At 59.5% G+C, this 56,213-nt stretch carries 56 protein-coding genes, 2 tRNA genes and 1 pseudogene (1 of these 59 running past the window's edge); 42 read left to right on the forward strand and 17 right to left on the reverse strand.

The features are described 5' to 3' along the window. Positions 1-299: 299 nt before the first annotated feature. Genes ACYYKW_RS16855 through ACYYKW_RS16900 form a run of 10 tightly spaced genes read left to right on the forward strand, consistent with a single transcriptional unit; the run spans position 300 to position 9,014 of the window. Entirely contained in the window at positions 300-1,262 is a 963-nt protein-coding gene (locus ACYYKW_RS16855; RefSeq protein WP_464990602.1) for a YbgA family protein, read from the forward strand. After that, on the forward strand, positions 1,262-2,203 hold the full coding sequence (locus ACYYKW_RS16860; RefSeq protein WP_464990603.1) for a MerR family transcriptional regulator: 942 nt from the start codon (positions 1,262-1,264) through the stop codon (positions 2,201-2,203). Before ACYYKW_RS16855 ends, ACYYKW_RS16860 begins: the two co-directional genes overlap by 1 nt. 21 nt (positions 2,204-2,224) lie before the next feature. Next, the gene (gene phrB / locus ACYYKW_RS16865; RefSeq protein ID WP_464990635.1) at positions 2,225-3,670 is read left to right on the forward strand and encodes a deoxyribodipyrimidine photo-lyase; all 1,446 of its coding nucleotides are present in this window, start codon (positions 2,225-2,227) and stop codon (positions 3,668-3,670) included. Then, complete coding sequence (locus ACYYKW_RS16870) at positions 3,663-4,085, forward strand: nuclear transport factor 2 family protein (protein ID WP_093098393.1); 423 nt, start codon at positions 3,663-3,665, stop codon at positions 4,083-4,085. Before phrB ends, ACYYKW_RS16870 begins: the two co-directional genes overlap by 8 nt. Then, a complete protein-coding gene (locus tag ACYYKW_RS16875; protein WP_093098390.1) occupies positions 4,082-4,864 on the forward strand; it encodes an SDR family NAD(P)-dependent oxidoreductase in 783 nt (260 codons plus the stop codon). The genes ACYYKW_RS16870 and ACYYKW_RS16875 overlap by 4 nt, the downstream gene beginning before the upstream one ends. Next, positions 4,861-6,108, forward strand: coding sequence for an NAD(P)/FAD-dependent oxidoreductase (locus ACYYKW_RS16880; protein WP_464990604.1), 1,248 nt, complete (start codon positions 4,861-4,863; stop codon positions 6,106-6,108). The genes ACYYKW_RS16875 and ACYYKW_RS16880 overlap by 4 nt, the downstream gene beginning before the upstream one ends. Continuing rightward, a complete protein-coding gene (locus tag ACYYKW_RS16885) occupies positions 6,105-6,920 on the forward strand; it encodes a DUF1365 domain-containing protein (protein WP_464990605.1) in 816 nt (271 codons plus the stop codon). The genes ACYYKW_RS16880 and ACYYKW_RS16885 overlap by 4 nt, the downstream gene beginning before the upstream one ends. Next, positions 6,907-8,172: an SAM-dependent methyltransferase gene (locus ACYYKW_RS16890; protein WP_090286225.1), complete on the forward strand. Its 1,266-nt coding sequence runs from the start codon at positions 6,907-6,909 to the stop codon at positions 8,170-8,172. The genes ACYYKW_RS16885 and ACYYKW_RS16890 overlap by 14 nt, the downstream gene beginning before the upstream one ends. After that, positions 8,165-8,656: a DUF2878 domain-containing protein gene (locus ACYYKW_RS16895; protein WP_464990606.1), complete on the forward strand. Its 492-nt coding sequence runs from the start codon at positions 8,165-8,167 to the stop codon at positions 8,654-8,656. Before ACYYKW_RS16890 ends, ACYYKW_RS16895 begins: the two co-directional genes overlap by 8 nt. A 52-nt stretch (positions 8,657-8,708) precedes the next feature. Beyond that, a complete protein-coding gene (locus ACYYKW_RS16900; protein WP_090286229.1) occupies positions 8,709-9,014 on the forward strand; it encodes a YkgJ family cysteine cluster protein in 306 nt (101 codons plus the stop codon). A 129-nt stretch (positions 9,015-9,143) separates the two neighbouring features. Here ACYYKW_RS16900 and ACYYKW_RS16905 read toward each other — a convergent pair whose 3' ends face one another. From ACYYKW_RS16905 to hemA, 6 genes are all read right to left on the reverse strand, one after another. After that, the gene (locus ACYYKW_RS16905; protein ID WP_090286231.1) at positions 9,144-9,662 is read right to left on the reverse strand and encodes an acyloxyacyl hydrolase; all 519 of its coding nucleotides are present in this window, start codon (positions 9,660-9,662) and stop codon (positions 9,144-9,146) included. Positions 9,663-9,772: 110 nt separating this feature from the next. Then, entirely contained in the window at positions 9,773-10,564 is a 792-nt protein-coding gene (gene murI / locus ACYYKW_RS16910; RefSeq protein ID WP_464990607.1) for a glutamate racemase, read from the reverse strand. After that, the gene (locus ACYYKW_RS16915; protein WP_464990608.1) at positions 10,557-11,312 is read right to left on the reverse strand and encodes a molybdopterin-synthase adenylyltransferase MoeB; all 756 of its coding nucleotides are present in this window, start codon (positions 11,310-11,312) and stop codon (positions 10,557-10,559) included. The genes murI and ACYYKW_RS16915 overlap by 8 nt, the downstream gene beginning before the upstream one ends. Further along, the gene (prmC, locus tag ACYYKW_RS16920) at positions 11,306-12,136 is read right to left on the reverse strand and encodes a peptide chain release factor N(5)-glutamine methyltransferase (protein WP_090286237.1); all 831 of its coding nucleotides are present in this window, start codon (positions 12,134-12,136) and stop codon (positions 11,306-11,308) included. The genes ACYYKW_RS16915 and prmC overlap by 7 nt, the downstream gene beginning before the upstream one ends. Next, a complete protein-coding gene (gene prfA / locus ACYYKW_RS16925) occupies positions 12,137-13,219 on the reverse strand; it encodes a peptide chain release factor 1 (RefSeq protein ID WP_464990609.1) in 1,083 nt (360 codons plus the stop codon). After that, positions 13,216-14,502 carry a glutamyl-tRNA reductase gene (hemA, locus tag ACYYKW_RS16930; RefSeq protein ID WP_093098369.1) on the reverse strand — a complete coding sequence of 429 codons (1,287 nt, stop codon included), beginning with the start codon at positions 14,500-14,502 and terminating at the stop codon, positions 13,216-13,218. Before hemA ends, prfA begins: the two co-directional genes overlap by 4 nt. Positions 14,503-14,685: 183 nt before the next feature. Between hemA and ACYYKW_RS16935 the strand changes: the two genes are divergently transcribed. From ACYYKW_RS16935 to ychF, 8 genes are all read left to right on the forward strand, one after another. Continuing rightward, the gene (locus tag ACYYKW_RS16935) at positions 14,686-16,410 is read left to right on the forward strand and encodes a tetratricopeptide repeat protein (RefSeq protein ID WP_090286243.1); all 1,725 of its coding nucleotides are present in this window, start codon (positions 14,686-14,688) and stop codon (positions 16,408-16,410) included. Between the two features lie 3 nt (positions 16,411-16,413). After that, positions 16,414-17,031: a lipoprotein insertase outer membrane protein LolB gene (gene lolB / locus ACYYKW_RS16940; protein WP_090286245.1), complete on the forward strand. Its 618-nt coding sequence runs from the start codon at positions 16,414-16,416 to the stop codon at positions 17,029-17,031. A gap of 3 nt (positions 17,032-17,034) precedes the next feature. Next, a complete protein-coding gene (gene ispE / locus ACYYKW_RS16945) occupies positions 17,035-17,886 on the forward strand; it encodes a 4-(cytidine 5'-diphospho)-2-C-methyl-D-erythritol kinase (RefSeq protein WP_093098364.1) in 852 nt (283 codons plus the stop codon). A 36-nt stretch (positions 17,887-17,922) separates the two neighbouring features. After that, positions 17,923-17,997, forward strand: a tRNA-Gln gene (locus ACYYKW_RS16950). Positions 17,998-18,042: 45 nt separating this feature from the next. After that, entirely contained in the window at positions 18,043-18,984 is a 942-nt protein-coding gene (locus ACYYKW_RS16955) for a ribose-phosphate pyrophosphokinase (protein WP_090286249.1), read from the forward strand. 141 nt (positions 18,985-19,125) lie between these two features. Then, entirely contained in the window at positions 19,126-19,728 is a 603-nt protein-coding gene (locus ACYYKW_RS16960) for a 50S ribosomal protein L25/general stress protein Ctc (RefSeq protein WP_090286251.1), read from the forward strand. A gap of 170 nt (positions 19,729-19,898) precedes the next feature. Next, complete coding sequence (gene pth / locus ACYYKW_RS16965; RefSeq protein ID WP_008079560.1) at positions 19,899-20,483, forward strand: aminoacyl-tRNA hydrolase; 585 nt, start codon at positions 19,899-19,901, stop codon at positions 20,481-20,483. A gap of 22 nt (positions 20,484-20,505) precedes the next feature. Then, positions 20,506-21,606: a redox-regulated ATPase YchF gene (ychF, locus tag ACYYKW_RS16970; protein WP_090286253.1), complete on the forward strand. Its 1,101-nt coding sequence runs from the start codon at positions 20,506-20,508 to the stop codon at positions 21,604-21,606. A gap of 185 nt (positions 21,607-21,791) precedes the next feature. Here ychF and ACYYKW_RS16975 read toward each other — a convergent pair whose 3' ends face one another. Further along, on the reverse strand, positions 21,792-23,009 hold the full coding sequence (locus ACYYKW_RS16975) for an MFS transporter (RefSeq protein ID WP_464990610.1): 1,218 nt from the start codon (positions 23,007-23,009) through the stop codon (positions 21,792-21,794). Positions 23,010-23,342: 333 nt separating this feature from the next. Between ACYYKW_RS16975 and ACYYKW_RS16980 the strand changes: the two genes are divergently transcribed. The 18 genes from ACYYKW_RS16980 to ACYYKW_RS17065 all read left to right on the forward strand — a co-directional run bounded on the left by ACYYKW_RS16980 (position 23,343) and on the right by ACYYKW_RS17065 (position 40,378). Next, a complete protein-coding gene (locus tag ACYYKW_RS16980; RefSeq protein ID WP_464990611.1) occupies positions 23,343-25,400 on the forward strand; it encodes a methyl-accepting chemotaxis protein in 2,058 nt (685 codons plus the stop codon). Positions 25,401-25,515: 115 nt separating this feature from the next. After that, positions 25,516-25,592, forward strand: a tRNA-Met gene (locus tag ACYYKW_RS16985). Positions 25,593-25,762: 170 nt separating this feature from the next. After that, the gene (locus tag ACYYKW_RS16990) at positions 25,763-27,004 is read left to right on the forward strand and encodes a tyrosine-type recombinase/integrase (protein ID WP_464990612.1); all 1,242 of its coding nucleotides are present in this window, start codon (positions 25,763-25,765) and stop codon (positions 27,002-27,004) included. 171 nt (positions 27,005-27,175) lie between these two features. Beyond that, complete coding sequence (locus ACYYKW_RS16995; protein WP_464990613.1) at positions 27,176-28,060, forward strand: hypothetical protein; 885 nt, start codon at positions 27,176-27,178, stop codon at positions 28,058-28,060. A gap of 130 nt (positions 28,061-28,190) precedes the next feature. After that, complete coding sequence (locus ACYYKW_RS17000) at positions 28,191-28,460, forward strand: helix-turn-helix transcriptional regulator (RefSeq protein WP_464990614.1); 270 nt, start codon at positions 28,191-28,193, stop codon at positions 28,458-28,460. Continuing rightward, positions 28,461-28,763: a helix-turn-helix domain-containing protein gene (locus ACYYKW_RS17005; RefSeq protein WP_464990615.1), complete on the forward strand. Its 303-nt coding sequence runs from the start codon at positions 28,461-28,463 to the stop codon at positions 28,761-28,763. It begins immediately after the preceding gene. 317 nt (positions 28,764-29,080) lie between these two features. Beyond that, positions 29,081-29,242 carry a hypothetical protein gene (locus tag ACYYKW_RS17010; protein ID WP_464990616.1) on the forward strand — a complete coding sequence of 54 codons (162 nt, stop codon included), beginning with the start codon at positions 29,081-29,083 and terminating at the stop codon, positions 29,240-29,242. Then, positions 29,239-29,535 (forward strand): DUF3077 domain-containing protein, encoded by a 297-nt coding sequence (locus ACYYKW_RS17015; RefSeq protein ID WP_464990617.1) that lies wholly within the window; start codon positions 29,239-29,241, stop codon positions 29,533-29,535. The genes ACYYKW_RS17010 and ACYYKW_RS17015 overlap by 4 nt, the downstream gene beginning before the upstream one ends. Continuing rightward, positions 29,532-29,747: a hypothetical protein gene (locus tag ACYYKW_RS17020; RefSeq protein ID WP_414868576.1), complete on the forward strand. Its 216-nt coding sequence runs from the start codon at positions 29,532-29,534 to the stop codon at positions 29,745-29,747. Before ACYYKW_RS17015 ends, ACYYKW_RS17020 begins: the two co-directional genes overlap by 4 nt. Further along, on the forward strand, positions 29,744-30,268 hold the full coding sequence (locus ACYYKW_RS17025; RefSeq protein ID WP_464990618.1) for a hypothetical protein: 525 nt from the start codon (positions 29,744-29,746) through the stop codon (positions 30,266-30,268). Before ACYYKW_RS17020 ends, ACYYKW_RS17025 begins: the two co-directional genes overlap by 4 nt. A 20-nt stretch (positions 30,269-30,288) precedes the next feature. Further along, positions 30,289-30,564 (forward strand): hypothetical protein, encoded by a 276-nt coding sequence (locus tag ACYYKW_RS17030; protein ID WP_464990619.1) that lies wholly within the window; start codon positions 30,289-30,291, stop codon positions 30,562-30,564. Next, complete coding sequence (locus ACYYKW_RS17035) at positions 30,557-31,438, forward strand: toprim domain-containing protein (RefSeq protein WP_464990620.1); 882 nt, start codon at positions 30,557-30,559, stop codon at positions 31,436-31,438. The genes ACYYKW_RS17030 and ACYYKW_RS17035 overlap by 8 nt, the downstream gene beginning before the upstream one ends. Beyond that, entirely contained in the window at positions 31,425-33,227 is a 1,803-nt protein-coding gene (locus ACYYKW_RS17040; protein WP_464990621.1) for a DUF927 domain-containing protein, read from the forward strand. Before ACYYKW_RS17035 ends, ACYYKW_RS17040 begins: the two co-directional genes overlap by 14 nt. A 734-nt stretch (positions 33,228-33,961) precedes the next feature. Continuing rightward, entirely contained in the window at positions 33,962-34,270 is a 309-nt protein-coding gene (locus tag ACYYKW_RS17045; RefSeq protein WP_464990622.1) for a hypothetical protein, read from the forward strand. A 204-nt stretch (positions 34,271-34,474) separates the two neighbouring features. Next, positions 34,475-34,645 carry a hypothetical protein gene (locus ACYYKW_RS17050; RefSeq protein WP_464990623.1) on the forward strand — a complete coding sequence of 57 codons (171 nt, stop codon included), beginning with the start codon at positions 34,475-34,477 and terminating at the stop codon, positions 34,643-34,645. Beyond that, a complete protein-coding gene (locus ACYYKW_RS17055; protein WP_464990624.1) occupies positions 34,642-36,402 on the forward strand; it encodes a hypothetical protein in 1,761 nt (586 codons plus the stop codon). Before ACYYKW_RS17050 ends, ACYYKW_RS17055 begins: the two co-directional genes overlap by 4 nt. 2,241 nt (positions 36,403-38,643) lie before the next feature. Further along, on the forward strand, positions 38,644-39,630 hold the full coding sequence (locus tag ACYYKW_RS17060) for a hypothetical protein (protein WP_464990625.1): 987 nt from the start codon (positions 38,644-38,646) through the stop codon (positions 39,628-39,630). Between the two features lie 529 nt (positions 39,631-40,159). Beyond that, positions 40,160-40,378: a hypothetical protein gene (locus ACYYKW_RS17065; protein WP_464990626.1), complete on the forward strand. Its 219-nt coding sequence runs from the start codon at positions 40,160-40,162 to the stop codon at positions 40,376-40,378. A 1,149-nt stretch (positions 40,379-41,527) separates the two neighbouring features. On the opposite strand, the gene ACYYKW_RS17070 is transcribed toward ACYYKW_RS17065, so the two are convergent. Then, positions 41,528-41,752 (reverse strand): SymE family type I addiction module toxin, encoded by a 225-nt coding sequence (locus tag ACYYKW_RS17070; protein ID WP_093098355.1) that lies wholly within the window; start codon positions 41,750-41,752, stop codon positions 41,528-41,530. A gap of 80 nt (positions 41,753-41,832) precedes the next feature. Further along, the gene (locus ACYYKW_RS17075; protein ID WP_464990627.1) at positions 41,833-42,228 is read right to left on the reverse strand and encodes a helix-turn-helix domain-containing protein; all 396 of its coding nucleotides are present in this window, start codon (positions 42,226-42,228) and stop codon (positions 41,833-41,835) included. A gap of 328 nt (positions 42,229-42,556) precedes the next feature. Between ACYYKW_RS17075 and ggt the strand changes: the two genes are divergently transcribed. Then, complete coding sequence (ggt, locus tag ACYYKW_RS17080) at positions 42,557-44,389, forward strand: gamma-glutamyltransferase (protein WP_464990628.1); 1,833 nt, start codon at positions 42,557-42,559, stop codon at positions 44,387-44,389. Positions 44,390-44,459: 70 nt separating this feature from the next. Here ggt and ACYYKW_RS17085 read toward each other — a convergent pair whose 3' ends face one another. The 5 genes and pseudogenes from ACYYKW_RS17085 to ACYYKW_RS17105 form a co-directional block, all read right to left on the reverse strand. Beyond that, complete coding sequence (locus tag ACYYKW_RS17085; RefSeq protein ID WP_464990629.1) at positions 44,460-45,092, reverse strand: LysE family translocator; 633 nt, start codon at positions 45,090-45,092, stop codon at positions 44,460-44,462. A gap of 71 nt (positions 45,093-45,163) precedes the next feature. Further along, on the reverse strand, positions 45,164-45,763 hold the full coding sequence (locus tag ACYYKW_RS17090; protein WP_336355449.1) for a flavin reductase family protein: 600 nt from the start codon (positions 45,761-45,763) through the stop codon (positions 45,164-45,166). Positions 45,764-45,957: 194 nt separating this feature from the next. Then, positions 45,958-46,566, reverse strand: a complete 609-nt coding sequence (locus ACYYKW_RS17095; RefSeq protein ID WP_408003570.1) for a methyl-accepting chemotaxis protein — start codon at positions 46,564-46,566, stop codon at positions 45,958-45,960. After that, positions 46,546-47,274 (reverse strand): annotated as a pseudogene (locus ACYYKW_RS17100) (PAS domain-containing protein); the annotation flags it as partial. The gene ACYYKW_RS17095 and the pseudogene ACYYKW_RS17100, both read right to left, overlap by 21 nt. Before the next feature lie 115 nt (positions 47,275-47,389). After that, positions 47,390-48,703 (reverse strand): MFS transporter, encoded by a 1,314-nt coding sequence (locus ACYYKW_RS17105; RefSeq protein ID WP_464990630.1) that lies wholly within the window; start codon positions 48,701-48,703, stop codon positions 47,390-47,392. 315 nt (positions 48,704-49,018) lie between these two features. On the opposite strand from ACYYKW_RS17105, the gene ACYYKW_RS17110 reads away from it, so the two are divergent. The 3 genes from ACYYKW_RS17110 (at position 49,019) to ACYYKW_RS17120 (ending at position 52,562) form a co-directional block, all read left to right on the forward strand. Continuing rightward, on the forward strand, positions 49,019-50,437 hold the full coding sequence (locus ACYYKW_RS17110) for a short-chain fatty acid transporter (protein WP_464990631.1): 1,419 nt from the start codon (positions 49,019-49,021) through the stop codon (positions 50,435-50,437). A gap of 234 nt (positions 50,438-50,671) precedes the next feature. After that, entirely contained in the window at positions 50,672-51,859 is a 1,188-nt protein-coding gene (locus tag ACYYKW_RS17115) for a hypothetical protein (RefSeq protein ID WP_464990632.1), read from the forward strand. Between the two features lie 178 nt (positions 51,860-52,037). Continuing rightward, positions 52,038-52,562 carry an SET domain-containing protein gene (locus ACYYKW_RS17120; protein ID WP_336355453.1) on the forward strand — a complete coding sequence of 175 codons (525 nt, stop codon included), beginning with the start codon at positions 52,038-52,040 and terminating at the stop codon, positions 52,560-52,562. A 6-nt stretch (positions 52,563-52,568) separates the two neighbouring features. On the opposite strand, the gene can is transcribed toward ACYYKW_RS17120, so the two are convergent. After that, entirely contained in the window at positions 52,569-53,213 is a 645-nt protein-coding gene (can, locus tag ACYYKW_RS17125; protein WP_090286282.1) for a carbonate dehydratase, read from the reverse strand. A 142-nt stretch (positions 53,214-53,355) separates the two neighbouring features. On the opposite strand from can, the gene ACYYKW_RS17130 reads away from it, so the two are divergent. Further along, positions 53,356-53,760 (forward strand): serine kinase/phosphatase, encoded by a 405-nt coding sequence (locus ACYYKW_RS17130; RefSeq protein ID WP_093098326.1) that lies wholly within the window; start codon positions 53,356-53,358, stop codon positions 53,758-53,760. A 100-nt stretch (positions 53,761-53,860) separates the two neighbouring features. Here the strand turns inward: ACYYKW_RS17130 and rimI are convergent, their stop codons facing one another. Beyond that, positions 53,861-54,313 carry a ribosomal protein S18-alanine N-acetyltransferase gene (rimI, locus tag ACYYKW_RS17135; protein WP_090286286.1) on the reverse strand — a complete coding sequence of 151 codons (453 nt, stop codon included), beginning with the start codon at positions 54,311-54,313 and terminating at the stop codon, positions 53,861-53,863. Further along, positions 54,306-55,079, reverse strand: a complete 774-nt coding sequence (locus ACYYKW_RS17140) for an energy transducer TonB (RefSeq protein WP_464990636.1) — start codon at positions 55,077-55,079, stop codon at positions 54,306-54,308. Before ACYYKW_RS17140 ends, rimI begins: the two co-directional genes overlap by 8 nt. 221 nt (positions 55,080-55,300) lie before the next feature. On the opposite strand from ACYYKW_RS17140, the gene mksB reads away from it, so the two are divergent. Beyond that, on the forward strand, positions 55,301-56,213 hold the 5' portion of the coding sequence (mksB, locus tag ACYYKW_RS17145; protein ID WP_208939763.1) for an Mks condensin complex protein MksB. The gene runs 368 nt beyond the window's last position; 913 of the gene's 1,281 nt are visible here — the first part of the coding sequence; its start codon is at positions 55,301-55,303; its stop codon lies beyond the right edge, outside the window.

Below are 56,213 nucleotides of genomic sequence, written 5' to 3' on the forward strand. Positions count from 1 at the left end.
GCGAAGGGACCCGAGCTTGCGAGGGCCGAACGCAGGAGCAAGCCTTTTGGGTTACCTTTTTGGCGTTTGAAAAAGGTGACCCGCCGTAAGGGCGGAACCTTAAGTGGCCGTTACCGCAGCAACGGATATGTACCCAAAGAGACGCCTTCGCGCGCAAGCTCACTCCCAAAGAAAAACCACAACCACCCTCCAACCCATAAATCTTGTACAAACTATTTGACTTGTACATCAACCCATCTATGCTGACAAAAAGTTGTACAGGCAAAACCCTCTGTACAGGTATAGATCGCGAGGTGCCCATGTCCGCTACCCCCACGTCCAAGCCAAAAATCGCCATCAGCGCCTGCCTGCTCGGCGCCGAAGTGCGCTACAACGGCGGACACAAGGAATCGCGCCTGTGCAGCCGCACCCTCACCGAATACTTCGACTTCACCCCGCTGTGCCCCGAAGTCGCCATCGGCATGGGCATCCCCCGCGAACCGATCCGCCTGGTCGGCGACCCCGAACAGCCACAAGCCGTCGGCACCGTAAACCCGGCGATCAACGTCACCGCCCCACTGGCTGAATATGGCAAACAGATGGCCGCCGAACTCAACGACCTCTGCGGCTACATCTTCATGCAGCAATCACCGTCCTGCGGCCTCGAGCGAGTCAAGGTCTACCACGCCAACGGCGCCCCGGTGAACGGCGGCGGTCGCGGCATTTACGCCCAGGCCTTCTGCGCCGAGCACCCTGACCTGCCTGTGGAAGAAGCCGGACGCCTGAACGACCCGGTGCTGCGCGAAAACTTCATCACCCGGGTACTCGCCTACAGCGCCTGGCAACAAGTGCTTGCACAAGGCCTGAGCCGTCGTGTCCTGACCGAATTCCACTCGCGCTACAAATACCTGCTGATGGCGCACAACCCGCTGCAATACAAAGCCCTCGGCAAACTGCTGGGCAGCATGGCCGACAGCGATCCGGCCGAACTCGGCCCGCGCTACTTCAGCGAGCTGATGGCCGCCCTGAAGAAATGCGCGACCCGTGGCACCCACTGCAATGTCTTGCTGCACATCAGCGGTTATTTGAAACAATCGCTGAGCGCCGAAGACAAAAAAGAAATGCAGCACGTCATTGGCCAGTACCGCCGAGGCATCGTGCCGCTGGTGGTGCCGCTGACCCTGCTCAAGCATCACTTTCGCCTCCATCCGGATCCGTACATTGCGCAGCAGGTTTACCTGCAACCGCACCCGGAAAACCTCAGTCTGCGAAACGCTATCTAATGAACGAAAAAACCGACAGCAGCGCCCAGGAAGATCTCGGCGCCGACTTCAAAAAGGCCCTGGACGAGGGCTGGCTGCCAATCCGTGAAGTGGCGCGGCAGACCGGCGTCAACGCCATCACCCTGCGCGCCTGGGAGCGCCGCTACGGGCTGGTCGTGCCGCAGCGCACGCCCAAGGGCCATCGCCTGTATTCGGCTGAACATGTGCAGCGCATTCTGGCAATTCTCACCTGGCTCAACCGCGGCGTCGCGGTCAGTCAGGTCAAGCCGTTGCTCGACACGCCACAGGCGTTCAGCGAAACGGTAGAGAACGACTGGCAGCAACTACACCAGACGCTGATGACGGCCGTCACCCAACTCAACGAGCGCTTGCTCGACGACAGCATCAATCAGGCCATGGCGTTGTACCCGCCGCGCACCCTGTGCGAGCAACTGCTGCTGCCGCTGCTGACAGAACTGGAGCAGCGCTGGCAGGGCCAGTTCGGCGCACAGATGGAACGGGTGTTCTTTTATTCCTGGCTGCGCAGCAAATTCGGCACGCGCATCTACCATAACAACCGCCAGTTCCACGGCGCGCCGCTGTTGTTGATCAACCATTCCGACCTGCCACTGGAACCACATCTGTGGCTATGCGCCTGGCTGATCAGCAGTGCCGATTGTCCGGTGCAAGTGTTCGACTGGCCGCTGCCCGCCGCCGAACTGGCACTGGCGGTGGAACACCTGCAGGCCCGTGGCGTACTGCTGTATTCCAGCAAAGCCATGAACCTTGGGCAGTTGCCGAAGCTGCTCAATGGCATCGACTGCCCGAAAATGATCGTCGGACCAACGGTATGCATCCACCACGCCGAGTTGTCCGTAAAAACCTCCGACATGACTGATGTGCTCCTGGCAGAAGACGTGCTTCTGGCCCACCAGGCACTGGTTCAGCGTGGATTGATTTAAATGGACGCGGTGAGTTCCGACATGCAATTGATCTGGCTGCGCTGCGACTTGCGCCTACATGACAACACTGCCCTGGCCGCCGCCGCTGCGCGCGGGCCGACGGTGGCCGTGTACCTGCTGAGCCCACAGCAATGGCAGGAACATGACGATGCGCCGTGCAAGGTCGATTTCTGGTTGCGCAACCTCACTGTCCTGAGCCAAAGCCTCGCCGCGCTGAATATTCCTCTGCTGATTCGCACCGCGACGCATTGGGATCAGGCGCCAGCGCAACTGCTGAAACTGTGCAAGGAGCTCGGAATTCAGGCAGTCCACGTCAACGAGGAATACGGTGTCCATGAAAGTCGCCGCGATGCCGCCGTTAGCCAAACCCTGAAAGCCGCAGGCATCGAATTCCATAGCTACCTCGATCAGTTGCTGTTCAAACCCGGCACCGTGCTGACCAGGACCGAGACGTACTTTCAGGTGTTCAGCCAGTTTCGCAAGGTCTGTTACGAACGCCTGCACCGCTCGTTGCCGGCGCTGGTCAAGGCACCCGGCAAACAAGCCGCGCTGCACATCAGCAGCGATCCGATTCCCGCATCGATCAACGGTTTCGCCACCCCGAGCCAAACCCTGCAAGCGCTGTGGCCGGCCGGTGAAGACGAAGCCCGCCGGCGTCTCGACAGCTTCACCGACGCGCAAATCGACTATTACCAGAGCGAGCGTGACTTCCCGGCGAAACCCGGCACCAGCCAGCTCTCAGCTTATCTGGCGGCCGGGGTGATCTCCCCGCGTCAGTGCCTGCATGCCGCGCTGCACAGCAATCAGGGCGAATTCGAAAGCGGCAAGGTCGGCGCGGTCACCTGGATCAATGAGCTGCTCTGGCGCGAATTCTACAAACACATTCTGGTTGGTTATCCGCGGGTCTCGCGCCATCGCGCGTTTCGCCCGGAAACCGAAGCACTGGCCTGGCGTGACGCGCCGGCCGAACTGGCCGCCTGGCAAGAGGCGCGCACCGGCCTGCCGATCATCGACGCGGCGATGCGCCAATTGCTTGAAACCGGCTGGATGCACAATCGTCTGCGCATGGTCGTGGCGATGTTCCTGACCAAGAACCTGCTGATCGACTGGCGCGAAGGCGAGCGCTTTTTCATGCGTCATCTGATCGATGGCGATCTGGCGGCGAACAACGGTGGCTGGCAGTGGAGCTCCTCAACCGGCACCGACTCGGCACCGTACTTCCGGATTTTCAATCCGCTGAGCCAGTCGGAGAAATTCGACAGCGAAGGCCTGTTCATCAAGCACTGGCTGCCAGAGCTGGCCGGTCTGAACAAAAAAGACGTGCACAACCCGGCCAAACTCGGCGGCTTGTTCGGCGTGGCGGATTACCAGGCGCCGATCGTCAATCTGAGCACCTCGCGCGAGCGTGCCCTGGCCGCGTTCAAGAACCTGCCGTCGCGCCTGCCAGCCGGAGGCCATGATGAGTGAGTTCCTGTACCGCTTCGCCGGGCAATTTTCCACCTTGAACAAAGACAACCTGGACCGCCTCGGCGAGCTGTACAGCCACGACATTCATTTCACCGACCCGCTGCACGAAGTGCAGGGTTTGCAGCAATTGCGCGATTACTTTAACGAGCTGTACGCCAACGTTAGCGAGCTGCGCTTCGATTTTCACGGTTACGACCAGATCGCGGACGGCGAAGGCTACTTGCGCTGGGTCATGAGTTATCGCCACCCGCGTCTGGCGAGCGGGCAAGTGATTCGCGTCAGCGGCTGCTCGCATTTGCTGTGGCACGACAAGGTTTATCGCCATCGGGATTATTTCGATGCCGGGGCGCTGCTGTATGAGCATTTACCCGTATTGGGCCGGGTCATCGCCTGGCTAAAAAGGAGAATGGGATGAGTCGTACACCTCCACGGCGTTATTGGCTGACCGGTGCCAGCAGTGGCATCGGCGCGGCACTGGCTGAGGAAATTCTGAAAACCGGTGCGCACCTGGCGGTCAGCTCGCGGCAGATCGCGCCGCTGAAAGTCTTGTCGCAACGCTATCCGGGACAAGTGCTGGTGGTGCCGGGCGACCTGACCAACAGCCAGACCGTGCGCGAAATCGGCGAGCAGATTACCCAAGACTGGGGCTCGCTGGATTCGGTGATCCTCAACGCCGGCACCTGTGAATATGTCGACGCGAAACAGTTTGATTCATCGATCATCGAGCACGTGGTGCGCACCAATCTGCTCGCCAGCAGCTACTGCATCGAAGCCGCCCTGCCCCTGCTGCGCAAAGGCACCGCGCCGCATCTGGTTGGCGTGGCCAGTTCAGTGACGTACCTGCCGCTGCCTAGGGCGGAAGCTTATGGCGCGTCGAAGGCCGGTTTGCGTTATCTGTTCGAATCGCTGCGCATCGATCTGGCCGACGAAGGCATCGAAGTTACCGTGGTCAGCCCTGGCTTTGTCGATACGCCGCTGACCGCGAAAAACGATTTCCCCATGCCACTGAGCTGGCCTGTGGACAAAGCCGCGCGACACATCTTCGCCAAGCTCAAGGACCGGCCGCTGGAGATCGCCTTTCCGGCACTGTTCATGGCGGCGCTGTGGCCGCTGTCGAAGCTGCCGTCGCGTGTGCAACTGGCGATAGGCAAACGCATGGTGCGCAAATCTCCGCCATTGACGGACCCGACATGAAAATCGCCATCATCGGCAGCGGCATCGCCGGGCTGACCTGCGCCTACCTGCTCAATCGCCGCCACGACATCACGGTGTTCGAGGCCAGCGACTGGGTCGGCGGCCACACGCATACCGTGCCGGTGACTGTCGACGGGCGTGACTATGCGGTGGACACCGGTTTCATCGTGTTCAACGACTGGACGTACCCGAACTTCATCCGCTTGCTCGGGCAACTCGGGGTGGCGTTCAAACCGACCGAGATGAGCTTCTCGGTGAACGATCCCGACACCGGCCTGGAATACAACGGCAACAACCTCAACAGTCTTTTTGCCCAGCGCAGCAACCTGTTGTCGCCGGGGTTCTGGGGCATGTTGCGCGACATTCTGCGCTTCAACAAAGAAGCCCAGCGCGACCTCCTCGAACTGCGCATCGCCGCCGATACTACGCTGGACGAATACCTTAGGGCCGGCGGCTACGGTGAGCGTTTCATCCTGCATTACATCGTGCCGATGGGTTCGGCGATCTGGTCGATGTCGATGGCGGAAATGCTCAACTTCCCGCTGCAGTTCTTTGTACGTTTTTTCAAGAATCATGGACTGCTGTCGATCAGCGACCGTCCGCAATGGCAAGTCATCGAGGGTGGCTCGAGCGCTTACATCGCGCCGCTGACCGCTTCGTTCAAGGAACGGATTCGCACCAACTGTGCGGTGACTCGAGTCGATCGCGACACCCACGGTGTGGTCACCCATAGCCCGGCCGGCATCGAGCACTTCGACCGCGTGGTGTTCGCCTGTCACAGCGATCAGGCACTGAAACTGCTGGCCACACCGAGCGATGCCGAACGGGCGATCCTCGGCGCCCTGCCCTACGCCGACAATGAAGTAGTGCTGCACACCGACACGCGCCTGCTGCCGACACGCAAACTGGCGTGGGCGAGCTGGAACTACCGGCTCAGCGGCGCCGGCCACACGCACGCCGCCGTCACCTACGACATGAACATTCTCCAGGGCATTCAAAGCGACACCACGTTTTGCGTGAGCCTCAATCAGAGCGCCGGCATCAGCACGGACAAGGTGCTCGCCCGTTACACCTACGCGCACCCGCAATTCAGCCTCAACGCGGTGGCGGCACAGCAGCGCTGGGGCGAACTGGACGGCGCGCAGCACACGCATTATTGCGGCGCCTATTGGGCCAACGGTTTTCACGAGGACGGTGTGGTCAGCGGTTTGCGCGTGGCCGCCGCGTTCGGGGAAACCCTGTGAACAGCGCCCTGTACAGCGGCTGGATCGGCCACCGGCGCTTCTCGCCGCGTCGCCATGAATTCCGCTACCGCATCGGCTTGCTGTATCTCGATCTGAGCGAGCAGGACGCAGTTCTTGCCCTGTCGCCGCTGGCCGGGCGCAGTCGCTTCGCGCCGTTTTCCTTCCGCGAGACCGACTACCTCAAGGCGTTCACCGGCCAGGGCATGCGCCTGATCGATGCGGTGCGCCAACAGGTCGGCGCGGCCATCGGGCATGAGCCGCAAGGTTCGATCTGCCTGCTGACCCAGGTGCGCAGTTGGGGCTTGTCGTTCAACCCGGTGAGTTTCTTTTACTGCCATGAGGCGGACGGGCAACTGGCGGCGATTGTCTGCGAAGTGACCAACACGCCGTGGCGCGAGCGCTATCACTATGTGCTGCCGGCGCGCGCACCGCTGAGCCTGGGCGATTTTCATCAGCACTTCGCCGTGGCCAAGGCTTTTCATGTGTCACCCTTTTTGCCGCGCGATCTCGAATACCGCATGAGCTTCAGCCCCGCCGCGCAAAACCTCGGCGTGCACATGGCCGACTGGCAGGGCGAACAGAAACTGTTCGACGCCACGCTCAACCTGCAACGCGAACGCCTCGATCGCCAAAGCCTGCATCGTTACCTGCGACGTTTCCCGTGGATGACCGCAAAAACCGCATTGGCCATTTATTGGCAGGCGCTGCGCCTCTTGCTCAAGCGCGCGCCGATTTTCTCCCACCAGACTGCCGACGGCAGCTTTCAAACCGCCACTGTGTCTCCCAAGGAGCACCGCCATGAAATCCTCTAGTCTGTCGGCCGGTTGGCTCAGCACCAACGGTTTGACCGGGTCGCTGTTGCGCCGTGGCGTCTTGCGCCAATTGAGCCTGCTTAAACACGGACAACTGCTGGTGGTCGAGGATGGCGAACGCCTGCTGTTCGGCACTCCGGGCAGCACGCTGCTGGGAGAAATCCACGTCAACGATCCGGCACTCTGGGGCATGGTCGCCGGCAACGGTTCGATTGGCGCGGGCGAGGCGTTCATTCACGGTTATTGGAGCTCGCCGGATCTGACCGCAGTGGTGCGCGTGTTCGTCAGCAACCTCGACGTGCTCGATGCCATGGAGGGCGGCCTGGCGCGTATCAGTCGGCCGTTGGTGCAAGGCCTGCACTGGCTCAATCGCAACACGCGCAAGGGCTCGCAGAAAAACATCGCCGCGCACTACGATTTGGGCAACGACCTGTTCGAGCAGTTTCTTGACCCGACCATGATGTACTCGGCCGGGCAATTCCTGCGCCCCGAGGACAGCCTCGAACAGGCGCAACTGAACAAATTGCAGCGCATCTGCCAGAAGCTTGCTTTGCAACCCGGCGATCACTTGCTGGAGATCGGCACCGGTTGGGGCAGCATGGCGCTGTATGCGGCGCAGCATTACGGCTGCCGCGTGACCACCACGACCCTGTCGAAAGAGCAGTACGCATTCACCGCGCAACGCATCGAGCAACTGGGCCTGCAAGATCGCGTCACGCTGCTGTTGCAGGACTATCGCGACCTCACCGGGCAGTACGACAAACTGGTGTCGATCGAGATGATCGAAGCGGTCGGCCATCGTTTCCTGCCGACCTACTTCAAGCAGTGCGCGCAGTTGCTCAAGAGCAACGGGCTGATGCTGATCCAGGCCATCACCATTCGTGAACAGCGCTACGAACAGGCGTGCCGCAATGTCGATTTCATCCAGCGCTACATCTTCCCTGGCGGCGCCTTGCCCAGCGTGCAGAAGATGCTTGATGTGGTCAGCCGCGACACCGACATGAACCTGCTGCACATGGAAGATTTCGGCCTGCACTACGCGCGGACCCTGCGCCTGTGGCATGAAAACTTTCGCCAGGCCCACGGTCGTTTGACCGAGCTGGGCTATGACGATTATTTCCTGCGTTTGTGGGAGTTCTATCTGTGCTACTGCGAGGGCGGTTTCCTCGAGCGCGCGATTGGCACGGCGCAACTGCTGCTGGCAAAACCGGCGGCGATCACCGCGCCGCTGCTCGGACGCTTCGATGCTTAAAAATGTCGCCAACGCGGTACTGTTCCAGCTCGGCTGGCTGACCTGCGTGATGGGCGGCAACAGTCTGTGGTTGCTGCTGGCATTGGCGGTGCTGGTGATTCATCTGCGCTGGCTCAGCAGTTGGGCGGCCGAGGGCCGGCTGGTGCTCAGCGTGGTGATTTTCGGCACGGCGCTGGACAGTGTTCTGCGCGCGTTGGGCGTGTTCGAGTTCAGCGACGAGTCGCCGCTGATTCCGCTGTGGCTGATGTTGCTCTGGGCATTGCTCGCGACAACGTTGCGCCATTGTCTGCAATGGAGTGCTCGGCCGTGGTGGCTGGCCAGCGCGCTGGGGGCCGTCGGCGGTGCCCTGTCGTACTACGCAGGAGGGCGCCTGGCCGGGGTGCAATTTCCCTACGGCGATTGGCCCACACTGATTGGCATCGGTGTGCTTTGGGCACTGGTGTTTCCGCTGCTGCACGCGATGGCCCGGCGCCTGGCGCAGTGAGCGTCTGTCAGCGCTTTCACACGCACAGCGACAGCTGCCTTACACTGGCGCCATGAAAACCATCCCTCATCAACAAATCGCCGAACCGGCGGTCACTTGCTCGACCTGCGCAGCCTGCTGTTGCCAGCTCGAAGTCATGCTGATCACCGACACGGGCGTGCCTGAACGTTTTATCGATACCGATGAGTGGGGCGGCGAAGTGATGCTGCGTCTGGACGACGGCTGGTGCGCAGCGCTGGATCGCGACAGCATGATGTGCACGATCTACGAAAAACGCCCGCTGATCTGCCGCGAATTCGAAATGGGTGCACCGGAGTGCATTGAGGAACGGCGCGGCATCGCCACGGCCTACCGCTGATTTTTCAAACACCACAAACCAATGCAGGAGTGAGCCTGCTCGCGATAGCGGAGTGTCAGCCGAAAATTGTTTGACTGACACTCCGCTATCGCGAGCAGGCTCACTCCTGCAAGGGGAGCTGCGTAGCGGTTACAGCGGCATCGTGTAATGCAGTGCGTAACTCTCTACACCATCGTTGTCGCTGGACAAACCGGCGTTGGAATAGTGCGTCGCACGAATCCCGACTTCATGCCCGCCATTGAAACGCAGGCCGAAACCGATGCGGTCTTCGAACTGGAAGGAACCGCCGATTTTGTTGTCTTCGTATTCGGTGTTAGAGAAAAACGCCGCACCGATACCCGCTTCAACGTACGGTTTGACCGACTGGCCGGCAAACTCATAAACGAAAACAGGCGAGAACGACAGGCTGTTGTTGCTGGAAGTCTTGTCACCTTCCCAATAAGTGTAAGCGCCACTCCAGTAGCCGGTCAGGCGACCCACGTCGCTCTGCAGCCAGCTCTTGTCCCAGTCGAAATTCATGCCCAGGCGATAGGTCATGGTCGAATCGCTGGTACCGCCAACGGCGAATTCAACGCCAGCGGCTTGTGCAGAAATGCTTTGCCCCATCAGTGCGGCCGCAATCGCGGCCAAGCAGAATAGTCGCTTCACTTTGAAACTTCCTTTTCCGGAACGATCGTTTGGTTTTTAGTGCTGCTGTCGCTATAGAAATCTGCGCTCGAACAGAAGTTCAGCTTATTTCGAGTTATTTCACATTTTTTTTACAAGTCGAAGTTTTGCACATCTGCGGCGGATTGGCCCAGCAGCGGCAGGATTTTTCTGAAGGACAGCGGATCGGCACTGGTCCAGAACTTCACAGGCTGGCATGGTCCTGCGGCAAGCAGATCACGTTCACCCAGCAACCGTTGCAGTTGCCGGGCCACCGCCGCGCCGGTGTCGATCAGGCTGATATCGTCGCCGATCATCGTCTTTAGCAGCGGCTTCAGGAAGGGATAATGCGTACAGCCGAGAATAATCGTGTCGCAGCCCTGAGCCAGTAATGGCGCGACGTAACCTTGCAGCAACACGCGCAATTGCGGGCTGTGCAGCTCACCGTCTTCAATCAGCTCGACCAGCCCCGGGCACGGCTGGGTGATGACTTTCACGTCGGCAGCGAAGCGATCGAGCAGCGCGGCGAACTTGGCGCTCTGCAAGGTGCCCGTGGTGGCGAGTACGCCCACCACCCCGCTGCGGGTCGCGGCGGCGGCAGGTTTGACCGCCGGTTCCATGCCGACAATCGGCCAGTTCGGGAAGTCTCGACGCAAGTCAGCCACACCGGCCACGGTTGCAGTGTTGCAAGCCAGCACCAAGGCCTTGGCGCCCTGCTCGCGGAAAAAACCGCCCATCGCGCTGCAGCGCTGGCGGATGAATTCCGGAGTTTTTTCACCGTAGGGAATGTGCCCGCAATCGCCAACATAGAGCAGCGATTCATTGGGCAGCAAGCGCTGGATTTCAGCCAGTACCGACAAGCCGCCGACGCCGGAATCGAACACGCCGATCGGCGCTTCACGCATGGCGCGAACCACAGACACTGCAACCCGGATCGCGCTTGACGCGCAATTCGCGGAAACGCGAACCGAGCGCATCGATCAGTAGCAAGCGCCCTACCAGCGGCTCGCCGAAACCAACCAGCATCTTCAGCGCTTCAAGTGCTTGCAGGCTGCCAACCAGACCGACCAGAGGCCCGACCACGCCCGCCTCGCTGCAGGTCAATTCGGCTTCGCTGCCATGCCCGTACAGGCAGTGATAACAAGGGCTCTCGGCACGCCGCGGGTCGAACACAGACAACTGCCCTTCCAGGCGAATCGCCGCGCCGCTGACCAGCGGTTTACCCGCCGCTACGCACGCCGCATTGACGGCCTCACGGGTAGAAAAGTTATCCGAACAGTCGAGGACCAGATCCACCGCCGTCACCGCGACTGCCAGAGAACTCTCGTCGAGCGCCTGACGGTGGGCAATCAGCTGAATCTCGGGATTGATCGCACCCAGGCGCTTGAGCGCCGAATCGACCTTGCTCATGCCGACACTGTCGGTGTCATGAATGATCTGCCGTTGCAGGTTGGTCAGGTCGACGGTGTCGAAATCGGCCAGGTGCAGTGCACCGACACCGGCAGCGGCCAGATACAGCGCCACCGGTGCGCCGAGACCGCCGAGGCCGACAATCAATACGCGACTGTCCTTGAGCTTCAGTTGCCCGTCGATGTCGATGTGTTGCAGCAGAATCTGCCGGCTGTAGCGCAGCAATTCCTGATCATTCAGCACGGCAGGCGCCCCAGACTGATGCGTTGATGGCCGCCCAGATCGGTGCGGCTGTGAACCTCGGTAAAACTGCGGGTCAGCAGCAGATCGCGCACGGCTTCGGCCTGATCATAGCCATGTTCGAGCATCAGCCAGCCACCGGCTTCGAGATGATCTGGCGCCTGAGCGACGATCAAACGCAGATCGTCGAGACCGTCTTCACCGGCGACCAGCGCACTGGCCGGCTCGAAGCGCACATCGCCTTCGACCAGATGCGGATCGGCGGCGGCGATGTACGGCGGGTTGCTGATGATCAACTGAAAACGCTGACCGGCCAGCGCACTGAACCAGTGGCTGCTCAGCACTGTAGCGTTGTTCAAGTGCAGGCGCTGGCGATTGCGTTCGGCCAACGCGACGGCTTCGAGCACGCGATCCACCGCCGTCACTCGCCACGCCGGGCGCTCGCTGGCCAGGGCCAAGGCGATGGCACCGCTGCCGGTGCCGAGGTCGAGCACTTTCGCCGGGGTCGCGGGCAGCAGTTCCAACGCCGCTTCCACCAGCAATTCAGTGTCGGGGCGCGGGATCAGCGTGTGCGGTGCCACTTCCAGATCGAGTTTCCAGAAGCCCTGCTGGCCGAGAATGTAGGCCACCGGCTCGCCGCCACGGCGTCGTTGCAGATACTCGGCAAAGGTCAGCGCCGCTTCGCTCGGGACGATGCGCTCGGGCCAGGTGTGCAGAAAACTGCGCGATTTGCCCAGCGCTGCGGCGAGGAGCAATTCGGCGTCCAGACGCGCCGTCGGCGAATCTGGCAGTTCGGCGGCGCGCAACAGGCTGGCGATAATGGTCATTTATTCACCTATCGCCGCGAGCTGATCCGCCTGGTATTCGGCCAGCAACGGTTCGATCACCGCGTCCACGCCACCGGCGAGAATTTCATCCAGCGAATACAGGGTCAGGTTGACGCGATGGTCGGTGACCCGGCCCTGCGCATAGTTGTAGGTGCGGATGCGCTCGGAACGATCGCCGGAACCGACCAGCAATTTGCGCTCGCTGGCGATCGCGTTGGCCGCCGCGGCGTTTTGCTGATCGTTGAGCTTGGCCGACAGCCACGCCATCGCCCGCGCACGGTTCTTGTGCTGGGAACGTTCTTCCTGACACTCGACCACAGTGCCGGTCGGTATGTGGGTGATGCGGATCGCCGAGTCGGTGGTGTTGACGTGCTGACCACCGGCGCCGGAGGAGCGGTACGTGTCGACGCGCAAATCCGCCGGGTTGATTTCGATGGCTTCGCGCTCGTCCGGCTCTGGCAGTACCGCCACGGTGCACGCAGAAGTATGGATACGGCCCTGGGATTCGGTGGCCGGTACGCGCTGTACGCGGTGCGCCCCGGACTCGAATTTCAGCTTGCCGTAAACGTTGTCGCCTTCAATGCGCGCGATGACTTCCTTATAGCCGCCGTGTTCGCCTTCGTTTTCCGAGAGGATCTCCACGCGCCAGCCACGGCGTTCGGCGTAACGCGAGTACATGCGGAACAGGTCGCCAGAGAAAATCGCCGCCTCGTCGCCACCGGTGCCGGCGCGAATTTCGAGGAACACGTTGCGGCCATCGTTGGGATCTTTGGGCAGTAGCATGCGCTGCAAGTCGGATTCCAGGGTAATCAGCGATTCCCTGGCTTCGCGGACTTCTTCCACGGCCATTTCGCGCATGTCCGGGTCGTTGTCCTTGAGCAGCGCCTGTGCGCCTTCAAGATCGCTTTGTACGCCGAGCAGCTTTTTATAAGCCTGCACGACCGGCTCGAGTTCGGCGTATTCCTTGGAATAGGCGCGAAACTTCGTCTGATCGGAAATGACCTCGGCGTCGCCGAGCAGCGCGGTCAGTTCCTCGAAACGGTCCTGGAGGGTGTCCAGCTTGTTGAGCAGTGACGCTTTCATTGCGGTTTTTTATCCGAAAAACTATCCGGTGAGCCCTCAAGGGCAAAGAGTTCCTGGGCCATGGCCAGCGCATCGAGGCGGCCTTCGGCAGAAAGCTTTTTCAGCTGCACGCTGGGCGCATGCAGCAATTTGTTGGTCAGGCCACGGGCCAATTGCCCGAGCACATCTTCGGCATTGCCGCCGTTAGCGAGCAGGCGCAGGGCCTTTTGCAGCTCTTCGTCGCGCAGGCGTTCGCTCTGTTGACGGTAGGCCTTGAGCACGTCGACTGCCGCCAGTTCGCGCAGGCGCACCATAAAATCGTCGGCGCCGACCGAAACCATCTCTTCCGCCGCCTGCGCTGCGCCCTGGCGGCTCTTGAGGTTTTCGGCGACCACTTCGTGCAGGTCATCGACGCTGTACAGGTAAACGTCGTCCAACTCGCCGACTTCCGGCTCGATATCGCGGGGAACCGCGATATCGACCATGAAAATCGGTTTGTGCTTGCGCAGCTTCAGCGCACTCTCGACCGCGCCTTTGCCGAGGATTGGCAACTGACTGGCGGTCGAGCTGATGACGATATCGCTGCGCACCAGCTCCGCCGGAATATCCGACAGCAGCACCGCGTGGGCACCGAACTGTTCAGCCAACAGGCTGGCACGCTCCAGCGTACGGTTGGCGACGACGATGCGCTTGACCCCCAGCTCGTGCAGATGGCGGGCGACCAGAGTGATGGTCTCGCCGGCGCCGATCAGCAAGGCCTGGCTGCGCTGCAAGTCACTGAAAATCTGTTTGGCCAGGCTGACCGCGGCAAACGCCACGGACACCGGGTTTTCGCCGATCGCGGTGTCGGTGCGCACCTGCTTGGCGGCATTGAAGGTGGCCTGAAACAGCCGCCCCAGCAGCGGGCCGATGGTGCCGGCCTCGCGGGCAACGGCGTAGGCCGACTTCATCTGCCCGAGAATCTGCGGCTCGCCCAAAACCAGCGAATCGAGCCCGGAGGCCACGCGCATCATGTGACGAACTGCCGCATCGTCTTCATGCACATAAGCACTGGCGCGCAGCTCATCGAGACTGAGCTTGTGATAATCGGCCAGCCAGCGCAGCACGATATCCGCCGACAACTGATCCTGTTCTATATAAAGTTCACTGCGATTGCAGGTGGAGAGGATCGCGGCTTCGCGGCTGTCGGTCAGTCGGCAGAGCTGCTGCAAGGCCTCCACCAGCTGTTCTGGCGTAAAGGCCACGCGCTCGCGGACGTCTACGGAAGCAGTCTTGTGGTTGATACCGAGTGCAAGGAAGGCCATTCAAGGTCGCTGGTGGTGACGTGAAGCCGGCAATTGTCCTACTTCGAAAGATTCAGAACAACTACCGCTGACTATTGTCCCAATTGTCGGCCCCTATAATGGCCACAATCGAGACTCGGTTATGTTTGGCCGAAGGCTTGTGTCATGATGATCCGACCGCAGGTTTAGCCGTCCTCTTCCTATATGAATAGATCTTCCGCGTTGCTCCTCGCTTTTGTCTTCCTCAGCGGCTGCCAGGCCATGGCTCCCGTTTCGCCGAGCGGCACGCCGTCGGTCGAAGACACCACGCCCGCACCTGAAAAGCCCAAGGTCTACGGCTCGTTCAGCGAGGAAACCGTTTTCAGCCTGTTGAGTGCCGAACTCGCCGGCCAGCGCAATCGCTTCGACATTGCCCTGGACAACTACGTGACCCAGGCCATCAACACGCAGGATCCGGGCATTTCCGAGCGCGCCTTCCGCATCGCCGAGTACCTGGGCGCCGATCAACCGGCCCTCGATACCGCGCTGATCTGGGCGCGAAACGCTCCGGACGATCTCGAAGCGCAACGCGCCGCCGCCGTGCAACTGGCACGCGCCGGACGTTATGACGACTCCATGGTGTACATGGAGAAAGTCCTGCAGGGCAAGGGCGACACGCATTTCGATTTCCTCGCGCTGTCCGCCGCTGACACCGATCAGGAAACCCGCAACGGCCTGATGAAAAGTTTCGACCGTTTGCTGCAACGCCATCCGAACAACAGCCAGCTGATTTTCGGCAAGGCCTTGCTGCTGCAACAGGACGGCGACAACAAGGGTGCGCTGGCCCTGCTCGAAGACAATCCTCCGGAAGACGGCGAGATCGCGCCGATTCTGCTGCGTGCACGCTTGCTGCAGATCCTCAACCGTGGCGACGAAGCGCTGCCGCTGTTGCAAAAAAGCATCAAGAAATACCCGGACGACAAACGCCTGCGCCTGACCTACGCGCGCATGCTGGTTGAACAGGACCGCATGGACGACGCCAAGGCCGAGTTCTCCAGCCTCGTTCAGCAGTACCCGGAAGACGACGAACTGCGTTATTCGCTGGCGCTGGTGTGCCTGGAAGCCAAGGCCTGGGACGAGGCCAAGGGTTATCTGGAAGACCTGATTGCCCGTGAAAGCCATGTCGATTCAGCGCACTTGAACCTCGGTCGTATTGCCGAGGAACGCAACGATCCGCAAGGCGCGCTCATCGAGTACGCCCAGGTCGGCCCTGGCAACGACTATCTGCCGGCGCAATTGCGTCAGGCCGACATTCTGATGAGCAACGGCAAGACCGCTGAAGCACAGAGAAAACTCGGCGCAGAGCGTGACGAACAACCGGATTACGCGATCCAGCTGTTTCTGATCGAATCAGAAACCCTGTCGGCCAATAAACAGGACGACAAGGCCTGGACGGTTCTGCAGCAAGCGCTGGTGCAATACCCGGACGACCTTAATCTGCTCTACACCCGAGCGATGCTCGCGGAAAAACGCAATGATCTGGCGCAAATGGAAAAAGACCTGCGCCTGATCATCAAGCGTGACCCGGACAACGCCATGGCCCTCAATGCGCTGGGCTACACCTTGTCCGACCGCACCACCCGCTACGCGGAAGCGAAAACCCTGATCGAGCAGGCGCACCAGATCAATCCGGAAGACCCGGCGGTCCTCGACAGCCTCGGCTGGGTGAATTACCGCCTGGGCAATCTGGACGACGCGGAGAAATACCTGCGTCAGGCCCTGGAGCGCTTCCCCGATCACGAAGTCGCCGCGCATCTGGGTGAAGTGTTGTGGGCCAAGGGCAATCAACGCGAAGCCAAACAAGTGTGGGGCAAGTTCCTCAAGGATCAGCCCGACAGCACCATTCTGCGCAGCACCATCAAGCGCCTGACCGGATCCGAGACTCTCTAACCCATGTTTTTGCGCCACGTCATTGTTTTCAGCTTCATCGCCCTGCTCGCCGGTTGCTCGGGTTTTGGTACTCGCGAATCGGTCGAGGGCCACGGCAGCCCGGCTCAATGGGCCGCCAACAAACAGCAACTGACCGCCCTCGATGGCTGGCAGATCGACGGCAAGATCGGCATCCGCGCCCCGAAGGATTCCGGCAGCGGCACGTTGTTCTGGCTGCAGCGTCAGGACTATTACGACATTCGCCTGTCCGGCCCGCTGGGTCGCGGCGCGGCACGCCTGACCGGGCGTCCGGGCAAAGTCTCGCTGGAAGTCGCCAATCAGGGCCGCTACGAAGCGCAATCGCCCGAAGCCCTGCTCGAAGAACAGCTTGGGTGGAAGTTGCCGGTGTCGAACCTGGCGTGGTGGGTGCGTGGCTTGCCGGCTCCTGAAAGCAAAAGCCGCCTGAATCTGGACGCCGACAGCCGCCTGGCCAGCCTTGAGCAGGATGGCTGGAACGTCGAATACCTCGCCTACACCGAACAGAATGGCTACTGGTTGCCCGAGCGCATCAAGCTGCACGGCACCGACCTCGACGTCACGCTGGTGATCAAGACCTGGCAACCTCGCAAGCTGGGGCAGTAATCGATGACCGCTGTACGCCTGACCCTGCCCTCGCCGGCCAAACTCAACCTGATGCTGCACATCCTCGGTCGCCGCGCCGACGGTTATCACGAATTGCAGACGCTGTTTCAGTTTGTCGATTACGGCGATGAAATCACTTACGCCGTGCGCGATGACGGCGTGATCCGACTGCACACCGAGTTCGCCGGCGTGCCGCACGACAGCAACCTGATCGTGCGCGCAGCGAAAATGCTTCAGCAACAATCCGGCTGCACGCTCGGTATCGACATCTGGATCGACAAGGTGCTGCCCATGGGCGGCGGCATCGGTGGCGGCAGTTCGAATGCGGCGACGACGTTGCTCGGCCTCAATCACCTGTGGCAGTTGGGTTGGGATGAGGATCGCCTGGCCGCGCTGGGTCTGACACTCGGCGCTGACGTGCCGGTTTTCGTGCGAGGCCACGCGGCGTTCGCCGAGGGCGTGGGCGAGAAACTGACCCCGGTCGACCCCGAAGAACCGTGGTATCTGGTACTCGTGCCGCAAGTCTCTGTTAGTACGGCAGAAATTTTTTCCGATCCTTTGTTGACACGTAACACACCGCCCATTAAAGTGCGCCCCGTTCCCGAGGGAAACAGTCGAAATGACTGCTTGCCGGTGGTTGCAAGGCGTTATCCAGAAGTACGTAACGCATTGAATTTGTTAGGTAAATTTACCGAAGCAAAACTCACCGGAACTGGAAGTTGTGTGTTTGGGGGCTTCCCAAGCAAAGCTGAAGCTGATAAAGTCTCGGCCCTTCTGACAGAGACCCTTACAGGGTTTGTAGCCAAAGGCAGCAACATTTCGATGTTGCACCGCAAACTGCAAAGTCTGCTCTAAAGGAACCAGGTGCTCGGCACTTGATGCAACAGATACAGGGGCGTCGCCAAGCGGTAAGGCAGCAGGTTTTGATCCTGCCATGCGTTGGTTCGAATCCAGCCGCCCCTGCCATTTTCTCTACTCATCCAGGTTACCCTCAGCCTCTAGGTACTGCGCGTGTCCAAGATGATGGTCTTTACGGGGAACGCTAACCCCGATCTGGCTCGGCGTGTCGTACGTCAGCTGCATATCCCTCTCGGTGACATCTCTGTCGGCAAATTTTCCGACGGCGAGATCACAGCCGAGATCAATGAAAACGTTCGTGGTAAAGACGTCTTCATTATTCAGCCGACTTGCGCTCCGACCAACGATAACCTGATGGAACTGGTAGTGATGGCTGATGCCTTCCGCCGCTCCTCGGCTACTCGTATCACTGCTGTTATTCCTTATTTTGGTTATGCCCGTCAGGATCGCCGTCCGCGTTCCGCACGTGTGGCCATCAGCGCGAAAGTCGTCGCTGACATGCTTACCGTAGTCGGCATCGACCGTGTTCTCACGGTTGATCTGCATGCTGACCAGATTCAGGGCTTCTTCGATATTCCGGTAGATAACATCTACGGCTCCCCGGTTCTGGTGGATGACATTGAAGATCAGCGCTTCGAAAACCTGATGATCGTGTCCCCGGACATTGGTGGCGTCGTGCGTGCACGGGCGGTTGCCAAGTCGCTGGGTGTCGATCTCGGGATCATCGACAAACGCCGTGAGAAAGCCAATCACTCTGAAGTGATGCATATCATCGGTGATGTCCAGGGGCGTACCTGTATTCTGGTCGATGACATGGTCGATACCGCCGGCACTCTGTGCCACGCGGCCAAGGCCCTGAAAGAGCATGGCGCAGCCAAGGTCTTTGCCTATTGCACACACCCTGTGCTGTCGGGTCGGGCCATCGAGAATATCGAAAATTCCGTGCTGGACGAGCTGGTGGTCACTAACACCATCCCGCTGTCCGCTGCAGCACAAGCCTGTGCACGTATCCGTCAACTGGATATCGCACCGGTTGTTGCCGAAGCGGTTCGCCGCATCAGCAATGAAGAATCGATCAGCGCGATGTTCCGTTAAGGGCCCTGCCCTTCGCGAAATGTCTCGTTGACGAAAAGCGCCCCGCCCCGGCATCTCTGCCGGGGCGGGGCTTTTTTGCCCATACCGTGTTCGGCGCTGGTCGCAAACGCCACTCGGTCATGGCTATTTTGGAGATACAAAATGAACGATTTTACTCTGAATGCTGAAGTGCGTTCCGACCTGGGGAAAGGTGCGAGCCGCCGCCTGCGTCGTCTCGCAAGCCTGGTTCCAGCTGTAGTTTACGGTGGCGACAAAGCCCCTGAATCCATCAGCATGCTGGCCAAAGAAGTTGCCAAACTGCTCGAAAACGAAGCGGCTTACAGCCACATCATCGAGCTGAACGTTGGTGGCACCAAGCAAAACGTCATCATCAAGGCTCTGCAGCGTCACCCGGCCAAAGGCCACGTGATGCACGCTGACTTCGTACGCGTTGTTGCCGGCCAGAAACTGACCGCCATCGTGCCTGTACACTTTGTTGGCGAAGAAGCTCCAGTGAAGAAAGGCGGCGAAGTTTCGCACGTTGTTGCTGAAATCGAAGTGACCTGCCTGCCGAAAGACCTGCCTGAGTTCATCGAAGTCGACCTGTCGAAAGCAGAAATCGGCACCATCATTCACCTGTCGGACCTCAAAGCTCCTAAAGGTGTTGAGTTCGTTGCTCTGGCACACGGCGATGACAAGGCTGTTGCCAACGTCCACGCTCCACGTGTTGCTCCAGAAGCTACTGAAGAAGGCGCAGCAGAGTAATCCACTCTGCTTGCCTGAGTGAGCAAGTAACATCGCGGACTGGAACGTAGCGAGAAAGCGGGCGAGAATGCGGAGTTTACATTCATGGTAAATGAGCATTTTTCGTCCACTTTCGCCGCTGTCACAGATTGCGGTGATGTTATTCACCACTCAAAGGAAGGGCCCCTATCGTGACTGCCATCAAACTGATCGTTGGCCTGGGAAATCCAGGCGCTGAATACGACCAGACCCGGCATAACGCAGGGGCCCTTTTTGTTGAGCGCATCGCCCACGCCCAGAACGTGAATCTGGTGGCCGATCGCAAATATTTCGGCCTGACCGGGCGCTATTCGCATCAGGGTCAGGATGTTCGTCTGCTGATTCCCACGACCTACATGAACCGCAGCGGCCAGGCCGTGGCGGCACTCGCCGGTTTCTTCCGCATCAAGCCTGAAGAAATCCTCGTGGCGCACGACGAACTCGACTTGCCTCCGGGCGTTGCCAAGCTCAAGCAGGGCGGCGGCCATGGCGGTCACAACGGGTTGCGCGACATCATTGCGCAACTGGGTAATCAGAATACGTTCTACCGCCTGCGGCTTGGCATTGGCCACCCGGGCGTTGCCAGTATGGTTTCAAATTTCGTCCTGGGTCGTGCGCCACGCGCCGAACAGGAAAAACTCGATGCCAGCATCGACTTTGCCCTCGGCGTGCTGCCGGATATCCTCGCCGGGGAATGGAACCGCGCGATGAAAAACCTGCACAGCCAGAAGGCCTGACTTTTACCCGAGGGGAAACACCATGGGATTCAATTGCGGCATCGTCGGCCTGCCTAACGTCGGCAAGTCCACCCTGTTCAACGCCCTGACCAAGTCCGGTATCGCGGCCGAAAACTTCCCCTTCTGCACCATCGAGCCGAACAGCGGCATCGTGGCGATGCCGGATCCACGCCTGCAAGCACTGGCGGAAATCGTCAATCCCAAGCGCATCCTGCCGACCACCATGGAATTCGTCGACATCGCAGGCCTGGTGGCCGGCGCCTCGAAAGGTGAAGGTCTGGGCAACAAATTCCTCGCCAACATCCGCGAAACCGATGCCATCGCTCACGTCGTGCGCTGCTTCGAAGACGAAAACGTGATCCACGTTTCCAACAGCGTCGACCCCAAGCGCGACATCGAAATCATCGACCTGGAACTGATCTTTGCCGACCTCGACAGCTGCGAGAAGCAACTGCAGAAAGTCGCGCGCAACGCCAAGGGCGGTGACAAGGACGCGGTCGTGCAGAAGGCGCTGCTGGAGCAACTGATCGCGCACTTCACCGAAGCCAAACCGGCGCGCAGCCTGATGAAGAACATGAGCACTGACGAAAAGGCAGTGATCAAGGGCTTCCACCTGCTGACCACCAAACCGGTCATGTACATCGCCAACGTCGCTGAAGACGGTTTCGACAACAACCCGCACCTGGACGTGGTTCGCGCCATTGCCGAAGAAGAAGGCGCCATGGTCGTGCCGGTGTGCAACAAGATCGAAGCGGAAATCGCCGAGCTCGACGACGGCGAAGAAAAGGACATGTTCCTCGAGGCTCTGGGCCTGGAAGAGCCGGGCCTGAACCGCGTGATCCGCGCCGGCTACGAAATGCTGCACCTGCAGACCTACTTCACCGCCGGTGTCGAAGAAGTCCGCGCCTGGACCGTCAAGGTCGGTGCCACCGCCCCGCAAGCCGCTGGCGTGATCCACACCGATTTCGAAAAAGGCTTCATCCGCGCCGAAGTCATCGCCTACAACGACTTCATCCAGTACAAGGGCGAACCCGGTGCCAAGGAAGCTGGCAAATGGCGTCTGGAAGGCAAGGAATACATCGTCAAGGATGGCGATGTGATGCACTTCCGCTTCAACGTCTAAGCAACACCCGCGCAAGAAAAAGCCGCGTTTGATACGCGGCTTTTTTGTGCCTGAAATGTATAGCCCAACACATTTCCCTGTAGGAGTGAGCCTGCTCGCGATAGCGGTATGTCAGTCAGCACATCTGTAGCTGAGAGAACGCTATCGCGAGCAGGCTCACTCCTACAATTGGATCTGTGTGGGGATCAGGGTTTCCTGGTGCGCGGCAGGAAAATTGCCAACACGCCAAACAACGGCAAAAACGAACACAGGAAATACACGTACTCGATCCCGTGTATATCCGCCAGATGCCCGAGCAACGCCGCGCCAATACCGCCAAAACCAAACATCAAACCGAAGAACACCCCGGCGATCATTCCGACATTGCCCGGCACCAGTTCCTGCGCGTACACCACGATCGCCGAAAACGCCGAGGCCAGAATAAAGCCGATCACCACGCTGAGCACGCTGGTCCAGAACAGATCGACGTGAGGCATCAGCAAGGTGAACGGCGCCACGCCGAGGATCGAGAACCAGATCACCGCCTTACGGCCGATCTTGTCGCCGATCGGCCCGCCGAAGAATGTCCCCGCCGCTACCGCGCCGAGAAACAGGAACAGGTGCAACTGCGAGCTGGCCACCGACAGGTCGAATTTCTCGATCAGGTAAAAGGTGAAATAGCTGGTGAGGCTGGCCATGTAGAAATACTTGGAGAACACCAACAGCCCCAGCACCACCAGCGCACTGATCACCCTGCCCTTCGACAAGCCGTGAGCCGCAGCCTGGCCGGCCTTGAGCTTGAACAAGTTCAAGTGATGGGCGTACCAGCGGCTGATGCGGTACAGCACGAACAACGCAAACACCGCGAACAGGCCGAACCACGCGACGTTGCCCTGACCAAACGGAATGATGATCGCCGCCGCCAGCAGCGGGCCGAATGCCGAACCCGCGTTACCACCGACCTGAAAGGTCGATTGCGCCAGACCGTAACGCCCGCCCGAGGCCAGTCGCGCAATCCGCGAGGCTTCGGGGTGAAATGTCGAGGAGCCGATGCCGATCAGCGCCGCCGCCAGCAGAATCAAGGGGAAGCTGCCAACCATCGACATCATCACAATGCCGATCAGCGTGCAAATCGAACCGGCTGGCAGCAGCCACGGCTTCGGATGTCGATCAGTGTGATAACCCACCCACGGCTGCAACAGCGACGCCGTCAATTGGAAAGTCAAAGTGATCAGGCCGACCTGGGTGAACGTCAGGCCGTAATTGGCCTTGAGCATCGGATAGATCGACGGCAGCACCGACTGGATCAGGTCGTTGATCAAATGCGCCAGCGCTACCGCGCCGATGATGCGCATCACCAAAGGGCTGCTTTGCGGAGCAGCGGTCGCCGAGGCAGCGGCGGTCTGAACATTGCTGATAGCCATGGAATTTTCCGGACAGCAGAGGGGTGCCCGCAGGCAGGTGCGTCAATGTGCCATTTTTCGGTGCGCCTGCGCTATCCCCTTAGCCAGCTAACTAACTGACGGGTCGTCGATTGCCAGGTGATAGCGCAACGCCATGGTCTGAATCTTGCCTTGCTTCTCTGCTTGAACGCGGCCGCCTTACAAAGGCGACCGACAATGGGAAGTTTCGCTACAGAGCCGGCCTACAGAGCGGGCAAGAGTGAACTTTCGAGGCCTTTTAGCAGGGCACAACATCAAGGTCGAGCGACTGCGATGCACGCCAATGGTGCGTGGTGTCCGGGGGAGTCATGGGGCATGCAGGCTTTTCTTTCACCGGGGATCAAATTGCTGGGGCGATTTGGCTTCGCACGTAAATTCCAGTTGTTGTTTCTGCTGTTCATTCTGCCGTTGGCCGGTAGCCTGTTGATGATCGGTCAGGACTATCGCGAAAAGCTCAGTCTTATCTCCGGCGAGCGCGCCGGCGTGCGCCAGTTGCTGGCGCTGGATGCGCTGGACAACCTGCTCGCCGCGCAACGCGACCGCGCCGCCCGCTGGCGCGCTACGGAAACCAACCGGCAACCGACGCCGGCCACACTGGCGGCCATGGCCGCGTTCGACAAGGTGCAGCCTGCCGTATTGCAAGCCACTACGGACCTGGGTACAGCACTGAATAACGAAGGAGCCGAAGGCGAAACGCTGACGCGCTATCAAGCGCTGCAAACCGCGCTCAATAGCCTCGATTCGAAAAGCCTGAGCAGCGTCGGCTGGTGGCCGGACGGCTACGACCGCTTTACCAACGCCTTGGGCGCGTTGCAAGCGTTGCGCGAGCAGATCGTCATGGACAATCGCCTGACGCTCGCGCCGTGGCTGGAAACCTATCTGCTGACGCAGATCTCCACGCAACACGCGCCGGACCTGATCGAGCGAATCGGCCGCCTCGCCGCGGTCGGCCAGGCCTCGGTGGTCTCCGGCCAATTTACCTTGCAGAGCCGTTTGCAATTGCGTGACCTGCGCAGCCGCATCGGCGACGCCCGCGAGCAACTGGTCAAAACCGCCACGCTGCTCGAAGCACGCCTGCCGACAGACCAGCAGAGCTGGGCCAGCCAATACCACGACAGCCTCAAACACCTCGACAGCGGCTTGAAAGTGCTCGACGACGGCGTGTTCGGGGGCAGCATCAATCTGAAACCGGAAGACTTCGAGCGCAGCCTCGACGCCCTGCTGACCAACCTCGCGTCCCTGCGCCAGCAATCGCTGCTGTCGCTGGATCAGCGGCTCGACGCCTATCACAGCTCGGCTATCCGTCAGTTCATCCTGGTCGCGGCGATATTCGGTTGCCTGCTGCTGGCCGCGTTATACCTGTTCATTTGCCTGCAAGCCTCGATCCGCCGCAGCGCCAGCGGCATCACGCTGCTCGCCGAAGCCCTGCGTGACGGCAATCTGAGCCTGCAGGTGCCGGTAGTCGGCCGTGATGAGCTGGCGGCCATCAGCACCGCGCTCAACGTGGCCGTGGTGCAACTGCGCAGCAGCATGCTCGGCGTCGATCACGAAACTTCGCAACTGAGCAACGCGGTGCGCAGCCTCAACGATCATTCCAGCGGTGCGCTCAGCGAAGTCGAGGCGCAACAATTGCAGATCAGCCAGATCGCCGCAGCGGCCACGCAACTCGCCGCCACCTCGCAAGGCGTGGCGCAGAGCTGCGAACAGGCCTCTGGCAGCGCCCAGCACACCCGGCGCATCGCCGCTGAGAGCAGCCGCGACAGCCAGCGCACCACGGCGAGCATTCAGCAGCTCAATCAGCGCTTGAACGAAACAGCAGCGGCATTGGGTCGGGTCAGCGAACAAGGCCAGCAGATTCAACTGGTCGTCGACACCATTCGCGGCGTCGCCGAGCAAACCAACCTGCTGGCCCTCAACGCGGCGATCGAAGCGGCACGCGCCGGTGAACAGGGTCGTGGCTTTGCCGTGGTTGCTGACGAAGTGCGCAGCCTGTCGCAACGCACCCAGTCATCCACCGCACAGATCGCCGGCACCGTCGACAGCCTGCGTTCCACCGTCAATGAAGCAGTCAGCCTGATGGAAGCCGCGTGCGGCCAGGCGCAATCGGACGCCGCCGCCGTCACCGGCCTCGGTGAACGCCTGGGCGAAATTGCCAGCGCCGTTCAGAGCGTCACCGACACCCTGGCGCAGATCGCCACGGCGGTTGAGGAACAGGCGAGCACCGCCGATGAGGTGAGCGGCAACATCCAGCAGGTCGATCAAGCGGCGGTGCGTTTGCTCGAAGGCGCGCGGGCGGTGAACATTGCGGCAGACACCTTGAGCCTGGGCAGCGAAGCCTTGAGCGCCAATACCGCCAGATTCCGCCTGCGCTGACACCCTCCCCGGCCCCGATTTTCGGGGCCGGAGGATAAGCGGTTGAAAATAAGAAGAAATATTTTGGATTTACGCTTGACGCTTTTCCATTTCAGGGGAATAATGCGCGCCACTTGGCTACATAGCTCAGTTGGTTAGAGCATAGCATTCATAATGCTGGGGTCCGGGGTTCAAGTCCCTGTGTAGCCACCAAGTACCTGTTTACAGATGTCTATATGAGTCTCTAAACAACCTCAAGAAGCCCGCCTAGTGCGGGCTTTCTTGTTTCTGGCTATCTCTCCCTGTATCCCTCTATACCTTCCCTCCGTGTATCCCTCTGTGTATCCTCGACAAATAATTGAACCGAGGGGATACAAGCCCAAATGAAGCGCTCCGAGATAAAACGTCGCCCCCTTTCCGATACCGCATTGGCCGGCCTTGAGCCTGACGCCAAGGAGTATCGCGAGCTCGACGGGAGCGGCCTTTATTTTCGCGTGAAGCCTGACGGGCAAAAGTCTTGGCAGCTCCGTTACAAGAAGCCAGACGGCAAATGGTCGTGGCTCGGGCTCGGCGGTTACCCAGAGGTGAGCGGATCGGCCGCCAGACAGAAAGCTGCCGAGCTACGCACCGATGCCGCAGACGGCAAAAACCCCATCGTCACGAAACAAGCTCGCAAAAAGGCGGATCGGGATGTCGCCGGCGAGACATTCGAGCCGCTGGCGCGGGAGTGGTACGCGTCACGCCTGACAAACTGGGACGCCGGCACAGCGAAGCGGATCATCGGCGCCTTGGAGCGTCATGTCTTCCCTGTGTTCGGCAAACGCCAGTTCGTGGATATCACCCCCCTCGAATGGATGGAGTTTCTGCGCGGCATGGAGCAGAAAGGAATCCTTGAGCAAATGAGCCGGGTTCGCTCCTACTGCCGCGACGTTTACGACTTGGCCCGGGTTACCGGTCGCGCGACGCACAATCCGCTGGAAGGCCTGCAGAAGTATCTCCAGTCAGGCAAGGCCGAAAACTACGCCCACGTAACGCAAGACGAGTTGCCCGGCCTGATCCGCGCGATTGCCGCATATCCACATGCCCACGATGTCCGCCTCGGCCTGCGCTTGCTGAGCCTTTTTGCCGTGCGCCCCAGCGAGTTGCGCGAGGCGGCGTGGTCAGAGTTCGACCTCGATAAAAAGATCTGGACCGTCCCGGTGAATAGGAAGGGGCGGAAAAAGGGATTGGAGCATCTGGTCCCCCTCTCCACTCAGGCGATCGAGGCGCTGGAAGAGTTGCGCAAGTACACCGGTGGCAATCCCCTGCTTTTCCCCGGGCGCAGCGACCGCACCAAGCCCCGCAGCGACACGGTGTTCCTGATGGCACTGCGGCGAATGGGGTATGAGGGGCGCCAGACCGGGCACGGGTTCCGACACATCGCGTCGACGGTCCTCAACGAAAACGGGTTTGATGAAAACCACATCGAGGCCCAGCTATCCCACAAGAAGCCCGGCGTCGCTGGCGTATACAACAAGGCGAAGTACCTGCCGCAGCGCACGACGATGATGCAATGGTATGCGAACTACCTTGACGGACTGGCCGACGGCGCAGTTGTGCAAGGCAACTTCGGGAAAAGGGCCTGAACCCGGCCTTCCAAGGCTCTCGTAGACGCATATAGACTGAAATCTAACGCTGTTCAATCGCTGGTGATCAGACAGACACAATATGTTGGCACGCCTAGCCATACGGGGAGAGAAGTCGGCCCCCATCCGCCGGCCGGCCGACTTTACAGGATGCCTGGAGAGGAGTTGATCATGGAAACGGATAAAGAGTTTGATGCCTTTACAGACGAGGTGCCGTTCGAGCCCATATGGCGGCTGCGCGTCATGCAAGCACGCGCCAAGCTGGTTCTTGAGAACCGTTCAGAACATGAGATCCGAGTGGCCGCCTCAACTATCGAGTGGCTCACCAGCGAGTATTTTTACAGAGAGAAAGAATCCTGGATTGCTCATCAAATAAAAAACGATGGGCCGATACTCCGTTATCTCGTCGACGAAAAACGGACAGAAGATGGGCTATGGGAGCTGGTCGATCACAACCCCGACATCATTTCCGATGAGTTCGATTTTCCGAATGAAGAGAACACTAGCCGTCTTGAGGCATTGGAGGAAAGTTTAAAAGGGGTCGACCTTGACGATGAGAATTTCCCAGACGCAAAACCCTATGAATACTTCGCCGTTTTAGCATTGGTGCTCATTGGGGAGGCGATTCTTTCGTTTCAGGACGATGAGTGGTGGCCACCCGTCCTGAAGGAAGACCTACCTATGGTGCGCCTTAGCTCGATCGCCAACAATGCGGTAGACATCATGGAGGTTATTTGTAGAGCGGAGCAGCGTCAGGACGAACACGAAATGCGTAAGAGAATCGAGTTTTTCTTGCATGACAATGAAAGCAGAATCCCAGAGCAGGTAGATGAGCTAGTGAGGAAAAGGGTTTCTCTCGCAGCAAGTCTCGCAGCAACTGCTCGACATAAAGAAACAAGCGAGAGCAGGTCAGCAGCTCTGCTGTGTTGGGATGCCACCGGGTCAAAGTTCAGCAGCCGAACCGCCTTCGCCCGGAATAAACACAGAGAATACGGAGTTACCGAGAGAACGCTTTATGGGTGGATCACGGCACACGTGCGTTCAAAAACTGACTGACGACTACCATCTGCGCGCATGCAGTACGGTATACGCGCTAACGGTACAGTCTCCGCGCATGCTGGTCTGTCGAGAGCACCGTTGCGCAATCATCCTGTTTCCCGTCTACATCAGTATCGGGAAACGCAAAATGCACACCATCTATACACCGCACCACCCCTCTGCCTCCGCTGCGCAGAACTTCGACCCGGCGATCACCCTGATTCGCATGCCGGATCTGGAAGCGATCACCGGCCTCGCCCGCCCCACGGTATACAAACGCCTCAAAGATGATCCGACGTTCCCGCGCCCAGTGCCCCTGAGTAACAGCAAGTCGCGCGGCTCGCCGGTTGGCTTTGTTTTGGCTGAGGTACAGGCCTGGGTTCGCCAGCGCATCGCACTGCGTGGGGAGGCAGCGTAAATGACACACAAAAAAATGGCCGACCAACAGGCCAGCCACGAAAATACTCACGTAGAGAATACCAGCGGAACCGCTCAACGTGCTCGACTTTTGGAGCGCCTGAGAGCCGGCCCGATCGATACGTTTACCGCTATTCGCGAGCTGAACATCGTTCGCCCTGGCGCTCGCATCAACGAGCTGCGCGCGCTCGGCCACAAGATCCTCACCCACCGCGTGAGCCTGACCGACGATCAAGGTCGGAGTCATGGCCGCATGGCTCTGTACTACCTCAGCACTAATCCGCCCGCTGGAGTTTCCGTATGATGACTATGCTCATGCCAAGCGATAGTCGGTCGCAAACTTCGCTTGCTCGGATGGGGCGTCAGCGCTATGGTTCAAGGGTCGCGGTAAATCCCGTGACCGACCTTGGCCGGTCGAGTATCGTTAGGCGCACAAGCGCCCACCATCCGATTGCTGGCGCTTTTTTTGCGTCCGCACAATCGTGTTATGGCGGCTGTGCGTGGGACACCTTCGGGTGTGCCGGGTTCCTAACGTCCCGGTCGGCCAACCCGCGTACAGCTGCCACCCATCTTCGCTTGGCCGCGAAAAGTGGCAGCTCCTCAACGTTAGGAGCTACACCCATGAAACACGCCCTCACTCCATCAAAAATCCGCGCCTTTGCTCATCGCTGCATAGCCCTGAGCGCTCTCCGCGCAAACTCCTCCCTGTTCTATCGACTCGCCCGCTACAACGCCAATATGGCCATCGCCCGCACCCTAGAAACCCAAGGGGATGCGCAATGAACACTCATACCGAGCTGGGGGTTACTCCACTGCTTACGAACTCCTCAGAGTTTCACTACGTAGGCACGCGATCATTCTTTTCCGTCTCAGCCGGCATTCCCGTAGCCGATGCGCTGCACGAAGCGAGCTGCTTCCTCGCGGCGGGCGATGCAATGCTGACGAAATCCATGGATAGCGGCCTTGGTGTCGATGAGGTATTTGGAATCAGGCTTCTGATGGCCGCAGCCAAGGCCTTGGTTGACTCTTCCACCGCTCCTATCCAGTTCGGCAATCGCCAAGGCGGTGCCAAATGAACGCTCCAGCCCGGTCAGCCGAAATCAGCGTTGAAGACATGCGGGACATTCAGGAAATTCTGAGTTTGCTCGCGCTTTCCCTCGCCCTGATCGCCTCACCTTCAATCAACATTCTCGTAGCACGAGTTACCGCGGTTGTCGCTCAGCACACTGCTATGGCCTGGGCGGAACTTCTCGACGATTTGATCGCTGCGCAAGGGGGTGCCCAATGAGCAGCCTACTTTCAACTGCGATCAACGCCGAACGAGAACACGCATCTCAGTGGTGGGGTGCTCTCAATCAGTTGCGCCTTTCCAACGAGTTGCCGGACTGGGTTCGCGCCAAAGACATCGGTAGCGATACCGACTATCAGAAAGCGCTGATCGCGAGAAGCGACGTCAATCAGGCTCTGTTTGGCGTCGACGAGATCCAACCATCAGACAACCTAGAGCCCCGCACCTACGAATGTCAGCGGCTCATTGATCTGATGGAGTTGGAGCGCACCCGCTATCTGACGTGGTGGACCATGCTCAGCGAAATGCGGGCACGTAGACAGCTACCGGATTGGGTTGTGACTAATCGCATAGGTAACGGGCCGGATCATGATCGGTGGTCTGACAAATCGGCCCAGGTTAATCAGTTGCTGTTTGGTCAATCGCGCGTGCGCCACTTGGCGACTCAGCTTCGTTTGCCTCAGGAGCCACGGCCCGGTTCTCGGCAGCGCGCAGCATCGCTGACTCCCGTGAATTGCTGATTCGATAAAGGCCTAAGAACATGAAAATTCAAAATGGCGCGTCAGCGCCAACAGGATCGGCTTGCCCTAGAAAAGCCACAGGGCTGTTCTATGTGACCCATCCGAAAGCGCTGAAGGCGTTGCTTGGCCCGTTCCTGACGGAGTCTGACGCCGAGTGCGGGCGCGTAGTTATGCGCAGCGCCGATGCTCAAGTGACTGCCTGCCTCGTGGAGTCAATCGACGACATCACGCACTGGCACGCCGTGAACAATGGACGGGTTTGCCGGGCATTCGCTGGGAGCGCCAGTCATGGATGACGCAGCGATCTTGTTCCGCGATGCGCTCCAGGCGACCTATGGACAGCTTGATTGGCTCCCTGTGCCCGATGGCAGCATTCACCGGTTCCGCGTTCCAGACGACAAGCCCGGCACTCTCAATGGTTGGTATGTCCTGTACTTGGATGGTATCGCCTCTGGTGCTTTTGGCAGTTGGAAGTCTGGAGCTGCCAGCACTTGGTGTAGCCGCGAACCGGTAGACGCTCGCGAGGCCGCGCAGATCCGCGAGCGAATTGAGCAGGCTCGGCGCCAGCGCGAGGCCGAACAACAACGGCGCCAGCAGCAAGCCGCAGAGAAGGCTAATCACTGGTGGCGCAATGCTCGGCGCGCATCGCCTGATCACCCATACCTCACCGCCAAAGGAGTTCGCTCCCACGGGCTGCGCCAGCGCGGTGCGGATCTGCTCGTACCGCTGTATCTCGACGGCCTCCTAGTCAATCTGCAGCGAATTGGCCCAGACGGTGCCAAGCGTTTCTTGCCCGGTGGGCGCGTGAAAGGCACGTACTCGCCTCTAGGCATCATCGAGCCCGGCGCCCTGCTCTGCATCTGCGAAGGATGGGCGACGGGCGCCAGTCTCCACCAACACGGTGGCTATGCCGTTGCCGCTGCCATGAACGCGGGAAACCTGTTCCCGGCGGCGACGGGGCTTCGTTCGCGCTACCCGGACCAGCCATTTGTTATTGCTGGCGACGACGACCGACTCACTGACGGAAACCCGGGACGCACTGCAGCGAACGCAGCCGCGGCGGCAGTGGGCGCTCAAGTCGCTTTCCCCGAATGGCCAGACGGTGCACCGGCTGACCTCACTGATTTCAACGATCTCGCAAACTGGAAGCTCGCCAATGGCCAAGCCTGATACCAACGTGATCAACCTTCGGCCAGAAGCCGCAACCATCGCGCCTGCTCGTCCTTGCTGGGCGGTGTACGAGCACTGGGTGACCAACGAGAACGGCCGCAAGTTGCGCCCTGGAGTTTACTGGCACAGCTTCAAGCGCACCGCTGCGGATCAGGACGACGCCGAGAAAGACGCAGCCGACCGGCCGATCAGCGATGAGTGGATCTCAAGCCCAGTCATGGTCGTGGCGCGCACCACCAACAGTGACGATGGCAGCGAGGGCCGACTCCTGCGTCTGGTCACAGATAGCGGCACCAAGGATTGGATCATTGCCATGGAGGTTTTCGGCGGCAGCGGCGAGGACGCCCGGCGCGCGTTGTTCGGTATGGGTGTCATCATCGCTTTGAAGAAGCGCGGCACGTTCATGGAGTATCTGCTCGACCAGCACCCTGCAGAAGTGTTCGCTACCACCAGCCGGCCGGGCTGGCACGAGTCGGGTGCATTCGTACTGCCCGGGCGAACGATCGGCGCCGCAAACGTGCGGTACCAAGCGAGCAACAAAGCTCAGGTGCTGTTCAGTCAGCGCGGCGAGTTAGCGCTATGGCAGTCGCAGGTGGCAGCCAAGTGCGCGGGTAATCCGGTACTGACTCTGGCTATTGGCTGCTCTCTGGCCGGCCCGCTGCTGAGTTTGGTCGGCGTGCTAGGTGGCGGGGTTCACCTTGTGGGTGACAGCTCTAGCGGCAAATCTCTGGCCCAACTGATCGGATCGTCGGTGTGGGGCGACCCGGGCGTATTTGCCGCTAGTTGGGACATGACCAAGGGCGGCCTTGAGATAGAGGCGTCGAGCCGTAACGACACCATCCTGCCGCTGGACGAGATCAAGCGCGCCGACCCTAAGCGGGTACAAGAAATGGCGTACTCACTCGCCAACGGCCAGGGTAAGGGGACCATGACCCGCGAGCGAGAAGCCCGAGGCAAACTGAGCTGGCGCCTGCTGACACTCTCCAGCGGCGAGCGCTCCCTCTCTGAGCATGCCGCCATATCTGGGAATGCCGCCCACGCCGGCGCCGAGTTGCGCATGGTCGACGTGAACGCCGGCACCCGTACGCACAGAGCCTTTGACGAACTGCACGGGCTTGAGGGAGCGGACTTCCACCGGCAGCTCACCGTTGCGGTCGGCGCCCACCATGGCCACCTTGGGCCAGCATTCGTGGAGCGCCTTGTCGCAGCCGACGATAAGCCAGGCTTGCTCAGCGACTTTGACGGCATCCGCGCTCAGTTCGTCGAGGACAACGCCCAGGCCGGACGCGTAGCCGATCGGTTCGCCGTGATCGCACTTGCGGGAGAGATGGCCATCGCTTTCGGCTTGCTGCCTTGGGAGCAAGGGACCGCCCTCGCCGACTGCCGCCTGCTCTATGGCGAATGGCTTGCCCGTGTCGGCGGCGGTAACGCAGAAGATCGCCAGATCCTGGCCGGCATTATCGACTTCATCGACAAGCACGGCAGCAGCCGTTTCTCCGACGTCGACGCCCCGGAGGTAGACGCCAAGGTGTTCAACCGCGCCGGCTACTGGGAGCTGGTAGGTGGCAAACGACTCTACCTGTTCAACAAGTCCGCGCTCACCGAGGCCGCTCAAGGGTTCGGCTTAACCCGCGTGATCAAGGCGCTGGAGGTTGGCGGAGCGCTGGCCAAACGGGACAGCGATCGGGATAGCCGCAAGACCAAGAAGTACCGCATCCCCGCCGGCGGCTCGGCGCGCCTGTACGTGGTTGACCCTGAAGCCTTGGACAGCGAAGGAGGCGGCGCATGACCACCATATCCTCCAAGTACGAATGCCCGAGTTCACAGGAACCTATAAACGTGGGGAACAGGGGGAACGGGGGAACAGCCAGTAAACCCGTGGCTTGTAGCCGTTCCCCCTTATTAGATGTATGGGGAACAGGGGGAACACAAACATGTTTTTGAATATAGAACTCCCAGTCTTTCTGAGCATTTGGTTATCACTGTTCCCCACAAAAAAACGTGGGGAACGGAATCCCCCTCTGGAAGCCCCGGAAACACTGGCTGTTCCCACTGTTCCCCCGTTCCCCCGCTTTTTTTCTACAGACACATTTGGGCAGTGGAGCAATCAGGGCGAGGTGCCGGTATGAGTCTCCTTTCCGGCCTGCTCGATCACATGCCGCCAGCGGCTACCGGTGCTGAATCGCCGAAAGTGGATAGACGACCTCGCCCGCGCCTGGTGGTGGTTACTCGGGTCGATCGCCCTGCTCAGCTCATCACCGGCACACACGCAAACGCCGCCACCGCGCCGCCTGAGTGGCGTCACGCCCGTGATCTATACCTGAACCACATCATGGTGTGCCCAGCCTGCTATGCGCCCACAGGCAGATATTGCATGGCTGGCTCTCATCTGCGCGCTGACTACGAAAACACACCAATGGAGGCGCACGTCTAGGTGCGCGCGACAACGAGCAATACCACCGGGGCATTCCGCCCCTACTCAGCCAAAGCCCGCCGCAAGCAGGCACCCTATAGGAAACACCTATGACTCTCCCCACCACGGCCAATCACCTTTCGATTCCACTCGGCATCACCGACCCACTGCTACTGCGCGTGTTGCGTGAGCACACCAATCAAATTAATCAGCTCGCGGAAGGGCGCATAACAGCCTTCTACTCTGCGCTCACCGCTGCGCCATCCAGCGGCCCCTGGATGCAGGGCGACGCAGTGAAGAACTCGGCGCCGTCAGAGCTTGGCACCGCCGGCTCGAAATATGTCATCGAGGGTTGGGTGTGTGTCGTCTCAGGCACGCCGGGAACATGGGTTCAAAAGCGCTTTCTGACGGGCAACTGATGAGCAATTCAATGCTGGTACTCGTTAACCAGACCTGAAAAGGAAAGCGAAACCTCGGAGCTGGCGAGCACCCCCAGCTCCGAGCGCTAACCTCGAGATTAGGCATCAGAACAGGACGACCGGCCCACAAAACCACTGGTCAAATATACAGTTAAAGCTAAATCTGCTAATATTAGGTTATAACCTTGCATTGAAGGATGCGTTATGAACAACAAGACCCGAGGCCACCAAACCAAGCCAACCCGCGCAGAGATCACCGCCGCATATGAACGCCTGCGTATCGCAGCGAACTCTGGAAGCATACAGGCGAATGCCGCACTGATCGCCTTGGCAGAACGCCGTCTTTTGTTACCTATGGAGGATTTAGTCGCATGAATGAAATCCGCTCCAGTACCCCGACGAGAGAATCTGGTATGGCTATTGATCCAAGCTCGATTCAGTGGGATGACGAACCTCAGATTGATCCGGCTGGCATCATCTGGGATGACGCCCCACAGCCAGCCGACCCTTCACAGAATGCAGCGCAGGCGAACTACGGCGATGGTCCGGCGCCACAAGCTGGCCGCTTCGGCAACCTGCTCACCCGTCTACCGCCAAGTGCTGGCAAGGAGCTGGGGCAGAACTTGAACAATGTCCTCCAAGGGGCGGCAGTGGGTGCCGGTGATATCGGCGCTACATTGCTAGCACCGATAGATATCGTAAGGGACGCCATTTCTGGGAAGGGTGTGACCCTGGATACTTGGCGTAGGCGGCGCGGCGCTACCGAATCCGCGGCAAAAGAAGAGTTCGGTGCGAACCCGGAGTCTGCTGCGTTTCAAGGTGGCAGACTCGGCTCGCACATTCTCGGGTCTGCTGGCATGGGTGGTGCGTTAGCAGGAGCTGCGCGCGCACTTCCAGGCGCCACCAATATTGCCCCCTTAATCGAATCCATCGGCTCCGGTGGTTTCCGTGTAGGTGGCATGCAGGGGCTTTCGGGTCTCGCTACCCGTGCAGCCGGCGGGGCAATTACTGGCGGCGCATCGGCGGGACTGGTCAACCCGGAAGATGCTGGCCTTGGTGCGCTGGTGGGTGGTGCAATCCCAGGAGCAACAGCAGCCGTTGGTTCTACCGCGCGCGGACTTGGTCAAGCCCTGCGCGGCGGAGAGGTTAAACCCGCCGTAAGCGCACTCGCACAAAAGGCTGAAGGCCTTGGCATCAACATCCCAAGCGATCGAATCGTCAACAGCAAGCCATTGAACGCCCTGGCCGCATCGCTCGAATACATGCCGCTCAGTGGTAGATCCGCCACGCTCTCGAACATGCAAAACCAGCTCAACCGCGCCGTTAGCCGAACGGTCGGCCAAGATTCGCCAGATGTAAATATGGCGCTTCGCGATGCCAGACAAGACCTTGGATCGAAGTTCGAAACAGTGCTGCAGAGCAACAAGGTCAAGGTCGATGACCAATTCCTTCAAGACCTTGTTGAGCAAGGGCAGCGCGCCGCTGGCGAGCTCGAAACCGGGCAGGCAAACATCATTCAGAAGCAGATCGAGGAAATTCTCGGCAAGGCGCAGAACGGCGAGATCGACGGGCAGGCCGCCTACAACATCAAGAAGACACTCGACCGGATCGGCCAGCGCAACAGCCCGGAAGCCTACTACGCCAGCGACCTTCGCAAGTCGTTGATGGGTGCGCTGAATCGCTCGCTGTCGCCGGCCGATGCCGCTGACTTCGCCAAAGTCCGCCAGCAATACGGCACCATGCTTGATCTGGAGAAGATGGCGCAAAACGGCGCGGATGGTGACATCTCGATCGCCCGTCTCGCGAACATGAAAAATATCGGAAACGCCGATCTCCAGGACTTAGCCGATATCAGCGCGCAGTTCCTCCGGTCGCGGGAAAGCCCGCACGGCGCCATGCAGCGCCTGATGCTCGGTGGTATTGGTGCTGCCGGCTCCGGGCTCGTGTCACCACTGCTGTTCGGCGGAGCCATGGTGGCAGGCCGGGGAGCCAATGCAGCCCTGAACAGCAATACGTTGCGCGGCCTGCTAACAAGATCGCCGAGCCAAGGAGGCGGTCTACTATCTCTCGGCGCGGAAAAGGCGAACAGGTTGCTTCCCCTGTTGGCGCCACAGTTGGTCAACGACCAGTAAGGCCCAGCCAGAAACCGTACACCGCTGCAGCGCAGACGATGGCCACGCCTTTCCAGATCATGAAGTCGATCATCGTAAAGTTCGAGAAATCCACCAAGACCTCCAAGCCCGCCACGTGCGGGCTTTTTACTGGGATCGCCAAAAAGGCCGATCGCTTCAGCTTTCTAAGAAGTTACCCTCAGTTTTGCCGCCCGTCTGCATTCAACTGGTCAATCACCTGCATTCATATGGACCAGCGATCTCATCGTATTTGATCACCACGCGTCTTAACCATGATCGGCAGAGAACGGCCAAGAGCGGCCGTTGGGGCTAGCACCAAAAAGTCAGTAAAGTAGCTACCGATAGATTCACAGGGGAGCCACGCGACGGTCCCTTTCGACGTGTTAAGCACCTGACTAAAACTTCACGGTCGCAGGCTTACAGTCGCCGATAAAGGCAGCGAACTGTTGGCCATCGTCCAGTTGGTACATCAATACGCCGTTCCCGCTAAGTCGATTCAAACTTACATGAAGCCTGACTACTTTCCGCCCAAATAGCTGTTTCGTAGAAAGGATATACGGGGACGACGAGTACCACTGATTCGTGACAGCGAGATCGCCAGTGATCTTGCCCGTTAGTGGCGTCGTGACCATTAGCGCTCGACTCTGAGGATCAATCTGAACTGTCAGCTGCCCATGTGCTCCCGCGCTTCGACCAAACCCGTCTTGATGCGTCCATATCTCGCCTTCACACAGAAGGTACACGCTGGCACCTGGCTTTGTCTGCGCAGCAACAGATAGGGCCCATACGCCGAGAATGGATGCAACGATGATGGCTCGATAGCCCATGAGTCTCTCCACTGATGACCGAGGGGATTACAACGTTACGCTTCGCCTTAACGCATCATTTAAGTCGATCCATGGCTGGGCGCAGACTAAGTGTTAGCAAGGAATACAGGGACGGATTCGATTTCCCTAATCCCAATCGTCTGCTAAGGGTCGGTAGCTGCCGCCATGTCCACGAATCGTTTTGATCAAATCCGATGCAAATGACTGGTCAGCGAGAATGCAAATGGGGGACAAGTTCGTGCAATTACCTAGATTTCCACTTCGGCTGACGCAATTTGCTCGGCCGGCACTGAGTACATCATTGATGTCTAGTCATCCACGGCGCCCTGATGTGCCCGAAAGGTCAATAAGGCTGACCAACATACACGCACCAGGCAGAGCCTGTCGGTAACCACTGAAGTAACCACCTCTGGAATCCATGGTTTCAGGCAATTCTAAAGCGGATGCCTAAGGTGGTGACCAGAGCGGTGACCACAACGAGTGACCACCTCCGCTCTCCCTGTCATCGTCAGCATGAATTCCCGTAACTTGGTTGCCACTCAGGTTGCCAAGGTATTCCGAGTTTTTGGGGGCCATAAAAAAGGAACAGGCGCCCATACCGACGACGTGTAACTAGGCAGGCTGTTACAGCCCCTGTTACAGCAAAACACGCTGTTTCACGCAGCGCTTCACGCACAGAGATCGCGTACCTGAGCTACCTAAAAAACCACAAAGTACGCAGGCTGGTACGCGCCATAAGTACGCACTCTGGTGCCCGTGCCGATCAAGTTCGCGTTCAAGGTTCGCACCTCCAGTTCTCACTCGCCAATGCGAACCCTGTTGACGGTTGCCAGCACGGTTACCGTGAAACACCGAATCCGTGCCTGCCTGGCGTCCGAGGCCCTATCTGTGCGAGCAGCGTAAAAAAAGCAAGCTCGGTCGTCTAACAAGACGTACGGTAAGGTTGAAGATGACAATTGCTTTGACGAATTGCTATCAGGGGACACAGAATCGCGAAGCCAAAACGCCATTATCAGGGAGGAAAAGCGTTGAACGATGTCCTGACACTAAGCGCTTACAGAGAGGCGCTGCCACGGAGCTGCCCTCCTAATGAGGTCGTGACACCGAAAGCTACTCCGCTTTGGAGACTTCTGCGCTCTCACTCTGTATCGGAATCTGATTTCGACTCACAGCGTAAAAGGCTGCCGAACCATCCATACCCCAATGAGTGTGAGGCAATGTCCGTTTCCTTGAGCACATCCTTGGCTGCCTGCCGCGCGATAGCTAAATTGCCTCGATCTAAGTTTACCCACGCGGTGGAGGTGCGCTTTGAATCTTCTGCTGGCGTTTGGCATCAAGACTCACCAGGACATGTGCATTTCTGGCCATATCATGAACATGACTTGATGACGCTCGTAGGGGCGGTAAACATACTATGAGCGAATTAACTGTTTACAAGGTGCTTCTGCATTATGAGATTCCCTTGGTGGTCCTTGCCAAGAACAAACAGGCTCAAAATTATCTAGGAATTAACTATGATGATGGCGAGCAAGCATGCAAGTTCTACTTTTCTCGCATAGCCCCCGATGTATTGAAACTGCTTTTATTCGAAAAAATAGATGTACGCTACGCAGTCACTCGCGCCCATAAGGGCAAGTATGAACTCGCTGAACTGTGGGGAAGAGTTGGAGATATTTGCAAAACGACAAAAGTTGAAGAAATATCTGAAGAGCTTCTGCCTCAACAAGGTATGTTTTTGCCGGGACATGCGCCATCAAGCTCAACTAGCAAGGTTAAAGTTGTTGACATAGATGGACGTTGGGAAGTTAGCGATCTCAAGAAATTTTCCGATCTGGTGCAGGATTGCTATGCCTTTGGGTATGCGCTCCTTGGTGCGACGGGGGCTGTATCAAAGCGCGAGATAGAAAGAGTTTTTCATAAATATCCATGGCGTGGGGGCTTCAGCTCTGTCAATTTCTTTAGGTCGCTATACAAAGGTATTCCGGGCCAGGATAGGGCGCAAATTAAGAGCATTGAGTACGCTTCTCCCGGCTTCGTCGAGTTCGTCGTAAATGAAACAGTTGCAGACTCGATTAGAGACCTGATCATTGACCTTAATGATGACGAAAGCCTTGCTACTGCAACTTATAAAAACGTTTATAGACGCCTACAAGATAAGGGCTGGCTTGGCCAGTCGGAAGATGATCTATTTTTGCATGCTGATGACAAGGAAGAGCTCCGAGAACTGCTTGGTGAGGCTTGTGCCGCATTTGGCCTAAGTAATTATGAGGGCCATATTATCGGCCTTGCGTGTGAAGATATGCTTGCCTCAGTGAAGATTGTGTTGGCCTATTATCGGAGACTGAAGAACCTTGCCGATTATGTTGCCACTGGCAAAGCCCAAAACGTTTTCCACGATTGATTCATATAAAAACATGGTGGCCATACGATCAATGCGCTTAATACGCTAGGCACACGGATAACCTAAATTTTCTGACCGATCTGTCGCGGGAATATCAGCAGGATGAATAGGTGAGATGCCAGCTCGCTAAACCCTTAGCGCGCCAAGCAATTCTTGACAGGGCCTTGACGGTTTTTCGCGGGAGAGCGCCGGTCAGTTCTTCCGCAGCCGCTGCGCCAAATTGATCGCTGCCTTCATCAGTGTTGAAATCTACACTCTGTGTAGATCCCGACACGCGACCACCGCGTCCTCAAAACAGAGTGGTGACAATGCCACTGTGTGGCACTGTGACCACACTTTCTCTTTGCCGTGAAGTCGGTCTGCCGGCTCCTCTTCATACCTCCTACACCGGCTATACACAACCCCCCAGGCATCGAGCGTTTCCAGTGACTCGGAGCGTGCGTGGCGAGTGAGCAGCGAGCAGTTTGTTTCATGCCTCGATCGAACCAGCGCTGCTACGCTTTCATTTTTCTCGAATGGAGTCGGAGCGATGCCCACCCCCGAATATTCTCTCCCAGATGTCCTGGAGCGCATGTATCACAACCAGCTCGCTTCAGAAGCCGCGCTAATGGAGCTGACCTTGCTAGTCGAAAGCCAAGGTCATGCCGAGGCCGGCGACAATATCCGAACTGCTCTGGAGACGATCGGCGAAAACGCCGGGCACATCCATCAAGGTTTCGCCCGACTAAAAGCACAAGGCGCGCAGTAAGCGAATCCGAGTCAGGAGCACATATGGACGATGACTGCGAAGTGGTGTTCGTAGCAGGCCTAGGCAAGATGCTGGGACGCACCGAGGCAGCGATCAGACAGGGGATGAGTCGCGGTGTCGACTGGCTACCGAAGAGTTTCCGGATGGGCGCCAGACACTGCTGGCTGAAGGCGGATGTCCGGGAGTTTCTGCGGGAGTGCCGCGATGGGGAAAACAAGGTGCCGAAGGTTGGTCGACCGCGGCAGACACCGCCAACACTGAGGGATATCGAGAGATGACAGCTCATCAAGCATGGGAGTGCGAAAGAGATGCGCTATTTGACCGTCAGAAAGTTCGCCAGCGAGTCTGGATATACAGAAGCCGCCGTGAGATCGAAAATCGCTGACGGAACGTGGGTAGGGGATCAAGTCTGGCGACACGCCCCTGATGGTCGAGTGTTGATCGATGTAATAGGCTTCGAAGCCTGGGTAGAGATGGGCAAACAGTCGGCGACCAATCGAGCAGATAAACTACGATCACGACTGAGCCCGGCGCCGCTGACGGGCAAGGCAAAACGAGGAAGCCCAAAACAGCTGAAATGATGCCGCTCGTCGGATCAATCCGATTTACCAAATGGCCGCCTTTGAGCACCTTCTGGCGAAAAGAAAAAAGGCCAAAAACCACCTAGCAGCGAGCGCCATGTATCCCCACATGTATCCCTTGCGTAAGAGGAAAGACAAATACTAAATGAAAACAGATTGTTAAGTAACCAGTTCAAATGTCTGTGTAGCCACCAAGTACTAAAAACGGCTTACCGAAAGGTAGGCCGTTTTTTTATGCTTGCAATAATCCCCCGCCCGGTTACCGATCTATCCGAATCACTGTTTACCCTAGAGGTGTAGCGATGCGCTACCACCGATCAATGGGTCCGCAGTTGCTCATCAGTCAGACTTTCTTACAGTTTGCGCTTCGCTTTTTTTCACATAAGCCAATATCACATTCAAGATAAGGCCTTCGTAACAACCAAGCTTATAGCCAAGTAATACGGGCCCTGCCCCCATAAAAATCAAGAAAATCAAAAGCGCTATCTGAGAAAAACGCCGCTATCACTGAATGTTAGCGGCGTTTTTTCTTACGTAAATAGCATTGCGGCTTTACTCGGCGATTCATCTATTCCGCAGTAATCACCAGACAACCTTTCATCACACGGACTTTCACGTTCTCGTTCACCTCGAATCCTGCCTGTCTTAACCACAGTCCGCGTAGCCTGATCCAGGGCACCGGTTTGGCGGGGCTGTGAGGTTGATCCTTTATGTGGACCGGGTAAAAGTCTGCGGCGATTTTCAACCGGCGTTCAGTGATAGGGGTTGATGACGTATGATCGGCCTTAGCCATAATTAGCTCCTTCTTAGCTGCTTGTGGTTAGCGGGGCCAAAGTGTTGGTAGCACCTTGGTTCCGCGTTCTTTGAGTTACTTCAAACTTCTCCTTCTCCGTTGCTTGTCTTGCTCGTTGCTTGTGCGATCAGCGCATCGAGCATCTGCGCTACGACCTTCTGCTGGACTTTCGGCAGCTCATTGATGGACTGCAGCCGTCGATACCAGGTCGAGGTCAAGCTGCGTCTGGGCGTTTCCGTGTACGAGGGAACCCCGAGCAGCTCTTCAACAGGAACGCGAAGCGCAAATGCCATCTTCACCAGTGTCGTGACCGGCATGCTGCGCGTGCCCTCTTCGTAACCCTGAAAGGTCTGTCGAGAAAGACCTAAAGCCCGTGCCAACCGAGTCTGTGTGACCTCATGCACCATACGTAAGTGAGCGATGCGACTGCCCATCGCCACCAGAAAAGCGCGGTCCTCCTCATTGGAAACACTCATGACAATCGCCGACTGGAAATGGAGTTGAATAACAACGGACTTGTCCCTCTACCTGAAATCCATCCTGGGGAAATTCAATAGAAAACATCCTCAGGCAAGGGTGCGTAGGTTGTCGACCTGAAAAGTCTGTAGGAGAAATGAAGGGTAAATACCAACCCAGAGCGGAGTACTACAAGTACAAAACCTTTGATTTGACTGAGCCCGTTACGAGAGGCCCGAGTGCTTCCGAAACACTTTGACCAAGGATCAAATCCTCACCCGGTTTGCACCCCCACCGCCCGCTCGCTAAAGTCCCCCAACACTTCTATCCCACGGACGGAGAGCCCGCGTGTTTTCAACCCAGCCCTTGAGCCGCTTTCGCCTGCCAGTTCTTACACTGCTTATCAGTGCCCTGACCCTCACCGCGTGCAACGCCCCGCCCTCCTCGATGTTGCCGCTGGCACCGGAAGGCGCTTCCGGTTATCGCACCGATCTGCAAACCCGCCACGCCAACAAACACATGGCTGCTGCCGCCAATCCACTGGCCGCCGAGGCGGGTCGGGAGATGTTGCGTCAGGGTGGTTCGGCGATCGATGCGGCGATTGCGATGCAGGCGGTGCTGACGCTGGTCGAGCCGCAGTCGTCCGGGATTGGTGGTGGGGCGATGATCGTGTTGTGGGATGGCAAACAGGTGCGCACCTATGACGGGCGCGAGACGGCGCCGGCAGGCGCTACCGAGAAGCTGTTTCTACAAGCGGACGGCAAACCGATGGCTTTCCCGCAGGCGCAGATTGGCGGCCGGTCGGTCGGCACGCCCGGGGTGTTGCGTGCGCTGGAAATGGCGCACAAACAACACGGGCGTCTGCCGTGGGCCAGGTTGTTCGAGCCGGCGATCCAACTGGCCGAACAGGGTTTCGCCATCTCCCCGCGCCTGTACTCGTTGCTTGCCGCCGATTCGGCGCTGCGCCAGTCGCCCGACATGGCCGCCTACTTTTTGAACAGCGATGGCAGCGTCAAAGCCGTCGGCACGCGCCTGCAGAATCCGGCCTTGGCCGCCGTGCTCAAGCGCATCGCCAGTGAAGGTGCAGACGCGTTTTACAAAGGTCCGATCGCTGAGGAAATCGTCGCCAAGGTCCAGCGTCACGCCAATCCCGGCAGCCTGTCGCTGACCGACCTGCAACGCTATCAGGCCAAGGAGCGTGCGCCGCTGTGCACGGACTACAAGCGCTGGCAGGTGTGCGGCATGCCGCCACCGTCGTCGGGCGGGATCGCCGTGGCGCAGATCCTCGGCACGTTGCAGGCCCTGGAAACCCGTGATCCGCGCCTTTCGCTGACACCGCTCAAACCGGTCAAGACCGACAAACCGGCCGGCATTGAACCGGACCCGCAAGCCGTGCACCTGATCGCCGAAGCCGAACGGCTCGCCTACGCCGACCGTGCGCAATATGTCGCGGACACCGACTTCGTGCCGGTGCCGGTCAAAGGTCTGGTCGACCAGGGTTATCTGGCCAGCCGCGCCAGCCTGATTGGCGAACGCAGCATGGGCACTGCCAAACCGGGCACACCGCCGGGCGTGCAGGTTGCCTACGCGCCGGACCGTTCGCCATTGCGTATTTCCACCTCACAAGTCGTGGCGGTGGATGACCTCGGCGGCGCGGTGTCGATGACCACCACCATCGAAGCCGCATTCGGCTCACACCTGATGGTTCAGGGCTTTCTGCTCAATAACCAGATGACCGATTTCTCGTTCATCCCCGAAGAGAACGGTCAGAAAGTCGCCAACCGCGTCGAACCCGGCAAACGCCCGCGCTCGTCGATGGCGCCGACCCTGATCTTTGATCGCCAGAGCGGCGAATTCGTCGCCACGGTCGGCTCGCCCGGCGGCTCGCAAATCATTGAATACGTCGCCAAGACCACCATCGGCCTGCTCGACTGGGACCTCGACGCACAACGCGCGATCAGCCTGCCCAACTTCGGCAGCCGCAACGGCCCGACCGAACTGGAACAGGGCCAGTTCAGCCCGGCGCTGGTACAGGCACTGAAAGACAAAGGGCATACCGTGAGCGAAATCGACATGACCAGCGGCACCCAGGCCATCGTGCGGGTCAAGGATGCACAGCGGAAAGTGTCGTTGGAAGGTGGCGCCGATCCACGGCGTGAAGGCGAAGCGCTCGGCGACTGAGTCTACGATGCAAAAAGAAAAGGCTTACCGGGTGGTAGGCCTTTTTTATCGGCGTGTCCCTCAATCGCTTTCAACGATTCGCCACCAAATGCGCCCCAAACAACAAATAGCAGCCACCCGCCAACCGATCCAGCCACTGCCGTGACCGTTCGTAAACACCGGCAACCCGGCGGCTGGCGAAGAAAAGTGCGACGCAGCAATACCAACTGAAGGACAACGTGGCCATGGTCAGCACGGCCAGCGCCAGCAGGAGCGGCGATACGTGAGCCGGCATGGCGGTGGCGAAGATGGTGGTGACGAACAGTGCCGATTTCGGGTTGGTCATATTGCCGAGCAAACCGCGAGCGTAAACGCTGAGACAGGTCTGGTGGGTTGCAGCGGGCTCACCGGGAGCAATCGCTCCCTTGCGCTTGAATTGCTTCAATCCCAGACAAATCAGGTAGCAACCGCCGGCGATCTTGAAGCCCAGATATAGCGTCGGCGCGACGCTGAACAGTGTCTTGATTCCCAAGCCGCCCGCGAGCCCCCATAGCACCGTGCCGGTCGCCACGCCCAGCGCAGCCACCACACCATGCCGACGCGACTGACTCGCCGCCAACTGAGCGATGTTGAAAAAATTCGGGCCCGGCGTGACCACGGCAACAGTCCACAACAGCGCCAGCGACAACAGCGGGGCGAGATAACCGGCAGCGGAAAAGTCCATGATTCAGGCGCCTGAAATAAGGTGAGTCTTATACCTTGCTACATCCGCTGACGGATTTCCATCAACGCTGCTTAAACCTCTAGCGTCTTGCCATCCACCGCATCACCAATCTTCAAAAAATGCCCCCCGGCAACATGGTGCAGCGTGCGCAAACCGTCATGCCCTTCGAAATGCCAGCGCCCGTCGCTGAACACGCGTTCGTCGGCATGGGCGGCGATGACTTCGGCGAGGAACAGGTCGTATTGCTGGTGGTTGCGTGGTTCCGGCAGCAGGCGGCATTCGAGCCAGGCGACGCAGCCATCGAGCAGCGGCGCTGCGACCTGTTCGCCGATGAAGGTTTGCAGACCGCAGGCCTGAAATTTGTCCCGTCCCTGGCTCTGGGTAATTTCCAGCCCCGAGGTGTTGCCGACGGTTTGCACGATGTCGGCCTGATCGGCGCAAGGAACGTTGAGTACGAAGGTGCCCGAGGCTTCGAGCAGTTGGCGGGTCCAGGTGGACTTATCCAGCACCACGGCGACTTTCGGCGGTTCGAAATCCAGGGGCATGGCCCAGGCGGCGGCCATGATGTTGCGCTGCCCATCGTGGGCCGCGCTGACCAGCACGGTCGGGCCGTGATTGAGCAAGCGGTAGGCTTTGTTCAGGGGCACCGGGCGGCGGTGGGAATCGCTCATGGGTCTGCTCCGCGGGAAAAGGAGCCGATTGTAGCGCTGCTACTGGAGAATCACAGAACCTGTGACACCTCGGTGATCGTTCCCGCGCTCTGCGTGGGAATGCATCCTGTGACGCTCTGCGTCACGCCGGCAAGGGAACGCGGAGCGTCCCGAGAGGCGTTCCCACGCAGAGCGTGGGAACGATCAGCAGGGTGTCAGTGCGACAGCTGATTGGCGAACTGCCCCACCGCGTCCACGACTTTCTGTGCACCGTCCTGGATTTCGACAATCACCGTCCCCGCCTCTGCCGCCAGCGCCAGGCCTTGCTCGGCCTGCAGCTTGCCGTCGGTCATCAGCGCCACGGCATTGCGGGCCATTTCCTGGTTCTGCCGGACCACGGTGACGATCTCGTCGGTGGCCTGGCTGGTGCGCGAAGCCAGCTGTCGCACTTCATCGGCGACTACGGCAAAACCGCGACCCTGCTCGCCGGCACGGGCGGCTTCGATCGCGGCGTTGAGCGCCAGCAGGTTGGTCTGTTCGGCGATGCCGCTGATGGTTTTGACGATGGTGCCGATCACCAGTGACTGCTCGTTGAGCGCCTCGATGCCCTCCCCGGCGGCTTGCATGTGCCGCGACAAATCACGCATCACGTTGACCGCTTCGGTGACCACCGTCGTGCCACGTTGCGCGGTGCTGTCGGTTTGTTGCGAGGTGCTGTAGGCAATGCTGGCCGCGTCGGCAACGGCTTGCTCGCGGTTGACCTGATCGGTGATGACCGTGGCGAACTTCACCACTTTGTACAGTTTGTCGTTGGCATCGACCACCGGGTTGTAGGACGCTTCCAGCCAGACATCGCGGCCATGGCTGTCGATACGCTTGAAACGACCCGCGACGAACTCGCCATTGTTCAAGCGGCGCCAGAAATTCTGATACTCGCCGCTGTTGTATTCCTCCGGCGCGCAGAACGTGCGGTGATGTTTGCCCTTGATCTGCGCCAGGCTGTAACCCATGCCATTGAGGAAACGATCGTTGGCGGTGAGTACGTTGCCATTGAGATCGAATTCGATCACAGCGGTAGAGCGCACCAGCGCGCCGATCAGGTTTTCATGCTCGCGGGAGGCTTCGATGGTGCGGGTCAGGTCGCTGGCGTAGAACGAAATATGTCTGATCCGGCCATCGGAAGCCCGCACGGGCTGGACGATCGAGCGTAGCCACGCCTCTTCGCCATTGCCACGCACCAGGCGCACGGCACCGGCAAAATGCTCGCCACGGGTCATTGCGTTCTTGAAGCGCAGATGGAATTCGTTGGTTTTGACGTGGGCCGGGACGATGTCTTCAAGCGCCCGGCCGATCAGGTCCTGGCTTTTGTAAAACATCTCGCCAAGGAAGTTCTGGTTGACCGAACGAATCCGCCCGTCGGCCTCAAGCGTCAGCGCCAGCATCTCGCTTTCCAGGCTTTCCTTCACTTGCACAAGGCTGGAGAGTTCTTCACGGAGAGCGGCCAGCTCTTGCTTCAAGCGTTTATTGAACATGGGAAAGCACCAATGGCAGGGTTGAACGCGGCGTACAACCTAGCCATCGGCCTTGCAGAGCTTTTCTGAAGCGGCCGCGAGACCCGTCAGTCGAAAATAGTTCGGCGGTTTCTGTTCAGGCAGCGCCCGCGGCCTGACAGGGCCCTGTGCGAGGCATGCGAGCACCGAAATAAGCGGCCGTCAGCATGCCCACCACGCCCATCACTGCGCAGAACATCACGCAGATCCAAGGGCTCCAGGGCATCAGCCCGATCAGCAACAATGGCGTAACGCTCGCCCACGCGGCGTAGGCAATGTTGTAGGTAAAGGAAATGCCCGACACGCGAATACGCGCCGGAAACAGCCCGACCATCACCGAAGGCACCGCGCCGACGACTCCGCAACCGAGCCCGGCCACGGCATAAGCCAGGCCGACCCACTGCCCGCCTGCGATCAGGCAGGCATACAGCACGCCGATGCCCAGTGGCAGCAGCAGGCTGTAGAGCATGACCGTGCGCCACGCGCCGATGCGATCGACCAGCAGACCGGCGAGCACGCAACCGATGTTGAGGAAAACGATGCCCAGCGCACTGAGGCCGAAGGTGTGGCTGGCGGTCATGCCAAACGTCTTTTGCATCATCGTCGGCGTGATGACCACAAACACCACCACCGCCGAGGTCAGCACGCAGGTCAGCAGCATCGCCGGCAACATCGCCAGTCGATGCTCGCGCAACACGGTGCGCAGCGGCAGTTCGACCCGAGCCTCACGCTGCGACTCCATCGCGATGAAAACCGGTGTTTCGCTCAGCCAGCGGCGCAGATAAACGCCAACCACCCCAAACACTCCGCCGAGCAGGAAGGGATAACGCCAGGCGTAATCGAGAATTTCCGCTGGAGTGAAGACCTGGGCGAGGAATGTCGCAGTCAGTGCACCGATCAGATAGCCGAAGGTCAGCCCGGCCTGCAAAAAGCCCAGGGCGTAACCGCGGTGACCGGACGGTGCGTGTTCGGCGACGAATACCCAGGCACTCGGCACTTCGCCCCCCACGGCTGCGCCCTGAAGGATGCGCAGCGCCAGCAACAGCAGCGGTGCGAAATAACCGATCTGTGCATAAGTCGGCATGATCCCGATCAGCAGGCACGGCAGCGCCATCATCAGGATGCTCAGGCTGAAGACCTTTTTGCGGCCCAAACGGTCGGCGAAATGCGCCATCAGGATGCCGCCCAGCGGCCGTGCGAGATAGCCGGTGACGAAGATGCCGAAGCTCTGCAGCAGGCGCAGCCACTCGGGCATTTCCGGCGGGAAGAACAGCTGACTGAGGGTCAGGGCAAAAAATACGAAAATGATGAAGTCGTAGATTTCCAGCGCCCCGCCGAGGGCCGCAAGGCCAAGGGTCTTGTAGTCGGAGCGGCTGAACGGCGCAGGTCTGGCCGGGATTTGGGCAGTCATCGCAAAGAACTCTGGATCAGGCAAAAAACCAAGGCGCCCATGGTCTACGCAAATGGACGGGGGGACAACCCGTTAGACCATAGTCATGGTTTTGCAAAAGCTGATCACAAATGGGCGGCGCTTGATTTACTGTAAATGCCTGTCTGCAGGATAAACACCGCTGCCCTGCAGGAGTGAGCCTGCTCGCGATGGCGTGCGTCCAGTCACTGAATGTGTTGAATGTGATTGCGCTATCGCGAGCAGGCTCACTCCTACAAGGGATTTGTGTTTCGCCTGCCAGACCAAAATAACCATAAAAATTCCGAGGTACTCCCCGTGGCCGTTGATATCGAAGATAGCCGCTCTGCGCGCTTTGCCCTGCGCTGTTCAAGTTTTGCCGAACGCTGGTTTCCCGATTCCTGGGTATTTGCCGCGTTGGCCGTCATCATCGTTGCCCTCGCCACTCTGGCCATGGGTGCCAAACCCACCGCGGCGGCAATGGCCTTCGGCGACGGTTTCTGGAGCCTGATTCCGTTCACCATGCAGATGGCCTTCGTGGTGATCGGCGGCTACGTGGTCGCCAGCTCGCCGCCTGCGGTCAAACTGATCGACCGACTGGCGCGGGTTCCGAAAAATGGCCGCTCCGCCGTGGCCTGGGTGGCGTTGATCTCGATGGTCGCGTCCTTGCTCAACTGGGGCCTGTCGCTGGTCTTCGGTGGTCTGCTGGTGCGCGCCCTCGCCCGCCGTACCGACCTGAAAATGGATTACCGCGCCGCCGGCGCCGCTGCGTATCTCGGCCTTGGCGCGGTGTGGGCGCTGGGTTTGTCGTCGTCCGCCGCGCAACTGCAGGCCAACCCTGCCAGCCTGCCGCCGTCGATCCTGTCGATCACCGGGGTGATTCCGTTCACCGAAACCATTTTCCTCTGGCAGTCGGGCGTAATGTTGCTGGCGCTGATCGTGATCTCGGTCATCATCGCTTACGCCACCGCACCGGGCCCGAACTCGGCGCGCGACGCCAAGGCCTGCGGCATCGACCCGGCGTTCAACCTGCCGCCGCTGCAACCGCGCACACGACCAGGCGAATGGCTGGAACACAGCCCGCTGTTGATCATCGTGCTGGTGCTGCTGGCGGCGGGGTGGTTGTTCCATGAATTTTCCAGCAAACCGGCGATCACCGCGATTTCCGGGCTCAATACCTACAACTTCCTGTTCATCATGCTCGGCGCCCTGCTGCACTGGCGCCCGCGCAGCTTTCTCGATGCGGTGGCGCGCGCCGTACCGACCACCACCGGCGTGCTGATCCAGTTTCCGCTGTACGGCTCGATCGCCGCGTTGATGACCACCGTCAAAGGGGCGGATGCGCAGACGCTGGCGCACCACATTTCGACGTTCTTCGTCAGCATCGCCTCGCACGACACCTATGCGCTGCTGATGGGCGTCTACTCGGCGATTCTTGGCTTTTTCATTCCGTCGGGCGGCGGCAAGTGGATCATCGAAGCGCCGTACGTGATGCAGGTCGCCAACGACTTGCAGTACCACCTCGGCTGGGCCGTGCAGATCTACAACGCCGCCGAAGCACTGCCGAACCTGATCAACCCGTTCTACATGCTGCCGCTGCTCGGCGTACTCGGCTTGAAGGCGCGGGATCTGATCGGCTTCTCGTTCGTGCAATTGCTGGTGCACACGCCGCTGGTGCTGGTGCTGCTGTGGGCGCTGGGGACGACGCTGGCGTATACGCCGCCGGTGATGCCATAGCCATCAAGTAGCTGCCTGCTGCAACTGTGGGAGCCAGCCCGCTCGCGATAGCAAACTATCAGTCGACTTCAGTGTTGCCTGACATACCGCTATCGCCAGCAGGCTGGCTCCCACATTTCTTGCGCTACTCGCTGAAAAAAATCGTACCGACCAGCTTTTTTGTGCCACACGGCTGATCCACTATGAAACGCCCCCGACACTTGCGGGGAACTCCACGCTGAAAAGGATCTGAGCATGTTCAAGTTCGCAGGACTTTCCCCCGCCGCACTGGCCCTCACCGCACTGACGCTGAGCGCCGCCGCCCACGCCGATGTCGACCTGAAACTGGGCAGCACCGAGCGCGTCACGCGCCTCTTCGCTTATCCCAATAATTGTCACGTCATCTGTTACCGCAACTGGACGCTGGAGCAGACCGTTGCGCATTACCTGACCCAAAGCGTACAGCGCGATGGCTATGCCAACGCCAAAGTGCTGGTGAAGACCGATAACGATCAGCTCTACGCCGAGATCTCTGGTGTGCCGCAGGGTTACGACAAACCGCTGGCGGCGCTGCTTGACGCTGGCGACTTGGCCTACAACGGCGCCAGCAAGCTCAATGCCGATGGTAAATGGGCTTACAGCTGGTATCTGTTCCTGCCGCTGGGCATGGCCCTGGAAAACCGTAAAAGTGTCGAGTTGCTGCACTTCCCGCCGGATTATTCGCTGACTCAGGCGCAGGATTATTTGCGCTCCAACACCACTGATCGCTGGGCGACGTTGCTCACTGACAATGGCATTCCCGCTGAGCAGACGCCGGCTTATCAGACCATCATCGACATCGCCCCGATTGCCGCGCCGTCCAATGCCGGTAGCGACCTGGAAGGCGTGTACGACTATTTCAAGGACTACCAGACCACGCTGGTCAAGCAGTTCAGCCAGACTGCCAGCGGCACGACGCTGCCGATGGTCGCGTTCGGTGCGCCGGTGCGTAACTGGATCAAACAGCAATACGGGCCGACCGTCGGCGTATTGGGCCTGGCGACCATCAGCCCGAGCGAGGGCGTGCAGGTGCCGGTGCTGGGGTCCAACCATCCGAGTTACATCTGGTACGCCGCCGATCCGAAAAGCTACACCGGCGACGATGCGCAGGCCAAGGCCGATGCTGCGGGCCTGAAAGTCATGGGTCAGGATTTGAGCGCCGCCTGCTGGCAGGCCGGCATGGGCAGCAAACCGGGCAGCAACGCGCAGACCACGCTGAACACTTGCACGCAAACCTGGCAGGTCACGCAGAAAGCCAAAACTTGCGAACTGTTCTACACCTCGATCCGTGATCTGACAGCGGAGCAGGCCGCAGCCAAGTGCGCTAGCACACCGATCAAGGCGCAACTGCAACAGTTGAAAGCGCCCCTGCCGGCGACCGCCATTCCTGCTCCGCACCTGTAAACCTGACGACTCATCCCGTGTCAGCCCTGGCTGACGCGGGAATACGTCTATCACGCCTGTCACATCTGACAGTAGACCGGTTATACCTGTAACCACTAGATTGGATCCATGGCTGTAAACAAGGGCCGACAGGACGTCGTCCCGGCAACGTCGCATAGCCGTGCGACAAAGGAAGATCATGAATATCCACGCCGTGGCAGGCTCTGCCCCGCACGATACCGAAGGCATCTACCCCTTCTCCGGCCTGCCCGTGCGTCTTGGGTTTCCCTCCAGTGCCGACTTCGAAATCATTCACGATCCCTACGCCAATCCGGTGGCAATCGCCGCACGCCGAGATTTTCCCGGTACACACCGGATGTGCAGGGTTTCCGGGCAATTGCTGCCCTATCGCTGCCGACAGACCCGCCAATTGCTCAGCGGCATTCACCTGTACGACCCTCGCTTTTGCGGACTGCTCGAACATGCCTGCGACCCGAACACGTTTCTCGACATGACTGAGTTGTGGCTGTGGTCGCTCAAGGACATTCAGCGCGGCGAGCATCTGAGCATTGATTACGCCGCCACCGAAGACAAACTCTCGCGCCAGTTTGCCTGCGGTTGCGGCTCATCACGTTGTCGTGGCTGGATCACCGGTTACGATGAACCGCCAAGCCTGGAAGGCCTGCACTTTCTCCAGCGCTGGCGGCAATCGGGCCGACGCTAGGCGGCTTTACGCCGGGCCGATCGGGCGCAAGCGATACTGCGGCGGCAGTTGCTCGAAACCACTGATGGTGGTGTTGAGACTTTTCCAGCGGCCATCCTTGATGCCGTAGATGCAGCCGTGGATCGACAGGCTCTGGCCGCGATGCCAGGCGTTCTGGATGATGCTGGTGTGCGCGACGTTGGCCACTTGCTGGATCACGTTGAGTTCGCACATCCGGTCGACCTGCTCTTCTTCGGTCGGCAGCTTGGCCAGTTCTTCGCGCTTTTCGTAATACAGATCGCGGATCGAACGCAGCCAGCCATCGATCAGACCGAACTGGCGGTCCTGCATCGACGCGCGCACACCGCCGCAACCGTAGTGGCCGGTAACGAGGATGTGTTTGACCTTGAGCACGTCCACTGCGTACTGGATCACCGACAAACAGTTGAGGTCGGTGTGCAGCACCACGTTGGCGACGTTGCGGTGCACGAATAGATCGCCAGGCAACATGCCAACGATTTCGTTGGCTGGCACCCGTGCGTCGGAACAGCCGATCCACAGGTATTCGGGGGTCTGCTGGCGCGCCAGTTTGGCGAAGAAATCCGGGTCTTCCTTGGTGATCGCGTCAGCCCAACGCTCGTTGTTATCAATCAGGTCTTGTAAGTCGTGCATGGATAAGGCCTCAAGAAAGATGCGCTGGTTTGATAGACGACCGCCCGTCGGAGTCACGCCCGTTGGGCAAAGTGTTTCCGTTGGAATTCTCGTGCGCCGGATGAGTCCACTCCAAGTAAGGCCCACAGTATGAGGATTTGCCATGACTGATTCACGACGCCCCTACGATGCGGCGCAACCGGAGCCCATCGATGATAACGAAGACCGCATGGGTTCGGTGCATGAGTTGGATTTCGACGACGAAGAGCCCAGCGCGAAGATCGGTGATGAGATTCCTGAGCGTGAACGCGAGCAGCTGATGCCAGGTGAACGTGTGCGTGAGGCAGGTCTGACCGGCGGCTCGGTCGATGATCACCAACCGACGGACGACGATTTGAGCCCGGAAACGCTCATTCGCGACGATGGCGCTCGCGATGCCGAAGAGATTGGCGAGGGCAATCAGGCGGATTGGGATTTGAGCGTGGTCGGTGAAAATGACATCGGCGGCGGTGACGGACTGGACGAGGCTGAACTGGCGGATCTGGATCCGCTGGATGGCAAGCGCTGATCAGCGGCACCTGATAAATCGCTATCGCGAGCAGGCTCACTCCTACAGGGGAACGCATTCCAACTTGCAGGATTGAGCCTGCTCGCGATGCTTTTAAGCTTCAGTCAACAAGGGTGCAGGCCATCACCACCGCATCTTCACGCCCCCCCACCGCCGGATAATAATCCCGGCGCCGGCCAATCTCGTTGAAGCCATAACGCTCATACAACTTGAACGCCGCAGTATTGCTGTCGCGCACTTCCAGAAAGCACTCCCGAGCTTCAGCCTTGTAGGCAATCGACATCAGATGCTCCAGCAACGTCAGCCCCAGCCCACGTCCCTGGTTCTCAGGCTTGACGGTGATGTTGAGCAGGTGCGCCTCGTCGAGAATGATTTGCACCACACCGTGCCCGACCTGCTGCTGCCCTTCGAACATCAGCCAGATCTGGTATTTGCCGAGACCGTCGAGAAAAATTCCCCGGGTCCACGGATGGCTGTAAGCGGCGTACTCGATTTTCAGCACTGCCTCGAGATCCGCCTCGGTCATCGGGCGGAAGGTTACCGCGTCACTCATTCGATTCTTTCCAGCGCGCCATCAGCCGACGCATGGCTTGCCACACAGCGGCTTTGCGCTGCGGCTCTTCCATTAACAATTCCAGACCGGGAATCGCCCAGGCCGGGCCCAGACCTTCGATCTGCAATTCACGATTGAACGCCTCGGCGTCCGCTTCGCCGGCAAAACGCACGGCCGGCAAGCCGATCAGCCACAGGCAGGCGCAGGGTGCCGCTTCCATTTGTACCGAGAGGAAACCCTGGACGAAGTCCCGCGCCGCGTCCGGGCCTTGGTCCAGCGTGCCGCGATTTAGCCACGGCCAGCGCACCGGCTCACCGACGATTTGCGGCGCATCCGGCAGACCCGCGGCGCGCAGCATGTCCTTGAGCAACAGATAAGCCGGGTCGCGGCTCTGGAACGCTTCGCCTGTGGGTAACTCGACCAGCAGCAGGCAGCGCCCGGCGCGCAGCAATTGCAGGGCAAAACGTGGTGGCGGCACAGGCGCGGGTTTGGCGACGACCGGCGTGGCGTCGGCCTCTTCCACCGGTTTGGCACCATTGCGGGTGCTGGCCAGCGAAGGCCGTGGCACCTCGATTTTCGGCCGTTCGCTCGGCCGCGCGATCGCCGGCTGCACCGGTGCCTGGACTTGGGCCTGGGCCTGGGCCTGGGCCTGAGGCGCAGGCACGACGGGCACTTCTGGCTCAGGCTCGGGCATGTCCAGCAACTCGGGCCGGGACGGCGCGGCGAAGGGCAATTCGGTGCGCGGCAGCCAGTTGACCACCTGCATGGCGTTCAAATAGGCGCGGCGGCGGGACTCGATAAGCAAGGGTCGGCCACTTGTGGATAACGGAAAGTGCGCTGATTCTACCGCCCTTCGCTCAAGATCGCCTGCTGTTGATCGATGCACTTGATTGAAAAGAAAGGCAGCAGTCCGTCCCGAGAGTGAATCGCATCGGCTTCGATGCAGTACAATCGCGGCTTTTAATCGCCAACCAGCCGGCCATTCCGATGATCGAACCCAAGCGCGTCTTGCGCGCCCTCGCTGAACACTGGGCACTTCTGGAGCCACTGTGCGAGCACTTCGACCAAGGCACCCTGAGCCTCAACGAACTGCGCACGCAACTGGCCGCCCAACAACTCGACAGCACGCCGCAGGACATCACCAGCCTGCTCGACGTGTGGATTCGCCTCGACATCCTGGTGCCCGTGGCGAAAAGCCCGAACCGTTTCGAGCTGAACGCGCAGATCCACGACTTCCTTGCCTACCTGCGCCGCGAACACCGGCTGGGCTTGTGCCTGGAAATCGAAGCCTACCTGCGTCACCTCGAACGGCTGGCCGGTTACATTCAGGACGCCTTTGAAGTCCGCGACGGCAACGACCTCGCCCGCCAGTTGCGCCTGCTCGACATGCGCGTACGCGACGTACTGAAGAAACTCGACAACGACGAACAGGCGCTGGTCGCTGTGGCCGAACGCGCCAAGACCAGCGACCGGCAGATCCCGTTGCGTCAGCGTTACGCGGAAGTACTGGCGACGTGGGACGAATACGTCGAGCCGATGATCGATCTGGTCAACGCCGACGGCGCCTTTGAACAAGGCGTGCGCAAGGTCGAAACGGTGTTGCTGAAAATGCTCAGCGAACAGCAGCGCCTCGGCCATCTGGTCGATGACGACATGTTGCTGCGCACCCACGCGCGCATCCTCGAAATGCAGACCAGCGCCCAGCTCACTCTGCGTCACGCCCGCGAACTGCTGCTGCCGCTGCGTGAAGAAGCGCGCCGGCACAACGCCGTGACCCGTGGCGCAGCACTGGCGCTGGCGGCGATCCGGCGTAAAGGCATCGACGCCGTGCCGCAAGCGGCGATGCCATTGTTCACCCGCCCGCAAAGCACCTTCCTCGGCAGCGCCAGTCAGGTCGAAG

The organism is Pseudomonas sp. 15C (genome assembly GCF_055484735.1).

What these genes read in the sequence shown, in the direction of transcription:
- ACYYKW_RS17000 (WP_464990614.1), top strand. Translation starts at nt 28,191, where the DNA reads ATGCACACCATCTATACACCGCACCACCCCTCTGCCTCCGCTGCGCAG.
- ACYYKW_RS16960 (WP_090286251.1), top strand. Translation starts at nt 19,126, where the DNA reads ATGAACGATTTTACTCTGAATGCTGAAGTGCGTTCCGACCTGGGGAAA.
- ACYYKW_RS16995 (WP_464990613.1), top strand. Translation starts at nt 27,176, where the DNA reads ATGGAAACGGATAAAGAGTTTGATGCCTTTACAGACGAGGTGCCGTTC.
- murI (WP_464990607.1), bottom strand. Translation starts at nt 10,564, where the DNA reads ATGCGTGAAGCGCCGATCGGCGTGTTCGATTCCGGCGTCGGCGGCTTG.
- ACYYKW_RS16870 (WP_093098393.1), top strand. Translation starts at nt 3,663, where the DNA reads ATGAGTGAGTTCCTGTACCGCTTCGCCGGGCAATTTTCCACCTTGAAC.
- ACYYKW_RS16990 (WP_464990612.1), top strand. Translation starts at nt 25,763, where the DNA reads ATGAAGCGCTCCGAGATAAAACGTCGCCCCCTTTCCGATACCGCATTG.
- ACYYKW_RS17010 (WP_464990616.1), top strand. Translation starts at nt 29,081, where the DNA reads ATGAAACACGCCCTCACTCCATCAAAAATCCGCGCCTTTGCTCATCGC.
- ACYYKW_RS17015 (WP_464990617.1), top strand. Translation starts at nt 29,239, where the DNA reads ATGAACACTCATACCGAGCTGGGGGTTACTCCACTGCTTACGAACTCC.
- ACYYKW_RS17065 (WP_464990626.1), top strand. Translation starts at nt 40,160, where the DNA reads ATGCCCACCCCCGAATATTCTCTCCCAGATGTCCTGGAGCGCATGTAT.
- ACYYKW_RS17115 (WP_464990632.1), top strand. Translation starts at nt 50,672, where the DNA reads ATGTTCAAGTTCGCAGGACTTTCCCCCGCCGCACTGGCCCTCACCGCA.
- ACYYKW_RS17030 (WP_464990619.1), top strand. Translation starts at nt 30,289, where the DNA reads ATGAAAATTCAAAATGGCGCGTCAGCGCCAACAGGATCGGCTTGCCCT.
- ACYYKW_RS17035 (WP_464990620.1), top strand. Translation starts at nt 30,557, where the DNA reads ATGGATGACGCAGCGATCTTGTTCCGCGATGCGCTCCAGGCGACCTAT.
- ACYYKW_RS16880 (WP_464990604.1), top strand. Translation starts at nt 4,861, where the DNA reads ATGAAAATCGCCATCATCGGCAGCGGCATCGCCGGGCTGACCTGCGCC.
- ACYYKW_RS16975 (WP_464990610.1), bottom strand. Translation starts at nt 23,009, where the DNA reads ATGGCTATCAGCAATGTTCAGACCGCCGCTGCCTCGGCGACCGCTGCT.
- ACYYKW_RS17045 (WP_464990622.1), top strand. Translation starts at nt 33,962, where the DNA reads ATGACTCTCCCCACCACGGCCAATCACCTTTCGATTCCACTCGGCATC.
- can (WP_090286282.1), bottom strand. Translation starts at nt 53,213, where the DNA reads ATGCACGACTTACAAGACCTGATTGATAACAACGAGCGTTGGGCTGAC.
- ACYYKW_RS17085 (WP_464990629.1), bottom strand. Translation starts at nt 45,092, where the DNA reads ATGGACTTTTCCGCTGCCGGTTATCTCGCCCCGCTGTTGTCGCTGGCG.
- lolB (WP_090286245.1), top strand. Translation starts at nt 16,414, where the DNA reads ATGTTTTTGCGCCACGTCATTGTTTTCAGCTTCATCGCCCTGCTCGCC.
- ACYYKW_RS16875 (WP_093098390.1), top strand. Translation starts at nt 4,082, where the DNA reads ATGAGTCGTACACCTCCACGGCGTTATTGGCTGACCGGTGCCAGCAGT.
- ychF (WP_090286253.1), top strand. Translation starts at nt 20,506, where the DNA reads ATGGGATTCAATTGCGGCATCGTCGGCCTGCCTAACGTCGGCAAGTCC.
- ispE (WP_093098364.1), top strand. Translation starts at nt 17,035, where the DNA reads ATGACCGCTGTACGCCTGACCCTGCCCTCGCCGGCCAAACTCAACCTG.
- ACYYKW_RS17055 (WP_464990624.1), top strand. Translation starts at nt 34,642, where the DNA reads ATGAATGAAATCCGCTCCAGTACCCCGACGAGAGAATCTGGTATGGCT.
- ACYYKW_RS17075 (WP_464990627.1), bottom strand. Translation starts at nt 42,228, where the DNA reads ATGAGTGTTTCCAATGAGGAGGACCGCGCTTTTCTGGTGGCGATGGGC.
- ACYYKW_RS17070 (WP_093098355.1), bottom strand. Translation starts at nt 41,752, where the DNA reads ATGGCTAAGGCCGATCATACGTCATCAACCCCTATCACTGAACGCCGG.
- ACYYKW_RS16980 (WP_464990611.1), top strand. Translation starts at nt 23,343, where the DNA reads ATGCAGGCTTTTCTTTCACCGGGGATCAAATTGCTGGGGCGATTTGGC.
- ACYYKW_RS17090 (WP_336355449.1), bottom strand. Translation starts at nt 45,763, where the DNA reads ATGAGCGATTCCCACCGCCGCCCGGTGCCCCTGAACAAAGCCTACCGC.
- ACYYKW_RS16895 (WP_464990606.1), top strand. Translation starts at nt 8,165, where the DNA reads ATGCTTAAAAATGTCGCCAACGCGGTACTGTTCCAGCTCGGCTGGCTG.
- ACYYKW_RS17025 (WP_464990618.1), top strand. Translation starts at nt 29,744, where the DNA reads ATGAGCAGCCTACTTTCAACTGCGATCAACGCCGAACGAGAACACGCA.
- ACYYKW_RS17050 (WP_464990623.1), top strand. Translation starts at nt 34,475, where the DNA reads ATGAACAACAAGACCCGAGGCCACCAAACCAAGCCAACCCGCGCAGAG.
- ACYYKW_RS17020 (WP_414868576.1), top strand. Translation starts at nt 29,532, where the DNA reads ATGAACGCTCCAGCCCGGTCAGCCGAAATCAGCGTTGAAGACATGCGG.
- phrB (WP_464990635.1), top strand. Translation starts at nt 2,225, where the DNA reads ATGCAATTGATCTGGCTGCGCTGCGACTTGCGCCTACATGACAACACT.
- ACYYKW_RS17040 (WP_464990621.1), top strand. Translation starts at nt 31,425, where the DNA reads ATGGCCAAGCCTGATACCAACGTGATCAACCTTCGGCCAGAAGCCGCA.
- ACYYKW_RS16900 (WP_090286229.1), top strand. Translation starts at nt 8,709, where the DNA reads ATGAAAACCATCCCTCATCAACAAATCGCCGAACCGGCGGTCACTTGC.
- rimI (WP_090286286.1), bottom strand. Translation starts at nt 54,313, where the DNA reads ATGAGTGACGCGGTAACCTTCCGCCCGATGACCGAGGCGGATCTCGAG.
- ACYYKW_RS17120 (WP_336355453.1), top strand. Translation starts at nt 52,038, where the DNA reads ATGAATATCCACGCCGTGGCAGGCTCTGCCCCGCACGATACCGAAGGC.
- prmC (WP_090286237.1), bottom strand. Translation starts at nt 12,136, where the DNA reads ATGACCATTATCGCCAGCCTGTTGCGCGCCGCCGAACTGCCAGATTCG.
- ACYYKW_RS17130 (WP_093098326.1), top strand. Translation starts at nt 53,356, where the DNA reads ATGACTGATTCACGACGCCCCTACGATGCGGCGCAACCGGAGCCCATC.
- ACYYKW_RS16935 (WP_090286243.1), top strand. Translation starts at nt 14,686, where the DNA reads ATGAATAGATCTTCCGCGTTGCTCCTCGCTTTTGTCTTCCTCAGCGGC.
- ACYYKW_RS16860 (WP_464990603.1), top strand. Translation starts at nt 1,262, where the DNA reads ATGAACGAAAAAACCGACAGCAGCGCCCAGGAAGATCTCGGCGCCGAC.
- ACYYKW_RS16855 (WP_464990602.1), top strand. Translation starts at nt 300, where the DNA reads ATGTCCGCTACCCCCACGTCCAAGCCAAAAATCGCCATCAGCGCCTGC.
- ACYYKW_RS17060 (WP_464990625.1), top strand. Translation starts at nt 38,644, where the DNA reads ATGAGCGAATTAACTGTTTACAAGGTGCTTCTGCATTATGAGATTCCC.
- ACYYKW_RS17140 (WP_464990636.1), bottom strand. Translation starts at nt 55,079, where the DNA reads ATGCAGGTGGTCAACTGGCTGCCGCGCACCGAATTGCCCTTCGCCGCG.
- ACYYKW_RS17105 (WP_464990630.1), bottom strand. Translation starts at nt 48,703, where the DNA reads ATGACTGCCCAAATCCCGGCCAGACCTGCGCCGTTCAGCCGCTCCGAC.
- prfA (WP_464990609.1), bottom strand. Translation starts at nt 13,219, where the DNA reads ATGAAAGCGTCACTGCTCAACAAGCTGGACACCCTCCAGGACCGTTTC.
- ACYYKW_RS17005 (WP_464990615.1), top strand. Translation starts at nt 28,461, where the DNA reads ATGACACACAAAAAAATGGCCGACCAACAGGCCAGCCACGAAAATACT.
- hemA (WP_093098369.1), bottom strand. Translation starts at nt 14,502, where the DNA reads ATGGCCTTCCTTGCACTCGGTATCAACCACAAGACTGCTTCCGTAGAC.
- ACYYKW_RS16890 (WP_090286225.1), top strand. Translation starts at nt 6,907, where the DNA reads ATGAAATCCTCTAGTCTGTCGGCCGGTTGGCTCAGCACCAACGGTTTG.